Source organism: Halarchaeum rubridurum, from assembly GCF_014647115.1.
Taxonomy (GTDB): Archaea; Halobacteriota; Halobacteria; order Halobacteriales; family Halobacteriaceae; genus Halarchaeum; species Halarchaeum rubridurum.
In genome coordinates this window covers 1-55,974 of the sequence record NZ_BMOO01000007.1, presented here as the reverse complement: position 1 = coordinate 55,974, position 55,974 = coordinate 1, and the positions used below count along the sequence as shown (strand labels likewise).

The 55,974-nt window shown below is 70.7% G+C and carries 52 protein-coding genes, 1 tRNA gene and 1 pseudogene (1 of these 54 only partly in view); 19 read left to right on the top strand and 35 right to left on the bottom strand.

Translation table 11 applies throughout. From position 1 onward, the window contains the following. The 3 genes from IEX84_RS13160 to IEX84_RS13150 all read left to right on the top strand — a co-directional run. Positions 1–699: the 3' portion of an aminopeptidase gene (locus IEX84_RS13160; protein ID WP_188873029.1), read on the top strand. It extends 405 nt beyond the left edge of the window; only the last 699 of its 1,104 coding nucleotides appear in the window; its start codon lies beyond the left edge, outside the window; its stop codon occupies positions 697–699. Between the two features lie 293 nt (positions 700–992). Further along, entirely contained in the window at positions 993–1,718 is a 726-nt protein-coding gene (locus tag IEX84_RS13155) for a hypothetical protein (protein ID WP_188873028.1), read from the top strand. A 1-nt stretch (position 1,719) separates the two neighbouring features. Next, on the top strand, positions 1,720–2,010 hold the full coding sequence (locus tag IEX84_RS13150; protein ID WP_188873044.1) for a hypothetical protein: 291 nt from the start codon (positions 1,720–1,722) through the stop codon (positions 2,008–2,010). Positions 2,011–2,021: 11 nt separating this feature from the next. Here IEX84_RS13150 and IEX84_RS13145 read toward each other — a convergent pair whose 3' ends face one another. Beyond that, the gene (locus IEX84_RS13145) at positions 2,022–3,041 is read right to left on the bottom strand and encodes a disk-shape morphogenesis protein volactin (RefSeq protein ID WP_188873027.1); all 1,020 of its coding nucleotides are present in this window, start codon (positions 3,039–3,041) and stop codon (positions 2,022–2,024) included. A 66-nt stretch (positions 3,042–3,107) separates the two neighbouring features. Then, positions 3,108–4,058, bottom strand: a complete 951-nt coding sequence (locus tag IEX84_RS13140) for a sulfite exporter TauE/SafE family protein (protein WP_188873026.1) — start codon at positions 4,056–4,058, stop codon at positions 3,108–3,110. Between the two features lie 99 nt (positions 4,059–4,157). On the opposite strand from IEX84_RS13140, the gene IEX84_RS13135 reads away from it, so the two are divergent. From IEX84_RS13135 to IEX84_RS13110, 6 genes are all read left to right on the top strand, one after another. Continuing rightward, positions 4,158–4,307: a hypothetical protein gene (locus tag IEX84_RS13135; RefSeq protein WP_188873025.1), complete on the top strand. Its 150-nt coding sequence runs from the start codon at positions 4,158–4,160 to the stop codon at positions 4,305–4,307. Between the two features lie 46 nt (positions 4,308–4,353). Further along, positions 4,354–4,428 (top strand) — tRNA-Arg (locus IEX84_RS13130). Positions 4,429–4,760: 332 nt separating this feature from the next. Then, positions 4,761–4,958, top strand: coding sequence for a XapX domain-containing protein (locus IEX84_RS13125; protein ID WP_188873024.1), 198 nt, complete (start codon positions 4,761–4,763; stop codon positions 4,956–4,958). 45 nt (positions 4,959–5,003) lie between these two features. After that, a complete protein-coding gene (locus tag IEX84_RS13120) occupies positions 5,004–5,372 on the top strand; it encodes a YccF domain-containing protein (protein WP_188873023.1) in 369 nt (122 codons plus the stop codon). A gap of 91 nt (positions 5,373–5,463) precedes the next feature. Continuing rightward, positions 5,464–6,015 carry an AAA family ATPase gene (locus IEX84_RS13115; RefSeq protein WP_188873022.1) on the top strand — a complete coding sequence of 184 codons (552 nt, stop codon included), beginning with the start codon at positions 5,464–5,466 and terminating at the stop codon, positions 6,013–6,015. 53 nt (positions 6,016–6,068) lie between these two features. Beyond that, positions 6,069–6,479 (top strand): coaE operon protein, encoded by a 411-nt coding sequence (locus IEX84_RS13110; protein ID WP_188873043.1) that lies wholly within the window; start codon positions 6,069–6,071, stop codon positions 6,477–6,479. Here IEX84_RS13110 and IEX84_RS13105 read toward each other — a convergent pair whose 3' ends face one another. From IEX84_RS13105 to ligA, 5 genes are read right to left on the bottom strand one after another with little or no spacing between them, the layout of a single operon-like run. Next, entirely contained in the window at positions 6,480–7,040 is a 561-nt protein-coding gene (locus tag IEX84_RS13105; RefSeq protein WP_188873021.1) for a magnesium transporter, read from the bottom strand. It lies immediately after the preceding gene. Beyond that, the gene (locus IEX84_RS13100) at positions 7,041–7,610 is read right to left on the bottom strand and encodes a magnesium transporter (RefSeq protein WP_188873020.1); all 570 of its coding nucleotides are present in this window, start codon (positions 7,608–7,610) and stop codon (positions 7,041–7,043) included. 57 nt (positions 7,611–7,667) lie between these two features. Continuing rightward, positions 7,668–8,849 (bottom strand): MFS transporter, encoded by a 1,182-nt coding sequence (locus tag IEX84_RS13095; RefSeq protein ID WP_188873019.1) that lies wholly within the window; start codon positions 8,847–8,849, stop codon positions 7,668–7,670. Positions 8,850–8,889: 40 nt separating this feature from the next. After that, a complete protein-coding gene (locus tag IEX84_RS13090; protein ID WP_188873018.1) occupies positions 8,890–10,290 on the bottom strand; it encodes a signal recognition particle protein Srp54 in 1,401 nt (466 codons plus the stop codon). 36 nt (positions 10,291–10,326) lie between these two features. After that, positions 10,327–12,657: an NAD-dependent DNA ligase LigA gene (ligA, locus tag IEX84_RS13085; protein WP_188873017.1), complete on the bottom strand. Its 2,331-nt coding sequence runs from the start codon at positions 12,655–12,657 to the stop codon at positions 10,327–10,329. A 109-nt stretch (positions 12,658–12,766) separates the two neighbouring features. On the opposite strand from ligA, the gene IEX84_RS13080 reads away from it, so the two are divergent. Beyond that, positions 12,767–14,059, top strand: a complete 1,293-nt coding sequence (locus tag IEX84_RS13080; protein WP_188873016.1) for an O-acetylhomoserine aminocarboxypropyltransferase/cysteine synthase family protein — start codon at positions 12,767–12,769, stop codon at positions 14,057–14,059. Beyond that, positions 14,056–15,243: a homoserine O-acetyltransferase MetX gene (gene metX / locus IEX84_RS13075; protein ID WP_188873015.1), complete on the top strand. Its 1,188-nt coding sequence runs from the start codon at positions 14,056–14,058 to the stop codon at positions 15,241–15,243. The genes IEX84_RS13080 and metX overlap by 4 nt, the downstream gene beginning before the upstream one ends. Before the next feature lie 419 nt (positions 15,244–15,662). Here metX and serB read toward each other — a convergent pair whose 3' ends face one another. Then, positions 15,663–16,298, bottom strand: coding sequence for a phosphoserine phosphatase SerB (gene serB, locus IEX84_RS13070; RefSeq protein ID WP_188873014.1), 636 nt, complete (start codon positions 16,296–16,298; stop codon positions 15,663–15,665). A 217-nt stretch (positions 16,299–16,515) separates the two neighbouring features. Between serB and serA the strand changes: the two genes are divergently transcribed. Then, a complete protein-coding gene (gene serA, locus IEX84_RS13065; RefSeq protein ID WP_188873013.1) occupies positions 16,516–18,099 on the top strand; it encodes a phosphoglycerate dehydrogenase in 1,584 nt (527 codons plus the stop codon). Between the two features lie 84 nt (positions 18,100–18,183). Here the strand turns inward: serA and thrC are convergent, their stop codons facing one another. Next, positions 18,184–19,431, bottom strand: coding sequence for a threonine synthase (gene thrC, locus IEX84_RS13060; RefSeq protein ID WP_188873012.1), 1,248 nt, complete (start codon positions 19,429–19,431; stop codon positions 18,184–18,186). An 85-nt stretch (positions 19,432–19,516) separates the two neighbouring features. On the opposite strand from thrC, the gene IEX84_RS13055 reads away from it, so the two are divergent. Continuing rightward, a complete protein-coding gene (locus IEX84_RS13055) occupies positions 19,517–19,711 on the top strand; it encodes a hypothetical protein (protein ID WP_188873011.1) in 195 nt (64 codons plus the stop codon). A 68-nt stretch (positions 19,712–19,779) separates the two neighbouring features. Here the strand turns inward: IEX84_RS13055 and IEX84_RS13050 are convergent, their stop codons facing one another. The 9 genes and pseudogenes from IEX84_RS13050 to IEX84_RS13010 form a co-directional block, all read right to left on the bottom strand. Further along, positions 19,780–22,005, bottom strand: coding sequence for a bacterio-opsin activator domain-containing protein (locus IEX84_RS13050; protein WP_188873010.1), 2,226 nt, complete (start codon positions 22,003–22,005; stop codon positions 19,780–19,782). 44 nt (positions 22,006–22,049) lie between these two features. Continuing rightward, positions 22,050–22,937 (bottom strand): ornithine carbamoyltransferase, encoded by an 888-nt coding sequence (gene argF / locus IEX84_RS13045; RefSeq protein ID WP_188873009.1) that lies wholly within the window; start codon positions 22,935–22,937, stop codon positions 22,050–22,052. Then, entirely contained in the window at positions 22,934–23,992 is a 1,059-nt protein-coding gene (locus IEX84_RS13040) for a [LysW]-lysine hydrolase (RefSeq protein WP_188873008.1), read from the bottom strand. Before IEX84_RS13040 ends, argF begins: the two co-directional genes overlap by 4 nt. Beyond that, positions 23,989–25,125 (bottom strand): aspartate aminotransferase family protein, encoded by a 1,137-nt coding sequence (locus IEX84_RS13035; RefSeq protein WP_188873007.1) that lies wholly within the window; start codon positions 25,123–25,125, stop codon positions 23,989–23,991. The genes IEX84_RS13040 and IEX84_RS13035 overlap by 4 nt, the downstream gene beginning before the upstream one ends. Next, entirely contained in the window at positions 25,126–26,160 is a 1,035-nt protein-coding gene (argC, locus tag IEX84_RS13030) for an N-acetyl-gamma-glutamyl-phosphate reductase (RefSeq protein ID WP_188873006.1), read from the bottom strand. It lies immediately after the preceding gene. Next, positions 26,157–27,032, bottom strand: coding sequence for a lysine biosynthesis protein LysX (lysX, locus tag IEX84_RS13025; protein WP_188873005.1), 876 nt, complete (start codon positions 27,030–27,032; stop codon positions 26,157–26,159). Before lysX ends, argC begins: the two co-directional genes overlap by 4 nt. A gap of 33 nt (positions 27,033–27,065) precedes the next feature. After that, the gene (gene lysW, locus IEX84_RS13020; RefSeq protein ID WP_188873004.1) at positions 27,066–27,230 is read right to left on the bottom strand and encodes a lysine biosynthesis protein LysW; all 165 of its coding nucleotides are present in this window, start codon (positions 27,228–27,230) and stop codon (positions 27,066–27,068) included. A gap of 236 nt (positions 27,231–27,466) precedes the next feature. After that, positions 27,467–28,930, bottom strand: a complete 1,464-nt coding sequence (argH, locus tag IEX84_RS13015; RefSeq protein WP_188873003.1) for an argininosuccinate lyase — start codon at positions 28,928–28,930, stop codon at positions 27,467–27,469. A gap of 2 nt (positions 28,931–28,932) precedes the next feature. Further along, positions 28,933–30,159 (bottom strand): annotated as a pseudogene (locus tag IEX84_RS13010) (argininosuccinate synthase); the annotation flags it as partial. A gap of 332 nt (positions 30,160–30,491) precedes the next feature. Between IEX84_RS13010 and IEX84_RS13005 the strand changes: the two are divergent. Together IEX84_RS13005 and IEX84_RS13000 are read left to right on the top strand one after the other, a co-directional pair. Beyond that, entirely contained in the window at positions 30,492–31,004 is a 513-nt protein-coding gene (locus tag IEX84_RS13005) for a 2'-5' RNA ligase family protein (protein ID WP_188873001.1), read from the top strand. A gap of 38 nt (positions 31,005–31,042) precedes the next feature. Next, complete coding sequence (locus IEX84_RS13000; RefSeq protein ID WP_188873000.1) at positions 31,043–31,939, top strand: NAD(P)-dependent oxidoreductase; 897 nt, start codon at positions 31,043–31,045, stop codon at positions 31,937–31,939. A gap of 12 nt (positions 31,940–31,951) precedes the next feature. Here IEX84_RS13000 and IEX84_RS12995 read toward each other — a convergent pair whose 3' ends face one another. The 6 genes from IEX84_RS12995 to IEX84_RS12970 form a co-directional block, all read right to left on the bottom strand. Beyond that, positions 31,952–32,347, bottom strand: a complete 396-nt coding sequence (locus IEX84_RS12995) for a type II toxin-antitoxin system VapC family toxin (RefSeq protein ID WP_188872999.1) — start codon at positions 32,345–32,347, stop codon at positions 31,952–31,954. Then, complete coding sequence (locus IEX84_RS12990) at positions 32,344–32,586, bottom strand: type II toxin-antitoxin system HicB family antitoxin (protein WP_188872998.1); 243 nt, start codon at positions 32,584–32,586, stop codon at positions 32,344–32,346. The genes IEX84_RS12995 and IEX84_RS12990 overlap by 4 nt, the downstream gene beginning before the upstream one ends. 44 nt (positions 32,587–32,630) lie before the next feature. Beyond that, complete coding sequence (locus tag IEX84_RS12985; protein ID WP_188872997.1) at positions 32,631–34,847, bottom strand: ATP-dependent DNA helicase; 2,217 nt, start codon at positions 34,845–34,847, stop codon at positions 32,631–32,633. Positions 34,848–35,101: 254 nt separating this feature from the next. After that, complete coding sequence (locus tag IEX84_RS12980) at positions 35,102–35,662, bottom strand: dolichol kinase (RefSeq protein WP_188872996.1); 561 nt, start codon at positions 35,660–35,662, stop codon at positions 35,102–35,104. Continuing rightward, positions 35,663–37,402 carry a glycine--tRNA ligase gene (gene glyS, locus IEX84_RS12975; protein WP_188872995.1) on the bottom strand — a complete coding sequence of 580 codons (1,740 nt, stop codon included), beginning with the start codon at positions 37,400–37,402 and terminating at the stop codon, positions 35,663–35,665. It abuts the gene before it with no gap. Further along, positions 37,399–38,247, bottom strand: a complete 849-nt coding sequence (locus tag IEX84_RS12970; RefSeq protein WP_188872994.1) for a CBS domain-containing protein — start codon at positions 38,245–38,247, stop codon at positions 37,399–37,401. The genes glyS and IEX84_RS12970 overlap by 4 nt, the downstream gene beginning before the upstream one ends. Positions 38,248–38,775: 528 nt before the next feature. Here IEX84_RS12970 and IEX84_RS12965 point away from each other — a divergent pair. The 3 genes from IEX84_RS12965 (at position 38,776) to polC (ending at position 44,655) form a co-directional block, all read left to right on the top strand. Then, positions 38,776–38,949, top strand: a complete 174-nt coding sequence (locus IEX84_RS12965; protein WP_188872993.1) for a DUF7556 family protein — start codon at positions 38,776–38,778, stop codon at positions 38,947–38,949. Between the two features lie 40 nt (positions 38,950–38,989). After that, the gene (locus tag IEX84_RS12960; protein WP_188872992.1) at positions 38,990–39,409 is read left to right on the top strand and encodes a PPC domain-containing DNA-binding protein; all 420 of its coding nucleotides are present in this window, start codon (positions 38,990–38,992) and stop codon (positions 39,407–39,409) included. A 203-nt stretch (positions 39,410–39,612) separates the two neighbouring features. Continuing rightward, the gene (gene polC, locus IEX84_RS12955) at positions 39,613–44,655 is read left to right on the top strand and encodes a DNA polymerase II large subunit (RefSeq protein ID WP_188872991.1); all 5,043 of its coding nucleotides are present in this window, start codon (positions 39,613–39,615) and stop codon (positions 44,653–44,655) included. Between the two features lie 235 nt (positions 44,656–44,890). Here the strand turns inward: polC and IEX84_RS12950 are convergent, their stop codons facing one another. The 3 genes from IEX84_RS12950 to IEX84_RS12940 are packed head-to-tail and all read right to left on the bottom strand — an operon-like array spanning position 44,891 to position 48,303. Further along, positions 44,891–45,415, bottom strand: coding sequence for a zinc ribbon domain-containing protein (locus tag IEX84_RS12950; RefSeq protein ID WP_188872990.1), 525 nt, complete (start codon positions 45,413–45,415; stop codon positions 44,891–44,893). A gap of 48 nt (positions 45,416–45,463) precedes the next feature. After that, positions 45,464–46,948, bottom strand: a complete 1,485-nt coding sequence (locus IEX84_RS12945; RefSeq protein WP_188872989.1) for a pyridoxal phosphate-dependent decarboxylase family protein — start codon at positions 46,946–46,948, stop codon at positions 45,464–45,466. Then, positions 46,945–48,303 carry a diaminobutyrate--2-oxoglutarate transaminase gene (locus tag IEX84_RS12940; protein WP_188872988.1) on the bottom strand — a complete coding sequence of 453 codons (1,359 nt, stop codon included), beginning with the start codon at positions 48,301–48,303 and terminating at the stop codon, positions 46,945–46,947. The genes IEX84_RS12945 and IEX84_RS12940 overlap by 4 nt, the downstream gene beginning before the upstream one ends. Before the next feature lie 179 nt (positions 48,304–48,482). Between IEX84_RS12940 and IEX84_RS12935 the strand changes: the two genes are divergently transcribed. Further along, positions 48,483–48,770, top strand: a complete 288-nt coding sequence (locus IEX84_RS12935; RefSeq protein WP_188872987.1) for a DUF7130 family rubredoxin-like protein — start codon at positions 48,483–48,485, stop codon at positions 48,768–48,770. An 81-nt stretch (positions 48,771–48,851) separates the two neighbouring features. Here the strand turns inward: IEX84_RS12935 and IEX84_RS12930 are convergent, their stop codons facing one another. From IEX84_RS12930 to hemL, 8 genes are all read right to left on the bottom strand, one after another. Then, on the bottom strand, positions 48,852–49,208 hold the full coding sequence (locus IEX84_RS12930; RefSeq protein WP_188872986.1) for a NifU family protein: 357 nt from the start codon (positions 49,206–49,208) through the stop codon (positions 48,852–48,854). 25 nt (positions 49,209–49,233) lie between these two features. Continuing rightward, positions 49,234–49,584, bottom strand: coding sequence for a DUF5783 family protein (locus IEX84_RS12925; protein WP_188872985.1), 351 nt, complete (start codon positions 49,582–49,584; stop codon positions 49,234–49,236). Between the two features lie 67 nt (positions 49,585–49,651). Then, entirely contained in the window at positions 49,652–50,167 is a 516-nt protein-coding gene (locus tag IEX84_RS12920) for a GNAT family N-acetyltransferase (RefSeq protein ID WP_188872984.1), read from the bottom strand. 134 nt (positions 50,168–50,301) lie between these two features. Then, complete coding sequence (locus IEX84_RS12915) at positions 50,302–51,732, bottom strand: DHHA1 domain-containing protein (RefSeq protein WP_188872983.1); 1,431 nt, start codon at positions 51,730–51,732, stop codon at positions 50,302–50,304. A gap of 84 nt (positions 51,733–51,816) precedes the next feature. Then, positions 51,817–52,563 carry a uroporphyrinogen-III synthase gene (locus tag IEX84_RS12910; RefSeq protein ID WP_188872982.1) on the bottom strand — a complete coding sequence of 249 codons (747 nt, stop codon included), beginning with the start codon at positions 52,561–52,563 and terminating at the stop codon, positions 51,817–51,819. Then, positions 52,560–53,318 (bottom strand): uroporphyrinogen-III C-methyltransferase, encoded by a 759-nt coding sequence (gene cobA / locus IEX84_RS12905; protein WP_188872981.1) that lies wholly within the window; start codon positions 53,316–53,318, stop codon positions 52,560–52,562. The genes IEX84_RS12910 and cobA overlap by 4 nt, the downstream gene beginning before the upstream one ends. Beyond that, complete coding sequence (hemC, locus tag IEX84_RS12900) at positions 53,315–54,427, bottom strand: hydroxymethylbilane synthase (protein WP_188872980.1); 1,113 nt, start codon at positions 54,425–54,427, stop codon at positions 53,315–53,317. The genes cobA and hemC overlap by 4 nt, the downstream gene beginning before the upstream one ends. Before the next feature lie 46 nt (positions 54,428–54,473). After that, the gene (gene hemL / locus IEX84_RS12895; protein WP_188872979.1) at positions 54,474–55,748 is read right to left on the bottom strand and encodes a glutamate-1-semialdehyde 2,1-aminomutase; all 1,275 of its coding nucleotides are present in this window, start codon (positions 55,746–55,748) and stop codon (positions 54,474–54,476) included. Positions 55,749–55,974 lie beyond the last annotated feature (226 nt).

Here is a 55,974-nt window from a genome sequence, read left to right as displayed (position 1 = left end):
CAGTATCCGACGCCCGCGAACGCGCAGCTCGCCGACATGAGCACCGAGGCCTACCAGGACTTCGTGTGGAACGCCGTCGACAAGGACTGGGAGGCCCAACGCGAACACCAACAGCAGATGGTGGAGGTCCTCGACCCCGCGGAGGAGGTGCGTATCGTCTCCGGCGACGAGACGGACCTCACGATGAGCGTCGCGGGGATGAAGACGCTCAACGACCACGGCGAGCACAACCTCCCCGGCGGCGAGGTGTTCACCGCGCCCGTCCCCGACAGCGTCGAGGGCGAGGTGCGCTTCGACCTCCCGCTCTACCACCAGAGCCACGAAATCGAGAACGCCTCCCTGACGTTCGAGGGGGGACGCGTGGTCGACTACGACGCCGACCGGAACGCCGACGTCCTCGGCGACGTCCTCGACACCGACGAGGGCGCGCGCTACCTCGGCGAGCTCGGCATCGGGATGAACCGCGACATCGACCGGTTCACCTACAACATGCTCTTCGACGAGAAGATGGGCGATACGGTCCACCTCGCGGTCGGGATGGCCTACGACGAGTGCGTCCCCGACGACCGGGAGCCGAACGAGTCCGCCGTCCACGTCGACATGATCGTCGACATGAGTGAGGACTCGCGCATCGAGGTCGACGGCGAGGTCGTCCAGCGGAACGGGACGTTTCGGTTCGAGGACGGCTTCGAGGAATAACGCGGGGCCGAGCGATAGCGAGGGCCCGCGGAGTAGTCGAACGGGGAGCGTCGCGCGGCGCGAAGCGCTGCGGAGGGCGAACGGCGGAGCCGTGAGCGTGAGCGACCCGTGAGGAATAACGCGGTTCCACAGGAACCGCGACGTGCCGAGCGCGAGCGGCGCGGCCGCTCGCCACGTGACGCCTCGCAGAATGCCCTTCGTGGCTACTACTTGTGACGGGAAGTACTTAAACGCGGGTCCGGGGGAGCCCGGTGACGCCTAGTTATTTGGAGCCGCGTCGCCCCCGTGCGGGTATGCCGGAACTCGACATCGGGGCGTCGCAGGCCGAGTACATCGAGGAGCTACGCGAGGCGCTCGCCGACGAGTACCTCGACGGCTACGGGGCGATGCGGCCGCGCGACGCGCTCCAGTACCTCATCGACCGCCACGAGGCGACGCGACCGGCGGACGACCTCGTGCCGGCCGCGGCGTCGAGCGACGACGCGGTCGCGGGGACGGGGGACGAGGCCGGTTCGACGGCTGCGGACGCGACGACCCCGGCGTCGCCCTCGGTTGACGACGCGGCGGCGGCGATGCTGGACGCGGGCGAACCCGACGCGAGCGAGGACTCGGTCGTCGGGGAGTCGGAGGCACTCGACGCCGCGGCCGGGAGTGCGAGCGTCGAGACGGTGCGCGACGACGCCGCCGACGCGAACGCGACGACCGAGGCCGAGACCGAGCCGGCGAGTACGACGGTATCGACGACGAGCGACGGCGATGGCGACGGCGACCCCGAAACGGCCGGCGACGACGCGACGACGGATACCGACTCCGCGACGTCGCCGTCGCCGTCGCCGTCACCGTCGGGCTCCGGGAGTCCCCTGCGGCAGATGATGGAACTCCTCGAAGAGCACGACGACGCGTGGGAGGAGGTCGATTCGAGCGACGGGAAGTACCGCGTGACGCTGCCCGACGGGTCGACGGAGCACGCGCGGACCCGCGACGACGTGCGCGCGCTCCTGTTCAAGCACTACCGCTGAGATGACCGACGCCCGCGACGAGGCGGCGACGTGTCCGCGGTGTGGCGGCGAGCTGGAGACGTTCGTCTTCGGGTCGGCGCGCGCCGTCGGCTGTGCGGAGTGCGGCTACGCGGACGTCCCGGCGGACCACTCGCCGGCCGAGCGGGTCGAGGAGGAGTCGTGGGCGTCGATTCTGCGGCGCTATCGACGCGGTGGCGGCGGTGAGACGGTCGACGACGGAGACGGCTCTGCCGACGGCGGAGACGACGAAAACACCGCGAGCGAGGACGATACCGGCGACGAGCCGGGATAGTCGCGTTTGCGTTACTCTTCGGTGGCCGCCTCGGCCTCCTCGGTCTCGCGCTCGCCCTCCTCGGAGCGGGCGGCGACGAGCGCGCCGCGGGCGACGCTGTAGAGGGGTTCGCGGGCGCGTCGGACGCCGCTGACGGAGAAGGGGATGTCGGCCTCGCGGAGGCGCTCGCGGAAGAGCCCCTCGAAGCCGTCGGGGCTCGCGGTGCCGCCCGTGACGACGACGGGCACGTCGAGGCCCTCCTCGACGTCCTCCTCGTCGACTTCCTCGACGACGTTCTCGACGACGTAGTCGAGGAGGTTCTCGTAGTAGATGCCGAGCGCGCCCTCGATGCCGCCGACGTCGCTCGTGAAGTCGAGGCGGAAGTCGTCCTCCTTCGTGGTCGTGACCTTGTCGACGGGCGTGCCGGTGGCGCGCGCGGCCTGCTCGTCGATCCAGTCGCCACCGCGGGCGATGGAGAAGCGCATGACGGGGACGGCGTAGTAGGAGAGACAGACGTTCGTCATCCCCGCGCCGAAGCTGATGCCGAGGCCGGTGAAGTCGTTGTCGGCGAGTTCGCTGTAAATGACGGCCATTCCCTCGTTGATCGGTTCGGGGTCGTACCCCATGTCGGAGAGGATGGATTCGAGGGTCTTCTGGTGGTAGAGCGTGGAGAGGTCGGAGTCGATGGGGTCGGCGGGCGTCGAGAAGAAGAGGCGCTCGCCGGGGTGCTGGGGTTCGTCGACGACCTGCTGGAGGATGAGCTTGATCATCGGGATGGCGGACTTCTCGTCGGAGGAGAGGATGCCCGCCTTCATCGGCCGTCGCGTCTCGCGGTTGAAGATGTTCGCGAAGTTCAGGGCGTCGTCGCCGACCACGTAGACCTTATCGCCCTTTTTGATGTGGAGGACGTCGCTGCGAGAGAGCATCTGGTCGGCCATGTCGCTGTAGTCGAGTTCGACGAACGAGTTGCGCTGCTGGACGAACACCGTCTCCGCGCCCTCCTGTCGCGCGGAGATGAGGTTCATCGTGCCGACGTCGAGGCCTTTCGCCATGGTTGATGGTCGAAATCGCCCGTCTTAAAGGTATGGCTCGCTCGCCTCCGGTCCCGTCCGGTCGTCTCAGCGCCCGAAGAGGGACTTGACGCGGTCGACGACGCCGTCGTCGTCCGCGGTCGCAACCTCCTCCGCCTGCTGTTTCTTCCGGAGCTCCTGGAGGGCGGCCACCTGGTCGTCCGCGCCCTCGCCCGTCTCCTCCGCTGGCTCCTCGTTCCCCCGGAGCTTCTGGAGGGCGGCGACCTGGTCGTCCGCGCCCGTGCTCCGCGAGACGTTCGCGTTGTCCGGGGTGAGGTTCGAGCGCTCGACCTCCTCGTCGTCCGTGCCGGCGCTGAGGTTCAGCCGCGTCGTCTTCGTCTTCTCGACGCCGCCCCACGAGAGCTCCGAGGAGGACATCGCGTCCTCGATGTCGCGCTCGACCTGCTCGTCGCTCACCGTCTCCGCGCCCGCGCTTCCGCTCCCGCCGGTCGCGCCCGTGGCGTCGTTTCCGTCCTCGCCCCCGCCACCGTTCGCCGCGGCGCTCGCCGACTGGCGGGCGCGCTCGATTCGGTCGGTGACGAGTCCCGCGCCGCCCGCGCCGACGAGCACGACGAGGCCGGCCGAGTAGACGAAGACGCCGAGCGTGCTGTAGTCAGCGGTCCCCTGGACGTTCCAGTGTTGGGGGTAGCTCGCGACGAAGACGCCGACGCCGCCGAGGCAGACGACCGCGCCGAGGCCCGCGGCGTACATCGCCCGGCGGTCCACCGGGAGCAACACGGGGATGCTGAGGAGGAACGCCGGGAGGCCGACGAGCGCGAGCGTCCCCGCGACCTCGCGGAGTTGCCAGTGGAAGTGGACGCTCGCCGGAATCGTCGAGGACCACCCGAACACGACCGCGCCGAGGACGCCGAGCGTCACGCCCGCAAAGAACAGCCCGAACCCGACGTAGACGTCCGCCAGCCGCTCCGGTTCGCCGAGATACCGGCGGTACACACGGACGAGTTCGTCCGTCACCCGCTCGGTCGTCTCACTCTCCATGCACACACGTCTAGCAGCCGGCGTTAAGACTGTTCGCCAGCGCCCCCCGCGAGCGAGACGGGCGAACGATTTAAGACCTTGTGTGTTATTGTGTACCATATGTCGCCCCTCGCGTGCCCGGACTGTGAGCGCGGTATCGAGCGAGACGAGATTCGAGCCCGAACCGTCCCCCGCCCCGACGGCATCCGCACCACCTACCGCTGTCCGTTCTGCCGCGGGAACTTCGATACCGTCGCCGAGCTCCTGTGAGCCGCGTCCCGAACGCCTTTTGCCCTCACCGCGATAGTGGACGGTGGGGCACGTAGCTCAGTTCGGACAGAGCGTCTGGCTTCTAACCAGAAGCGCGGGGGTTCGAATCCCTCCGTGCCCGTTTCTGTCACGAGCGCCGCGAGTGACGAAACGGCACGTGGGATTCGGAGCAGTGAGGTCGCGCGCAACGGAGTGAGAACGTCCGACCGTGGTTCGAATCCCTTCGTGCCCGTCCGTCTTTTTACTGCGGGGGGTTCGCGGGGCGAACCCCCGCTTGCAAAAACACGGGAGAAAAACTCCCGGTCGCCGGAGGCGACCGGTGAAACTCGCGCTGCGCGCGAGTACGCGTATCCGCACTCCGCTACGCCCACCTCCGACTCTCGCTTCCGAGGCGATTTCTTCGCAGTCCCGCGCTTCGGCGTCCTTTTCACCGCGCTGGCCGTGCCGTCGCGTATGAACACGACACTCGTCGTCGCCGCCCTCCTCGTCGGCGTCGCGACCGGCCTCGTCTTCGCGGGCCTCCGCGTGCCCCTCCCCGCCCCACCGTCGCTTCCGGGCATCGTCGGCATCGTCGGCATCTACGTCGGCTACCGCATCGTCGAGGCCACCGGAGTCGGCTTCGACCTCCTCGGCTGGCTCGGACTCGGCTGACGTTTCGCCGGCGACGCTTTTGACGCTGTAGCGCCTCGGTGGCGTATGGCCGAGCAACGCTCCCTCCTCACCCGCGCGCTCTGGTTCGTCTTCGTCGGCTGGTGGGCGACGCCCGCCCTCGTGAACGTCGCGTGGCTCTGCAACGCCACCGTCGTCGGCATCCCCGTCGGTATCGCGCTCATCAACCTCGTCCCGACGGCGCTGACGCTGCAGGAACCCCGCGACCTCGACGCCGACGGCGGTAGCCAGCGCGGCCTCGCCGTCCGCGCCGTCTACTTCGTCTTCGTGGGCTGGTGGGCGAGCCTCCTCTGGGCGAACGTCGCCGCGTTCCTCGCGGTCACGGTCGTCGGCCTCCCGGCGGCCGTCTGGATGTTCCACCGCCTCCCCTACGTCACCTCGCTCTACCGGCTCTGACGGCGCGTCACCGCCCCCCGTCCCGGGGACGCCGGCGCCATCCTTCCGCCGGATGCTTGGCTTTAAACCGCCGTCGCGGCTATCCCTCCCCATGACTGTCATCGGTATCGTCGGCCTCCCGGGGAGCGGGAAGAGCGAGGCGGCGGCGGTCGCGGAGGAACTCGACGTCCCCGTGGTGACGATGGGCGACGTCATCCGCGCGGCCTGCGAGGACCGCGGGCTCGACCCGGCGACCCACCACGGCGAGGTGGCGCGCGCGCTCCGCGAGGAGGGCGGCGTCGACGCCATCGCGGCGCGCTCGCTCCCGATCATCGAGGACGCCCTCGACGGGAACGACGTCGTGCTCGTCGACGGCATCCGCTCGGACGCGGAGGTCGAGCGCTTCGAGGCGGCGTTCGGCGACGACTTCCTGCTCGTCGAGGTTCACGCGCCCTTCGAGCTGCGCCGCGAGCGCCTCGGCGTGCGCGGACGTGACGCGACGAAGGCGGAGGGCGGCGAGAGCCTCGAAGAGCGCGACGAGCGCGAGCGCGGCTTCGGCATGGACGCCGCGATGGAGGAAGCGGACGTCACGGTCGAGAACACGGGCACGCTGGCGGCGTTCCACGACCGCGTGCGCGAGATTATCGCGGAGGCGCGCTCGTGAGCGTCGTCTACAGCGTCGACGTCGAAATCCGCGCGCCCGTCCAGCCGACGGAGATGCCGGACCGCGTCGCGCGCGCCGTCGAGACGCTCTTTCCGACCGCGGCGGTCGAGGTCGGCCCCGACGAGGTCGTGGCGACGACGCACGACGTGGAGGCGTTCCGCGAGGCGCTCTTCGAGCAGCGCATCCTCGACACGGCGCGCTCGGCGTTCCTCGACGGTCGGACGGACGCGGGCGGCGCGACGGGAGGCGACGGTGCGAGCGACGACGAGAACGGTGAGACGTTCGCCTTCGACCTGAAGAAGCAGGCGGCCTTCCGCGGCGTCGTCAACTTCTCGGTGGGGAGCGCGGCGGAACTCGGCGACGTCCACGTCGAGGTGACGGTGCGCGAGCCCTCGGTCGACGAGTTCATCGCGTACCTCGCGCCGGAGACGGCGGAGGGCGAACCCGTCGAGGACGTCGAGTAGTCAGACGAGGACCTGCACGACGGCGAAGAGGACGACGACGCCGAGGACGTCGCAGAGGTTCGTGACGACGGGGATGACGACGTCGTCGGGGTCGAGGCGGAGCCGATAGGCGGCGTAGGTGGCGGCGACCGTGACGCCGACGGCGAGGAGCGCGAGCGCCGCCCCAGAGGCGAACGAGACGGCGACGACGGTCCACACGGCGAGGTCGGGGTGCGCGCCGGTGAGGCTGGTCGCGGCCCACGCGCCAGCGCCGACGACGGGGAAGAGGCTGAGCGCGAGCGTCACGGTGGCGAGCGCGTTGCCGGCGAGGTCGTCGTCGGTTGGCGCGAAGGAGAGCGTCCCGAGGTGCATCGCGGTGGAGAGCCGCGAGGCGAGGATACTCCCCAGATTCCCCGCGGTCCCGATTGTGACGGGGACGAGCACGAGGAGACTCGGGTGTCGGTAGAGCGTCGCCTCGAACGTCCCGAGGACGAGACCGCTGCCGATTTCGACGGCCGTCAGCCCGAGGAGGACGGGGAGCGTCGCGCGCGTGATCGCGGAGACGGTCCACTCCTCGGGCACTCAGGCCACCCCCAGGACGACCTCGACGCCGACGACGAGGAAGGCGAGGCCGAAGACGTCGCCGATGGTGGTGACGAGCGGGCCGACGAGCGCGTCCGGGTTGTACCCGCGGCGGAAGCCGACGAAGACGACGGCGACGACGGCCCCGGTGAGGACGACCCCGGAGAGGAGGCCGGCGACGAGCGCGACGGCGACGAGCGTCCCGAGCGGCGCCACGGTGCGCCCGAGCGCGAGGAGGACGCAGAAGGCGAGGCCGGCGGCGAACGCGGAGGCGAGCAGGCCGTTCGCCATCGCGGCCGCGCCGGCGGCGACGAGGCGGTCGTCGGCCTCGAACTCCGCGCGGATGAGGCCCTGGTGGAGGCCGGTGGCGAGGCGCGCGCCGAGCGACCCGTAGACGTTCCCGCGGGTGGCGAGGAGCGCGGGGACGCAGACGAGGAGGCCGGGGACGAGGCGCAACTCGGCGCGCATCCCGCCGAGGACGACGCCCGCGAAGAGTCCGCCGAGGGTGCTCGCGACGAGCGCCGGCGCGGCCTCCCGGTAGGCGTCGGCGGCGACGTCGCGGATGCTCATATCGGTATCAGACGCCGGGGCCCGTAAAATACCCCGGCCGTCGTGGTCACGGCTCCGTCAGCGCTCGGCGACGAGCAGGACCCCGGCGGTGACGGCGGCGACGGCGAGCGCGACCCAGAGGACGCCGAAGGCGACCCGAAAGCCCGCGTAGGTGGAGACGACGCCGACGACGCCCGGCGCGATTGCGCCCGCGCCCATCAGGACGGTGCGGACGACGCCGAGGCCGCCGCCGGAGACGTCCTCGGGGAGGAGCGCCATCAGGTACGCGCCCCGGACGGGCCGGAAGCCGTGGCTCCCGAGGCCGAAGACGACGACCACCCCGACGAGCGTGACGATTCCCGCCCCGCCACCGACGGCGATGAGCGCGAGGAGGCCGACGGTGGCGACGGCGAGCGTGGCGACGATCACGCGGAGCGGGCCGACGCGGTCCGCGAGGTCGCCCGTGACGGTCTGCACGAGGCTGACGACGAAGAGGCTGCCGTAGACGGCGCTCGCGGTCGCGGGCGTGAGCCCCGCGGTTTCGAGGTAGCGTGGGAGGAACGCGACGACGCCGTTGTACGCGAAGGAGAAGCCGACGGTGACGAGGACGAACCCCGCGAACGCCGGGCGACGAAAGAGCGCGGCGTAGCGCCGGAGGGGCACGCGCTCGTCGTCCCCGTCGTCGCGCTCGGGTTCCCGCGCGCCCAACCAGCGGTAGGCGAGGACGGCGAGTGAGAGCCCGAGCAACCCGCCCGCGAGGAAGACGGCGTGCCACGTGACGCGCGAACTCGTGAGGCAGAACGCGACGGCGGCGGGGGCGGCGACGCCCGCGAGCGCCCCCGCGGTGTCGAGGACGCCGAGCGCCCGGCCCGTCCGCTCCGTGTAGACGGTCGAGAGCAGGCCGATAGCGACGGTCTTGTGGACGCCGGTGCCGATACCGACGAGGACCATCGCGCCGACGAGGACGGCGAACGGCGCGTCGACGGCGAGCGCGAGCGCGGCGACGCCCGCGACGGCCGCCCCGGCGGTGATGACGCGCGTCGCGCCGACCCGGTCGGCGATCGCGCCCGCGGGGAACTGCAACAGCGCGTAGACGAGCAACATCGCGGTGAACGCGAGGCCGAGCGTCGCGTCCGTGACGCCGTAGCGACTGCTCAGCGCCGGGAAGAGCGGTGGGAACGCGTAGCGGAGGAACTTCGCGAGAAACCAGATGGCCGCCGTCGCCGCGAGGGCGTCCAGCGTGCGGAGGCGTCGGCGCACACCGACACTCGGGCGGGGGTCTCGAAAAACCCCGTCGCTTCTAGTCGCCGAACGGCCCCATGCCGCCCATACCGCCGCCGCCACCGCCACCGCCGCCGCCCTGCATCTTCTGCATCATCCGCTGCATGTCGCCGTCGCCCATCCCCTGGAACTGCTTCATCGTCCGGGCCATCATCTTGTGCTGCTCTAAGAGTTCGCGGACGGTCTCCTCGCCCTGCCCGGAGCCCTTGGCGATACGGCGGATTTGCGAGGCCCCGACCGAGCGGGGGTTCTCCAGTTCCTCGTCGGTCATCGAGTCCATGACGACCTCGAAGTTCCGCATCCGGTCCTGGGTGACGTCCATCGCGTCGTCGGGGAGCTGGTCCATCAGGCCGCCGCCCATCCCCGGAATCATGTCCATCACCTGGTCGAGCGGCCCCATGTTGCTCATCGCGCTCATCTGACGCTGCATGTCTTTGAGGGTGAACTCCCCTTCGAGCATGTCCTCGGGGTCCCAGTCCTCGTCCTCCTCGGCCTGGGTCTCCTCCATCGCGCGCTCGACGCGCTCGGTGAGCTGTTTGAGGTCGCCCATCCCGAGGAGCCGACTGATGAAGCCGTCGGGCTCGAAGCGCTCTATGTCCTGGACGGTCTCACCGGAGCCGAGGAAGGCGATGGTGGAGTCCGTCTCGTTGACGGCGGTGAGCGCGCCGCCACCCTTCGCCGTCCCGTCGAGCTTCGTGATGACGACGCCGGAGATGCCCACGGAGTCCTCGAACTGCTGGGCCTGGTCCTTCGCGCCCTGCCCGATGGCGGCGTCGAGGACGAGCAGCGAGCGGTCGGGCTCCACCACCGACTCGATCTCCTCGATCTCGTCGATGAGGTCGGCCTCCAAGGCGTGTCGCCCCGCGGTGTCGACGATGCGGACGTCCGCGTCCTCGGTCGCGGCGAGGCCCTCGCGCGCGATTTTGACCGGGTCGTCCTCGTCGGGGTCACCGTAGAAGTCGACCTCGGCGCGCTCGCACATCTGCTTGGCCTGCTCGTAGGCGCCGGGGCGGAAGGTGTCGGTCTGGATGACCGCGGGCCGGAGGCCCTTCTTCGAGAACCACCACGCCATCTTCGCCGCGGTGGTCGTCTTCCCCGACCCCTGGAGGCCGGCGAGCATGATGGTCTGTTCTTCGAGGGGGAGCTCGGTGCTCTCCCCGACGAGGCCGACGAGCTCCTCGTAGACGATGCGGAGGACGTGGTCGCGCGCGGTCGTGCCGCCCGGCGGCTCCTCCTCCAGGGCGCGCTCCTTGATGGAGTCGGAGAGCTCCATCACGAGCGAGACGTCGACGTCGGCCTGCAGCAAGGAGCGCTGAATCTCCTTGACGACCTCCTCGACGTCTTCCTCGTCTATGCGGGACTTCCCCCGGAGCGAGTCGAGCGTGCCCCTGAGCGAACTCCCGAGGTCGTCGAGTACCATTTGCCCCACGTAGGGGCCCCACACGCATTAAAGCACTTATCGCGCCGACTCGCTCGCGTCCGCGTCGCCCGTCCGGTCGACGTCCACCCCGCGTTCCGCGAGACGCGCGAGGAAGTCGTCGGCGTCGAGTTCGTCGACGTCGTGTTCCTCGGCGTCCGCGCGCTTGCTCGCCCCGGGGTTCTCGCCGACGACGAGGTAGTCCGTGTTCGAGGAGACTGAGGACGTCGCGTTCGCGCCGTGGCGCTCCACGAGGGCCTGCAACTCGTCGCGCGTCCACCCCGGGACGCTCCCCGTGAAGACGTAGGTCTCCCCGGCGAGCTCGTCGCCGCCCGCCTCGCTCGCGGGCGCTTCGGGTTCGCCGAGGCGCGACTCGTCGCGCAGGCGCTCGATGACGCGGCGGTTGCGTTCGTTGTCGCGGAACTCCGCGATGTGCTCGGCGACGGTCGGGCCGATGCCCTCTACGGCCTCGTACTCGTCGTGCTCGGCGTCGAGGAAGGCGTCGAGGTCACCGAAGTGCGTGGCCAGATCGGCGGCGACGGTCGGGCCGACCTCGGGGATGCCGACGGCGGCGAGGAAGTCGCCGAGCGACGGGTGACGCGCGGCGTCGAGTTCCGCGCGGAGGTTCTCGGCGCTCGTCTCGCCCCACCCCTCCAGCGCGGCGAGTTCGCCGACGTCGACGTCGTAGAGGTCGGCGACGTCGTCGGTGACGAGTCCCTCGTCGACGAGCTGTTCGGCCGCGGCCTCGCCGACGCCCTCGATGTCGAGGACGTCCGTGAAGTAGTCGAGCGCGTGGACGAGCTGGGCGTCGCAGGCCAACCCCCCCGTGCAGTAGGCCATCGGGCCGTCGCGCTCGACGTCGCTCCCGCAGACCGGGCAGCTCTCGGGGAAGTCGAACGTCCCCTCGGCGTGCTTCTCGACGACCTCGTCGACGTAGGGGATGACGTCGCCGGCGCGCTCGATTCGCACCTCGTCGCCGACGTCCACGCCGAGGTCGGCGAGCTCCTCGGGGTTGTGGAGACTCGCGCGCGAGACCGTGACGCCGCCGACCGCCACGGGTTCGAGGAGCGCGACCGGCGTCAGCCGGCCCGTCCGGCCGACCTGCACGACGACGTCCGTTATCGTCGTCACCTCCGTCCGCGCGGGGAACTTGTAGGCGTACGCCCACCGGTAGTGGCGGGCCGTCGTCCCGAGGCGCTCGCACTGCGCGCGGTCGTCCACCTTCAACACCGTCCCGTCGATCTCGTAGTTCAGGTCCTCGCGCTCCGCTTCGAGCTCGTCGCGATAGGTGATCGCCGCCTCGACGTCGTCGACGCGCCGGTCCCGGTCGTTCGTCTTCAACCCCCAGTCGGGGAAGCGTTCGAGCTCGCCCCAGTGCGTGTCGAGGCCCGCGATTCCGGCGTCGATGCCGCCCGCGGAGGCCGACGTGCGCTCCCGGAGCGCGCCGAGCAGGGCCGCGACGTCCGCGTCGCCGTCGTTCCACGCCGCGTGGACGGGGTCGTCAGCTGCGTCGACGTCCCCGCCGCCCCCTGTCCTTCCTTTCCCGTCGCCCTCCCCGGACGCGTCGCCCCCACTCGCCGCCGCGTCCCACGCGGCGAGCACGTCGTAGAAGAAGCAGTCGAGCGGCCGCTCCGCGGTCACCGAGGGGTCGAGCTGTCTGAGGGTGCCGGCGGCGGCGTTCCGCGGGTTGGCGAAGGGGTCGTCGCCGCGCTCGACGCGCTCGCGGTTGTACGCCTGGAAGGCGTCCCTCGGGATGTAGACCTCCCCCCTGACGACGAGGACGTCCGGGTGGTCCCCGCGGAGGCGCTGGGGGACGGACTCGATTGTCCGCACGTTCTCGGTGACGTCCTCGCCGGTCTCGCCGTCGCCGCGCGTCGCCGCGCGCTCGTAGCGCCCGTCGACGTAGACCACCTCGACGGAGAGCCCGTCGAACTTCGGCTCGCAGACGTAGGCGACGTCCGCGCCGTCGAGGTCGCGCCGGACGCGTCGGTCGAACTCCCGAACGTCCGCGGCGTCGCCGCTGGAGTCGATGGAGCGCATCGGCGCGACGTGCTCTACGGTCCCGAGTTCCTCGACGGGCTCGCCGCCGACGCGCCGGGTGGGCGAATCCGCCGTCGCGAGGTCGTATGTCTCCTCCAGCTCGCGGAGGCGCTCGAAGAGCCGGTCGTACGCCCGGTCGTCGATGACGGGGTCGTTCAGGACGTAGTAGCGATAATCGTGGAAGCGCACGGCCTCGCGGAGGCGCTCGGCCTGCTCGCGTGCCTCATCGGCGGAGAGCGCCTCGGCGTCGCGGAAGTCGAGGTCGGGGTCGGTGACGTAGGGGTTGTCGTCGGTCACCTCGTCCGCGCCGTCGAGGTCGGTGCCTGCCATACCCGTCGGTGTCGCCGCGCGCCCCCGTAAAGCCACCCGAGCCGCGACTACCAGCAGATGTTGCCGTAACTCGCGTGCATATCCCGCTGGGGAAATATGCATATGGTACATGAGCGACGAGGACGACCGGCGGTTCGACACCCGGACCGTCCACGCCGGCCAGGAGTCCCCGGACCCCGCGACCGGCGCGCGCGCACCCCCGATCTACCAGACGACCTCCTACGTCTTCGACGACGCCGACCACGCGGCGGACCTCTACGCCCTCGAAGCCGACGGCGACGTCTACTCCCGCATCAGCAACCCGACCGTCGAGATTCTCGAAGAGCGCCTCGCCAGCCTCGCCGGCGGCGCGGGCGCGGTGGCGACCAACTCCGGGATGGCCGCCCTCGACGCCGCGACGTTCGTCCTCGCCGAGGCCGGCGACAACGTCGTCTCCGCCTCGGCCATCTACGGCGGCACCCGCACCTACCTCACCGGCACCGCGGGCCGCCGCGGCATCGAGGCCCGCTTCGTCGACACGCTCGACGTCGACGCCTACCGGGAGGCCATCGACGAGGACACCGCGTACGTCCACCTGGAGACCATCGGCAACCCCGCGCTCGTCGTCCCCGACATCGAGGCGGTCGCCGAGGTCGCCCACGAGCACGACGCGCCGCTGTTCGTCGACAACACCTTCGCCACGCCCGCGCTCTGTCGCCCGCTCGAACACGGCGCGGACCTCGTCTGGCACTCCACGACCAAGTGGCTCCACGGCTCCGGCACCACGCTCGGCGGCGTCGTGATAGATGGCGGAGATTTCGACTGGGACCCGGAGAAGTACCCCGAGATCGCCGGCGACAACCCCGCCTACCACGGGCTGAACCTCTCCGAGCGCTTCCCCGACGCCCCGATGGCCGCCGCGACGCGCCTCCGCGGCACTCGGACGCTCGGCAACGCCCAGAGCCCCTTCGACGCGTGGCAGACGATGCAGGGCCTCGAAACGCTTGGCCTCCGCGTCGAACGCCACTGCGAGAACGCCGCCATCGTCGCCGAATACCTCGACGAGCACGACGAGGTCGCGTGGGTCACCTACCCCGGCCTCGACTCCCACGAGACGCACGAGAACGCCTCGAAGTACCTCGACGGGGGGTACGGCGGAATGATCACCTTCGGCCTCGAAGGCGGCTTCGACGCCGGCAAGCGCTTCTGTGAGTCCACCGAACTCGCCTCCTTCCTCGCCAACATCGGCGACGCGAAGACGCTCGTCATCCACCCCGCGAGCACCACGCACGCCCAACTCAGCGAGGACGAACAGCGCGCTTCGGGCGTCACGCCCGACATGGTTCGGCTCTCCGTCGGCATCGAGGACCCCGCGGACGTCCTCGCCGACCTCGACCACGCCATCGCGGAGGCGACGCGATGAGCCACGGCCGCCGCGAGGACGTCGCGAACGTCGGGTCGTTCGCGTTCGAGCGCGGCGGCGAACTCGACCTCGACGTCGCCTACGCCGAGTACGGCGACCCCGCCGACCCCACCGTCCTCGTCTGCCACGCCCTCACCGGGAGCCAGTACGTCGCCGGTCCCGCCCCCGAGGGCGTCAGCGGCCAGGCCGCGGGCTGGTGGGACGCCCTCGTCGGCCCCGGCAAACCCATCGACACCCGCGCCTACCACGTCGTCTGCGCGAACGTCCCCGGCTCCTGCTACGGCACGACCGGCCCCGCGAGCGAGGGCCCCGACGGCGAGCCCTACGGCCCCGACTTCCCGTCCGTCACCGTCGGCGACTGGACGCGCTCGCAGGCCCGCCTCTGCGACGAACTCGGCGTCGACACGCTCTACGCCGTCGTCGGCGGCAGCGTTGGCGGCATGAACGTCATCGACTGGGCGAAGCGCTACCCCGAGCGCGTCGAACGCATCGCCGCCATCGCCACCAGCCCCCGCCTCGACGCGCAGTGTCTCGGGCTCAACACCGCCGCGCGCCGCGCCATCACGAGCGACCCGAACTACGGCGACGGGGACTACTACGGCGGCCCCGAACCCGACGAGGGGCTCGCCGTCGCGCGCCGCATCGGCCACGTCATGTATCTCTCGAAGGCCTCCATGACCGACCGCTTCGACCGCCGCGTCGCCGAGCGACGCCCCGACGACCTCGACGACCCGAGCGCGCGCGGCTTCCCCTACCGGGACGTCGCCTCCTACCTCGACTACAACGCCGAGCGCTTCACCGAGCGCTTCGACGCCAACAGCTACCTCTACCTCCTGCGCGCGCTCGACGAGTACGACCTCGCGGCGGACTACAACTCGGACGCCGCCGCGCTCGCCGACTACGAGGGCGACGCGCTCGTCCTCTCCTTCACCGGCGACTGGCACTTCCCCCCCGAGGGCGGCGACACCATCGCCGACGCCTTCGAGAGCGGGCCCGGTGCCGCCGTCCACCGCGTCATCGAGAGCGACTACGGCCACGACGCCTTCCTCGTCGAACCCGACCGCGTCGGCCCGCCGGTCCGCACCCTCCTCGAACGCGGCGCGAGCGCCGTCACCACCGAGGCCGACCGACAGACCACGCCCGACTACCCGCGCGTCTGTACGGGCCTGCTGCCCGACGCCTAACGACCTTTTGCTGCGCGCTGACGAAGTCAGCGCTGGCAAAAGGTCGGCCAAAATGTCCGTCAGACCCCCGGGGGTCTTCGGACCTCGCGGCTTCGCCGCGAGTGAACCGCACGATCCACGCGAGGGCCGCGGGCCCGAGTGTGGGTCAGTGAGAACGACGTTCTCACCCGACTACCGGGCTCTGACGAGCCGCTCGTCGCGCGGACGCTCTTTCGTAGTCTGTCCCGTTTTTTCGCCGTGGCCTAACGAACCACACGTATAGCGTTCGGCGACCGAGTGGCTCGAAGAGCCCGGAGGGTCGCCGATTCGCTCGCCGGAGGCGAGGCCGAGGAGGGTGCGAAGCACCCGACGACGGCTTTTGGCCGAGCGTTTGCTAGCGCCGGGCGCGCGAAGCGCGCCCGAGCGCAGCAAAAGGTCGTTTACAGCAGGCCGTCCTCCTCGAAGACGCGCGTGAGGCGGTCCATCGTGGCGACGACGACGTCGCAGTGCGGGCGCACTGCGGGCTTGGGGACGAAGCCGACGGCGGTGCCGGCGACCTTGAGCATGGGGAGGTCGTTCGCGCCGTCGCCGACCGCGACGGTGTCGTCCATGTCGGTGTTCGTCTCCATGCAGAGCGCCTCCAGGGCCTCGTCCTTCGTCCCCTCGATGAGGGGGCCGTCGGCGTCGCCGGTGAGGTGGCCGTCTTCGACGGGGAGTTCGTTGGCGACGACGTGGTCGACCTCGGCGCCGTCGCGTTCGAGGGCGGCCTCGACGCCGGGCGTGAAGCCGCCGGTGAGGATGGCGGTGGTGTGACCGGCGTCGTTCAGCGCGGCGATGAGGTCGGCCGCGCCCGGCCGGAGGTAGATCTGCTCGTAGGCCGCCCGCGCTTCGGCCTCGGGGAGTCCCTCTAAGAGCGCGGCGCGCTCGTAGAGCGATTCCGCGTAGGAGAGTTCGCCGCGCATCGCGCGCGTCGTTATCTCCTCGATCTCCTCGGCGACGCCGTACTGCTCGCCGAGCAACACCATCATCTCCGAGTCCGAGAGCGTCCCGTCGAAGTCGAACGCGACCAGCGTCATGGCTCCCCGTTCGCGCCCCGCCCGCCAAGTGGTTTTTCGTTCGCGCACCGAGTTCCACCCGAAACGAAGGGGTCATGAGTTGGGGGCGTGGCCGTGGGTATCACGAGCGGTATATAGAGCACACTACTCACGTCCGTGTACAGATTGGGCGCGTCCGTCGGCGTCACGCGCCGCCGATGAGAAAAGCGTTAATGTCCCGCGCGGGTTTCCCACGAACGTGAAGGTACTCGTCACGGACCCCATCGCGGACGCCGGCCTCGACACCCTCCGCGAGGCGGGTCACGAGGTCGAAACTGCCTACGACGTCGAGGGCGACGCCCTCCTCGACGCCGTCTCGGACGCGAACGCCCTCATCGTTCGCTCCGGAACCGACGTGAACGAGGCGGTCTTCGAGGCCGCGCCCGACCTCGTCATCGTCGGGCGCGCCGGCATCGGCGTCGACAACATCGACATCGACGCCGCGACCGAACACGGCGTCATCGTCGCCAACGCCCCCGAGGGCAACGTTCGCGCCGCCGCCGAGCACACCGTCGCCATGGCGTTCGCCGCCGCGCGCTCCATCCCGCAGGCCCACGTCCGCCTGAAGGACGGCGAGTGGGCGAAGAGCGACTACCTCGGCACCGAGGTCAACGGCAAGACCCTCGGCGTCGTCGGCCTCGGCCGCGTCGGCCAGGAGGTGGCGAAGAAGCTCGCCTCCCTCGGCATGGACCTCGTCGCCTACGACCCCTACATCAGCGAGGAGCGCGCCGACCAGCTCGGCGCGGACCTCGTCGACCTGGAGGAGTGTCTCGCCGCCGCGGACTTCCTCACCGTCCACGTCCCGCTCACGCCCGAGACGGAGGGCCTCATCGACGAGGACGCCCTCGCCAACCTCGAAGGCGGCTACCTCGTCAACTGCGCGCGCGGCGGCGTCGTCGACGAGGACGCCCTCGCCGACGCCGTCCAGGACGGCGTCATGAAGGGCGCCGCGGTCGACGTCTTCGCCGAGGAACCCCTCCCCGAGGACTCGAAGCTCCTCGACGTCGACGACATCGTCGTCACGCCCCACCTCGGCGCTTCCACGGAGGCCGCCCAGGAGCACGTCGCCGTCTCGACGGCCGAGCAGGTCGTCGCCGCGTTCAACGACGAACCCGTCCTCAACGCGCTGAACGCGCCCTCTGTCGACGAGTCCGTCTTCCCGCGTATCGAGCCGTACATCGCCCTCACCGAGACCGCGGGGAAGGTCGCCGCGCAGCTCTTCGGCGAGCGCATCGAGCGAATCGAGGTCTCCTACGCCGGCGACATCGCCGCCGAGGACGTCGACCTCATCACGGCGAGCGCGCAGAAGGGCGTCTTCGAGCCCCTGGAGTGGAACGTCAACGCCGTCAACGCCCCGCGCGTCGCCGAGGAGCGCGGCATCGACGTCACGGAGACGAAGACCCGCTCCTCCGCGGACTTCCAGAGCCTCGTCACGGTCACCGTCGGCGACGGCGACGAGGAGCTCTCCGTCTCCGGTACGCTGTTCGCCGGCGAGGACCCGCGCCTCGTCTCCATCGACGGCTACCGCGTCGACGCCATCCCGCACGGCCACATGCTCGTCGCGCGCAACCGCGACGAACCCGGCGTCATCGGCTTCATCGGGACCGTCCTCGGCGAGCACGACGTCAACATCGCCGGGATGTTCAACGCCCGCGAGAACGACGGCGGCGAAGCCCTCACCGTCTACAACCTCGACGAGGGCCTCCCCGAGGCCGCCCGCGAGGAACTCGAAGCCGACACCCGCATCACCGAAATCAAAGAGATCGAACTGAACGGCGCGTAGACCGCCGAAGACGCCCACCGAGAAAGAGAGAGGGACGACCGCAGACCTCGACGACCGCCGTCGAGGCTATCGCTGCTTTTTGCCTCAGAGCGCGTCGAGCACGCCGTCCGCGTCCGCGGGGACGTCCGTCGTGTCGCCGCCGGCCGCGGCCGCCGCGTCCGGGTCCTTCAGCAGGTGGCCGGTCGTGAGACAGACGACCCGTTCGTCGGAGCCGATTTCGCCCTCCGCGCTGAGCTTGCGGAGCCCGGCGACGGACGCCGCGGAGGCGGGCTCGACGCCGACGCCGTCGCGCGCGAGCGAGCGTTGGGCGTCCGTGATCTCCTCGTCCGAGACCGCGACCGCGGTGCCGCCCGTCGCCCGGATGCCCGGCAGGGCCTTCGGGGCGTTCACGGGGTTGCCGATGCGGATCGCCGTCGCGCGCGTCTCGACGTCCTCCCAGCGTCGCACCTCATCAGCGCCCTCGCGGACGGCCTCGACCATCGGCGCCGCGCCCTCGGCCTGCACGCCCGTGAGCGCCGGCATCTCCGACTCGTCCATCGCGCCGGCCGCCACGAGCTCGCGGAAGCACTTGTAAAGCGCCGCGGTGTTGCCCGCGTTCCCCACGGGGAGGACGATCCGGTCCGGCCACTCGCCCGTCGCCTCGCGCGACTGCTCGAGGATTTCGAGGCCGATGGTCTTCTGCCCCTCCAGGCGGAAGGGGTTGATCGAGTTGAGGAGGTAGGCCTCGCCGCGCTCGGCGAGCTCGGCGACGACGTCGAGGCAGGCGTCGAAGTTGCCGTCGACTTCGAGGATGCGCGCGTCGTGGAGCGCGGCCTGCGCGATCTTGCCCGCCGCGACCTTCCCCGCGGGGAGGAGGACGAGGACCTCGGTGTCCGCGCGCGCGCCGTAGCACGCGAGCGCCGCCGAGGTGTTCCCCGTCGACGCGCACGCGAGGCGGCCCACGCCGAGGCGCTCCGCGACCTTCACGCCCACCGTCATCCCGCGGTCCTTGAACGCGCCCGTCGGGTTCATCCCCTCGTGTTTCACGCGGACGTCCGCGACGTCCACGCCCGCCTCGATCCCCGGGACCGTGTACAGCGGGGTGTTCCCCTCCTGAATCGAGACGCCCTCCGAGAGCGGGAGCGCGTCCGCGTAGCGCCAGACGCCCGTCCCCTCGAAGTCCTCGAACGTCGGGTAGTCGGCGTAGCGGACCTCGAGGAGCCCGTCGCAGTCCGGACACCGATAGACGACGTCGTCGTAGGGCGCGACCGTCTCGCTACACTCCACGCACGCCAGCCAGACGCCGTCCGTCGCCGCCGCGGGCGTCTCGCCGCCGAGTTCCAGATCGACCATATCGGGTGTGGCAGCCGAACGACCATATAGGGGACGGAGACGCGCCGTCCGAACGCTTAGGTGCGCGCACCCGAACACGTCGACCGTGCAGACAGCCACGCGCGTCCGCCTCGCCGCCGCGCTCTGCGCCGCCCTCGGCGCGCTCGGCGCGGCGACGCTCCTCCTCCGCGACGGCCTCGCCCGCCCCGTCCTCCTCGCCGCCTGCGCGATGGTCCTCGTCGTCGCCGCCCTCCTCTACCGGCGCGCCGACGGTGCCGAATCGCGCAGACCCGGGTGGTGAGCGACGTCGGCGTTCGCCACTCGCGGCGTCCCGCTTTGCTCCCCCGCTCTCTCCCGCGCTCCTCTGCGCTACTCCACGTATCCGCCGAGGAGCTTCCGCTCGGCCTCGCGCAGGTGCTGGTGGAACGTCGGCGCGGTCACGCCCATGGCTCCCGCGAGCTCCTCCGCGGTGCTGTCGCGGGGCCACTCGAAGTAGCCGCCGTAGTAGGCGGCCTCGAACGCCGCGCGCTGGCGTTCCGTCAACCGCCCGAGGACGTCCGCCCGCGGCGCGTCGGTGTCGTCGCGCGACATCGAGCGCTGCGCGACGAGTTCGGCGTCCGGGAGGACCTCCCGAATCGACTCCGTCGCCGTCCGGAGGTCCACGCCCTGCGGGAACTCCGCGGTGAGTCGCACCCCGTCCGTCCCGAAGCGGACGGTGCGGAGCCGCCCGCCGTGGCCCGTCACCGCCGCCGTGATCGGCGCGTCCGCCGTGCGCGCCTCCACCAACACGCCGTCCTCGTCCTCGACGACGCGCGCGCCGTCGTACCCCGGCGCGTCCGCGAACGCCGCGAGCGCGTCCGCCCGCCCCAGCCCGTGGACGCGGACGTAGTGGACGTACTCGCCGTCGCCGGTCGTCACCGTCCGCTCGAAGCGAAAGCGCCCCGCGTCGCTTTGCACGCCGAGGTCGGCCGACTCGCGCGAACGGAACTCCACTTGCACGACCTGGTCGCTCACGAGCGCCGCGCGCCGGTCGAGCGCCGCGAACGCGTGCCCGACCGTCTGCCCGAGGCGTTCGAGCACCGTCCGCTCCGCCGTCCCGAAGGCGTCCGGGCGGTCCGCGAGCACCACGAGCACGCCGTACGTCCCGCCCTCGTAGCTGATCGGCACCGCCCCCGCGCTCGTCCCGTCGCCGCCGTCGCTCCGCGCGCTCGCCCGCCCCGTCCCGTCCGCGCCCGGCCCGGTCGTCGTGACGACCCGGCCCTCCTCCAGTGCCGTCCGGACGAGCGAGTCGTCGGCGTCGGGCGCGTCACCCGACCCCGCTGTCGCGACCCGCGTCACGTCCGTCCCGGTCGAGCGCCCGACCCACGCGCTCGCGTACGGTCCCCCGCAGAGCCCGTTCGCCACGCGCTCCTCGATGGCCGCCCGCGTCGTCTGCTCGACGGCGGCGTTCGAGACGTCGCTCGCCACGTCGTAGAGCTCGACCAGGCCGCGCAGGCGCTCGCGCTGCCGGCGGAGTTGTCGGCGGCGCTGCCGGCGCTCCGTGACGTCGCGGAGGACGCCGACGCGACCGCCGTCGACGAACGGCCCGAAGCGGACCTCGACCTGTCGCGTCTCGCCGTCGCCGCGCTCGATGGCGAACGAGATCGTCGCCTCCTCGCGCTCGCCCGCGCGCATCTCCTCGGTGAACCGCCGCGCCGCCCCGGCGACCCCGTCGCCGACGACCGCGGCCGCCGACTTCCCGAGCACCTCCTCGCGCTCGACGCCGAGGAGGTCGCAGTACGCCTCGTTGACGAGCGTGAACTCCTCGTTCTCGTCGACCGCGTAAACGCCGTCCCACACCGTCTCGACGATGGCCTCGTGGCACTCCAGTCGGCGTTCGCGCTCGATGCGCTCGCTCACGTCGCGGAAGTAGACCGAGAGGCCGGTCTCGGAGGGGTAGGCGCTCACCTCGAAGTGGGCGTCCAGCGGCTCGTAGTAGCTCGTGAACGACACGCGCTCCTGGGTCGCCATCGCGCGCTCGTACTCCCGACGAAAGGCGTCGGCGTCCGCGAACTCCGTCCAGACGTCCGCACCGTGGAGCTCGTCGACGTCGCGGCCCAACAGCGCCGCCGCGCGCTCGTTGACGTACGTGAAGCGCCACTCGTCGTCGAGCGCGAAGAAGGCGTCGGAGACGCGCTCGAAGGTCTCGTCGAGTTCGGCGGCGAGGCGCTCCTCGCGCTGCTTCAGTCGCGTCACGTCCTCGACGTACCCCGAGAGCGTCCCGTCGGCGAGTCCCTCGCCGCGGTCCCGGACCCACCGCGTCTCCTCCGCCGCGGTGACGATACGGTACGTCACGTCGTACGACTCGTTCGCCTCGACGGCCTCCTCGATGGCGGCCCACGCCGTCTCGCGGTCGGCGGGGTGGACGACGTCCGTCCCCCACGCGAGCTCGCCGTCCTCGAACGACGCCCGGTCGTAGCCGGACACCCGCGGCGCGCCGCTACTCGCGGCCGTCAGCGGTCGTTCGGGCTCCATCGGTCCGCGATACAGCAGTTCTGGTAGGCGTTCGACGGCCGGCACGAGCGCGTCCCGGACGCGTCCCCCTTCGGTGGGCATCCCGCGCGGGTACGCACTCGAACGCTATAAGTTACTCACCCGGCTTACAGGATCTCGACGAGGATGCCCTTCTGGCCGTGGAGGCGGTTCTCCGCCTGCGCCCAGATGAGTTCGCGATCCGACTCCATGACGTCGTCCGTGATCTCCTCGCCCCGATGGGCGGGCAGACAGTGCATCACGGCGGCGTCGTCCGTCTTCGAGAGGAGCGCCTCGTTCAACTGGAACCCCGCGAAGTCCGCGACCTTCTCCTCGCGACGCTCCTCCTCGCCCATGCTCACCCAGACGTCCGTGTAGACGATGTCCGCGTCCGCGACGGCCGCGTCCGGGTCGTGACCGACCGTGATCTCGCCGTCGTACTCGCTCGCGCGCTCGACGGCGTCCGGGTTGAACTCGTACCCCTCGGGCGTCGCCGCGCGGACGTCGAGGCCGACCATCGCCGCGCCGACGAGGAACGACGCGCCGACGTTGTTGCCGTCGCCGACCCACGCGACCGTCGTGTCCTCGAAGCCGCAGTGCTCGCGGATCGTGAGGAGGTCCGCCACCGTCTGTGCGGGGTGGGCCTCGCTCGACAGCCCGTTGATCACGGGGACGTCCGCGTACTCCGCGAGTTCGAGCATGTCCTCGTGGGTCTTCACGCGCGCCATCACGCCGTCGACGTAGCCCGAGAGCGCGCGCGCCGTGTCCTTGATCGGCTCGCCGCGCCCGAGCTGGATGTCGTCCTTCCCGAGGAAGACCGCGTGGCCGCCGAGCTCGGTCATCCCGACCTCGAAGGACACCCGGGTGCGGGTGCTCGGACGCTCGAAGAGCATCCCCAGACTCGCCCCGTCGAGGCTCGCCGGTGGCTCCTCCTCGCCCGCCTTCAGCGCCGCGGCGGTGTCGAGGACGCGATGCAACTGCGGGACGTCGAAGTCGTCGATGTCGATGAGGTTCATGCTGTCAGCCGCTCCGCGGCCGCCGTCAGGACGGCGACGCCGCGGTCGTACTCGTCGAGGTCGATGCGCTCGTCGGGCGCGTGGTCGAGCGACGAGTCGCCCGGCCCGTAGGTCGCCATCGGGCAGTCCCACGCCCCGTGGTAGATGTTCATGTCGCTCGTGCCGGTCTTGCGGAGGTGCGTCGTCTCGCCGCCCTCCGCGCGGACGCCCGCGCGCAGCGCCGCCGCCACCGCGTTCCGCGGCGACGCCATCACGGGCGGGATGGAGTCCGTCCACTCCACGCCCACCGACGCCTCCTCGCCGACGTACGTCGGGAGACACCCCTCCGCCGTCTCCGCGACCTCGTCGATGGTCCACGACGGCGGCACGCGGAACTGCGCGTCGACGGCCGACTCGAACGCGAGGCCGTCGTCGGTGACGCCCCCGTCCATCCCGACGGGCTTCGTCGTCACCTGCTCGAACACCGCCGACTCGCCCTCCGTCTCGAAGGCCGATTCAACGTCGTGCCACCAGTCCATCGCGTATTCGAGGGCGTTCGGCCCCGGCCGCGAGGTGTGCGCCGAGGGCGTCTCCGCCGCGAACGCGCCCTTCACGAACCCGCGATAGCCGAGCGTCACGGCGTCCCAGCCGGAGGGCTCGCCGTTGATGACGGCGTCGGGCGCCTCGCGGGTCTCCACGAGGTGGCGCGCGCCGAGCGAGGTCGTCTCCTCGCCGACGACGCCGACGTAGCTCGCGCCCGTCGCCGCGGCCGCGACCGCCATCGAGGCGAGGGGTCCCTTCGCGTCGCAGGCCCCGCGACCCCAGAGTTCGCCGTCCGCCTCGCGCACCTCGATGTCGCCGGGGACGGTGTCCATGTGGCTCGTGAGGAGGACGCCGTCGTCGCCCGGCGCGCGGACGTTCCCGACGTCGTCGCGGTACGCCTCGCGGCCGTGCGATTCGAAGAACTCCACGAGGCGCTCGGCGACCGCGTCCTCGTCGCCCGAGACGGAGGGCGTCGCCACGAGGTCGGAGAGCAGGTCGCGCGCCTCGTCCTGCGGGCGTGCCGTCGCGCTCATAGGACGTCGCGCAGGCCCTCGACGACCCGTTCTGTGTGCTCCTCCGTCACCGTCAGCGGCGGGAGGAAGCGCACGACGGTCCGCCCCGCGGGAAGCGCGAGGACGCCGTGGCTCATCGCCAACTGGCCGATGACGGGGTTCGCGCCCGTCTTCACCTCGACGCCGACCATCAGGCCGCGGCCGCGGACGTCGCGGATCGCGCCCGTCTCCGCGGCGAGGTCGTCGAGCGCCGCGCGGAACGACGCGCCCACGTCGCGGGCGTTCCCCGGCACGTCCTCCGCGACGAGCGTTTCGAGGGTGGCGCTCGCCGCCGCGCAGGGCACCGGCCCGCCCGAGAACGTCGAGCCGTGGTTCCCGGCGTCCGCCGCGACCCACGGTTTGACCATCGTCGCGCCCATCGGCAGGCCGTTGGCGATGCCCTTCGCGGCCGTGACGATGTCGGGCGCGACGCCCGCGCCCTCGACCGCCCAGAGGTCGCCGGTGCGCCCGACGCCCGTCTGAATCTCGTCCGCTATCATCGCCGCGCCCGCGTCCGCGGTGACGTCCCGGACGTGCTGGAGGTAGCCCTCCGGTGCGGGGTTGACGCCGCCCTCGCCCTGTATCGGCTCGACGATGACGCCGGCCGTCTCGTCGTCGACGGCCTCGCTCATCGCCTCCTCGTCGCCGTAGGGGACGAACTCGACGTCGCCGGCGAGCGGGCCGAAGCCCTCCTTGTACTCGTCCTTCCACGTGCACGCGAGCGCGCCCATCGTCCGGCCGTGGAAGGCCTGCATCGTGGCGACGAGCTTCGAGCGACCCGTCGCGTGGCGCGCGAACTTCAGCGCGGCCTCGTTCGCCTCCGTCCCGGAGTTCGAGAGCCACACCTTCTCGCAGTCGCCGGGCGCGAGCGCCGCCAGCCGGTCGTAGAGCCCCGTCCGCACGTCCACGGGGTACGACCCCTGGACGTACGTCAGTTCGGCCGCCTGCTCGGCGACCGCGTCCGTGACGTCCGGGTGGCAGTGGCCGAGCGGCGCGCAGGCGTAGGAGGCCCCGAAGTCGAGGTACTCGTTGCCCTCGTCGTCCGTGAGCGTCACGCCGTCGCCCGACGCGATGTCGATGGGCTTCGAGCCGAAGACGAACTCCGCGCCCGACATCTACGGACTCCCCACTGGGTGGAGGCCCGAGAAGTCGAGCCCCGCCGTTTCCGTGAGGCCGAGCGCGACGTTCGCCGCGTGGACCGCCTGCCCGGCCGACCCCTTCATCATGTTGTCGATGGCGCTGAACGCGACGATACGGTCGTTGCGCGCGTCGCGCTCGAAGCCGACCTCCGCGTAGTTCGACCCCGCGACGGCCTTCGGTTCGGGGTAGCGATACACCCCCGAACCGCCAGCGACGAGGCGGACGAACGGCTCCTCGTCGTACGTCTCTCGATACGCCCCCCAGAGGTCCTTCGTCTCCGGCATCTCCTCCGGGTAGACGTGGCAGGTCGCTGCCGACCCGCGCACCATGTCGACCGCGTGGACGGTAAAGGAGACCTGCAGGCCGAGGTAGGCCTCGATCTCCGCCTCGTGGCGATGGCTCGTGGGCGCGTACGGGCGCACCACACCGGAGCGCTCCGGGTGGCTGGACGCCGCGCCGCCGCCCGCGCCGCCCTCCGAGGAGCCCACCTTGACGTCCACGACGACCTGGTCGTCGGGCGTGAGGATGCCGGCGTCCACGAGCGGCTTCAGGCCGAGAATCGTCGAGGTGGCGTTACAGCCGCCCGAGGCGATGAGGTCCGCACCGGCGAGGTTCTCGCGGTTCAGCTCGGGGAGCGCGTACTCCGCGTCCGCGAGGTGTTCCGGCGCGACGTGGCCGTCGTACCACGTGTCGTAGAGCTCCGCCTCGGGCAGGCGGAAGTCCGCCGAGAGGTCCACGACGGTGTCCGCGAGGTCGCGGTACTCCCCGATGTGCTCCATCGTCACGCCGTGGGGCGTGCAGACGAAGAGGACGTCGACGGGCTCCAGCCCGTCGGGCGCGACGAAACGCAGGTCGAGCCCCCGGAGGTTCGGGTGGACGGAGCCGACGGTCTTGTTCGCGTACTCGCGGCTCGTCGTCTGGGAAATCTCGAACTCCGGGTGGCCCGCGAGGAGCCGGAGGAGCTCACCGCCGGTGAACCCGCTGCCGCCGACGACGCTCGCGGTGGTCACGCCGACACCTCCGCGTCCGCGCTCTCGGTCTCAGCTTTCGTCTCCAACCAGTCGACGACCGTCGCGGGGACGTCCGTCTCGACGGCGTCGTTCAGCGCCTTGAACTCCACCGTGTGGTTGACCTCGGGAACGGTGTAGCCGTCCCCGGTCTCCATGACGTCGACGCCCAACAGGCCGCCGCCGACCGCGTCGCTCGCCTCGCGGGCGAGTTCCGCGACCGCCTCGGGGATGTCGTACTCGGTGACCTCGGCGCCCTTAGCGGCGTTCGTCAGCCAGTGTTCGGAGGAGCGCGCCATCGCCGCGACGGGTTCGCCGTCGAGCGTGAGGACGCGCAGGTCCCGCCCCGGCTTCTCCACGAACTCCTGGACGTAGAAGACGGAGTGCTCGTAGTGTCCGAGCGTCTTCTTGTGTTCGAGGACGGCCTCGGCGGCGCTCTCCGACTCGATCTTCGCCAGCAACCGCCCCCACGAGCCCACGACGGGCTTGATGACGCAGGGGTAGCCGAACTCCTCGATGGCGTCCATGGCGGAGTCGACGTCGAAGGCGACGGTCGTCGCGGGCGTCGGCACGCCCGCCGCGTCGAGTTTCACGCTCGTCTTCGCCTTGTCGGCGCAGACGTCCGCGGTCGAAGGGTCGTTCACCACGGGGACGCCGTAGGACTCGCAGAACGTCGTCGCGTACTTGCTCCGCGAGGTCGCCAGACACCGATCGAGGACGACGTCACACGCGGCGAGCGCCTCCGGCGGGGTCCCCACGCGGAACTGTTGTTTGCGGACGTCGACCTTCTCGACGTCGTGGCCCCGCTCGCGGAGCTCGCCGAGGAGGAGCTTCTCGTCCTTCCGGATGCGCGAGTAGAGGAGGCCGACCTTCACGCGAACCACCCCGTGTGCGTCGTCGTCATTCCCTTATTCCCCCCAGTCCTCGGCGAGCTCGGGCGCCTCCTCGAGCGTCACCGGGTCGTCGTCCGTCACTTCGAGCTCCGCGCCACACGTGCCACAATCGACGATCTCGCCGACTTCCAGGTCGTCGTGCAGGTCGAGGTCCGCACCGCACTGGATGCATTCGGTCATACGACTCCGATTTCTGCCTGCACTACCTTATAGCTGGCGAACTTACCAGAAAAGTTACAGTAACGCGGACCCGACTCTATCGGCGCGAGAAGCGCCGTCGAGTCGAAACGGGACCGGGACGTCCCAGTTGGCGTATGGTTCGTCGTCGCCCCCGTCGGGGCGGTGTGATCGGGACCGACGCCCGCCGTCGCGTCGGCCCCTCCCGTCGTTCTCGTCGCACGCGTCGCTCGCGTCGCTCACGCATACGTCGTGACCTCCGCCGCGAGCGCGTCCCGCGCGGCCTCCAGGTCGGCCGCGAGCCCGCCCACGCGGTCCGTGTCCGTCGCACAGCCGTCGAGCGCCGCCGCGAGCGTCTCCGCGACCGCCTTGGGGGCCGGACCGCCCGCCGAGTCGCGCGACGCCACGCTCGCCGTCGGGTCGAGCGTCGCCTCCACGGTCTCCCGGTCGGCGTACGTATCGATTCCCTCGCCGAGGACGTCCTCGCAGGCCGCGTTCAGCGCGTCGTAGTCCGCGCCGCGCTCGGCGGCCTCGGCCACGACCTCGTGCGCCGTCCGGAACGGCAGTCCGCACATCGCCAGCAGGTCCGCGACGCCCGTCGCCGTCGAGAACCCCTCGCCGGCCGCCGCTTCGAGCTCGTCGGCCGGCCACGTCGCGGTCGCCACCGCGCCCGCCGCGACGTCCGTCGCCTCCACCACGTCGTCCGCGACGCGCCACGCGTGCGGCGAGGCGTTCTGCAGGTCGCGGTTGTAGGCTCTTGGTAGCCCCTTCAGCGTCGTTAGTAGACCTTGGAGGCCCCCGTAGGCGTCGCCCGCCGTCGAGCGGACGAGTTCGAGCGTGTCCGGGTTCTTCTTCTGGGGCATGATGCTCGACGTCGAGGCGTAGTCGTCGTCGAGCTCGACGAGACCCTTGTTCGCGTAGACGACGAGGTCCTCCGCGAGTCCCGAGAGCGTCGTCGCCAGCCCCGCGAACGCCGCGGTGCCCTCGACGAGGAAGTCCCGCGTCGAGACGGCGTCCATCGAGTTGTCGAGCACCGACTCGAAGCCGAGCAGCTCCGCGACGCGCTCCCGGTCGACCTCGAAGGGCGTCCCCGCGAACGCCGCCGCGCCGAGCGGCGAGCGGTTCGTCCGCGCGTACGCCGCCAGCAGGCGCTCGGTGTCGCGCGCGAGCGCCGCCTCGTAGGAGAGCGCCCAGTGCGCGACCGTCGTCGGCTGGGCCGGCTGGAGGTGCGTGTACCCCGGCATCACCGTCTCGCGCTCGGCCTCCGCGACCTCGCAGAGCGCCTCGCGGGCCGCGACCGTCGTTTCGAGCGCGTCGAGGAGCGTCTCGCGGTACTCGTAGCGCAGGCAGGTCGCCACCTCGTCGTTGCGCGAACGCGCCGTGTGCATCCGACCGCCCTCGGGGCCGACGCGGTCGATGACCGCGGTCTCGATGGCCTCGTGGACGTCCTCGCCGTCCGGGAGCGCTTCGAAGCCCGCGTCCGCGACGTCGTCCAGCGCTTCGAGGATCGCGCCCGCGTCGTCGTCGTCGACGATTTCCCGCTCGGCGAGCATCACGACGTGCGCGCGGTCGACGGCGAGGTCGGCGGCGAACAACCGGTCGTCGAACGCCATCGAGGAGAGGAACTCCCGGGCGGGCCCGCCCGCGAAGCGCTCGCGGCGCACCGCCGTTTCGCCCCCGCTCTCGTCCTCGCCGTCGGTCATCGTTACTCGTCCTCCAGGTCGGGCTTCGCCTTCTTCTCGGCGTCGCGCGCGAGACGCGCCTGGAAGCCGTGGTACTTCGCCACGCCCGTCGCGTCCGCCTGCTCGATGCCCATCACGGTCTCCGTGTTGAACGAGGCCGCGTCCTCCGAGTAGACCGCGTACTCGCTCTCGCGGGCGACCGGGCGGGCCTGCCCGCCCTCGAACTTGATGGTGACCGTGCCGGTGACCTTCTCGTTCGACTGCATCAAGAACGCGTCGAGCGAGTCCATCAGCGGCGCGTCGAGGAGCCCCTCGTAGGCCTGCTGGGACCACTCCGCGTCGACCGTCTCCTTGAAGTCGCGCTCGTCTTTCGTCAGGACGAGCCCTTCGAGGGCCTCGTGGGCCGCGAGCAGCGTCGTCGCCGCCGGGTGCTCGTAGTTCTCACGGACTTTGAGCCCGAGGATGCGGTCCTCCATCAGGTCGGAGCGACCGACGCCGTAGGAGCCCGCGAACTCGTTCAGGTGCTCGATGAGCGCGACGGGCTCCATCGCCTCGCCGTCCACGGCGACCGGCACGCCGCTCTCGAACTCGATTTCGACGAGCTCGGTTTCGTCGCTCGGCTGGCTCGTCCACTCGTAGATGTCCTCCGGCGGGACGTAGCCGGGGTCCTCCAGCTCGCCGCCCTCGATGGAGCGACTCCAGAGGTTCGTGTCGATGCTCCAGGTGCCGCCATCGCCCGCCTCCACGGGCAGGTCCTTCTCGTCGGCGTACTCGATCTCCCACTCGCGGGTGAGCCCCATCTCGCGGACGGGCGCGATGACCTCCATGTCGGTACCGCGCCAGACGGCCTCGAAGCGGAGCTGGTCGTTCCCCTTCCCCGTACAGCCGTGCGCGAGGCCCGTACAGCCGTGCTCCTCGGCGACGTCGAGGATGGCGTTGGCGATGACGGGGCGCGCGAGCGCGGTGCCCAGCGGGTACCCCTCGTAGTCGGCGTTCGCGCCGACCGCGTCCATGCAGACCTCGGCGAACTCATCACGCGCGTCGACGACGTAGTGTTCGAGGCCGAGCGCCTCGGCGGTCTCGTAGGCCTCCTCGAACTCCTCCTCGGGCTGACCGACGTCGACGGTGACGCCGATGACGTCGTCGTAGCCGTACTCCTCTTTCAGCAGCGGGACGCAGACGGTCGTGTCGAGCCCGCCCGAGAAGGCGAGCGCGACGGTTTCGGTGTCGGACATGTGTAGTGTGGTGTGGTTGGTGAGTAGTTGTGGACGATACGCGGGGGTTCGCGGGTCGAACCTCGAACGCCGTGGGAGTGGGTATGGTGGGGTCTAAAGGGACCCCGGTCGTCGTCGCCGTCGGCCGGCCGCGCCGCTCCCGGAGAAGACGTGCGTGGGAGCGGTGAGCCGCGACATCGTTGTGCGCCACTTGTCCGGTGGCGATATTAAGCGCTTTCGACTCTGCAACACTTGTTTAGTATGCCATCACACGGCACGACGGGCCCGCGCCGCGTCCCGTCCCGTTCCGCCTCGGGCGTCGCGCGCCGACGGAAAGGCCGATACGCGCGCGTCGCCAACGGCGGGGCGTGTACAGCGTCGGCGTCCCCCTTCCGCCCCCCGTTCGCGAGCTGTTCCGCGAGTTCCGCCCGCTCCTCACCGGCTTCGAGCGCGTTCGCGAATCCCGCGACGCGACGCTCGTCGCCAAGCGCCTCGACGCCGCCGACCGCCGCGAGTACCTCCGCGCCGCCCGCGAGGCGAAGGCCGCCCTCCGCGGCGCACCCGCCTTCGAGGCCCGCGTCGCCGACGTCGGCGTCTTCGAGCGCCCCGCACGCGGCCCCGGTCCGCTCGTCTACCTCGCCGTCGAGAGCCCCGGCCTCGAACGCGTCCACCGCCGACTCGTCGCCGACCTCGGGGGGGTCGACGGCATCGAGGGCGACGACTACGTCCCCCACGTCACGCTCGCCCGTGACGGCGACACGGCGGCCGTCGAACGCGTGCGCGACCACGACTTCGACCCCGTCACGTGGACCGTCTCCGAACTCGAGTTCTACGACGCCCGCCACGGCGAGCGGATCGAGGCCGTGAGCCTGCCGGCCTGAACCGAGGTTTTTCGGCCCCGCTCGCCGTTCGTGTCCCCATGGCACCAACGCTCGGCTTCGTCGGTCTCGGCATCATGGGCCTCCCGATGGCGACCAACCTCCTCGACGCCGGCTACGACGTCGTCGGCCACAACCGCTCGGACGACCCCGAAGAGGAACTCGCCGCACACGGCGGCGCGGTCGCGGACACCCCCCGCGCCGTCGCCGAGCGCGCCGAGGTCGTCTTCACCTGCCTCCCCGACACGCCCGCCGTCGAGTCGGTCGTATACGGCGAGGACGGGCTCCTCGCGGGCTTCGACGACGGCGACGTCTACGTCGATCACTCCACGATCAACCCCGTCGCCACCGAGGAACTCGCCGCGGACCTCGCCGACGCCGGCGTCGACGTGCTCGACGCGCCGATAAGCGGCGGCGAGGAGGGCGCCATCGACGCCACGCTCTCCATCATGGTCGGCGGTGACCCCGCCGTCTTCGAGGCCTGCATGGAGTTCTTCGAGGCGACGGGCGAGACGATCACGCACTGCGGCCCGAGCGGGGCCGGCCAGACGACGAAGGCCTGCAACCAGATCGTCGTCGCCGCCCAGATGGTCGGCGTCAGCGAAGCGCTCGTCTTCGCACAGAAGGCCGGCGCGAACCTCGACGCCGTCGTCGACGCAATTTCGGGGGGCGCCGCGGGCTGCTGGACGCTCGACAACCGCGCACCGGACATGATACGCGGCGACTTCGACCCCGGCTTCTTCGCCGACTACCAGTACAAGGACCTCCGCATCGCCACCGACGCCGGCGAGTCCTTCGACGCGCCGATGCCGCTCACCGAACTCGCCCACGAACTCTACAAGAGCATGTGCGCGAACGGGATGGGCCGCGACGACAACTCCGGCGTCATGCAGGTGATCGAGATGCTCGCCGGCGAAGAAGCGCGCGTCGCCGAGTAGGCTGCCACCACGTCAGTCCTCCACTACACTCTGCGGCGTGACGGCACCGTTCTCGACGAGTTCGGCGTCGAACGACGCCAGCGTCGCGTCGCACCCGTCCGCGCACGCGAGGATAACGCAGCCCATCGGGTAGAGGTACGTCTCGCGCTGGAGCGCGTTCGCGTCCCGGAGGTCGGATGCGTCGGGGACGACGACCTCGACGCCGCTTCGCACCTCGTCCTCTATCCCGTCGGCGCGCTCGGTTTCGAGACGTCGCTTCTTCGTGAGCACCGTCCGCATCTCCATCAGGTTGAGCAGCGACGTCACGAACTCGTGGTCCTCGTCCAGCAGTTCGACCGCTACCGGACCGTGCTCGGCTTCGCTCGTGACCGCGGCGACGAAGACGTTCGTGTCGAGGAAGACTCTCACGTGTGCTCCCGGACGTCACGCACCGCATCGACGGCGTCCACGTCGAGGTCACCCGCCATCCCGGAGAGTCGGCTGCCGAGCCCGTCCGCTGGCTCCGTCGTTCGCTCGACGAGTTCGTCCAGCGCGTCGAGTGCGTCCGTCCGCGAACCGCCACGAGCCGTGATTCCTCGTTCCTCGTCGGTCGCGGCCCACCGGCCGTCACCCTCCTCTATCAACCGTATCTCCCGGTGGATGCTCATACGCGCGTGTTGGTCGGACGCCCGCAAAAACGTTCGGCCGGTGTTCACGGCGCGGGCGGCCCCTCGGGGCCCCACGCCTCCATGTCGCCGTAGAAGTTCAGCACGGCGAACTTCAGCTTCTCCGGGTCGATGTCGACCATCTCCGCGCGCTCCTCGGCGGGGAAGGCGTCGTTGACGCTGTACTTGCGCATCCGCGTGCGCGACGCCGCCGTGTAGCGCCGGTCGACGAGCATCCGGACGCCGTAGTCGTCGGGCGAGCGGATGACGCGCCCGAGGGCCTGTCTCGTCTTCCGAATCGTCGGTATCTCGACGCCGTAGCGCCACCCGGCGTCCGGTTTCGCGAACGCCTCGTCGTAGGCGTCCTGCACGGCTTCCGCGCGGGCGTCGAGGCGCGGGTAGGGGACGCCGACGACCGCGACCGTCCGCGCGTCGTCGCCGTCGAAGCTCACGCCCTCCGCGAGCGTCCCCCAGAGCGAGGTAAAGAGCACGCCCGAGTCGTCCGCGACGAAGCGCTCCCGGAGCTCCTCCGCGGACTCGCCCGCCCTATCGAGATAGCACGTTCCCTCGACCTCGCGCTCGACGAGGCCGTGGTAGCGCTCTGCCTCCCCGTAGCTCGGGAAGAAGAAGAGGCTGCTCCCGGCGGTGAACGCGGCGGCGTCCGCGAGCACGCCCGCGACCTCGTCCTGCACCTCGGGGTCGTCGCGGTTCGAGGAGAACAGCGGTTCGGTGTCGAGCGCGAACGTCCGGCGGCGCTCCTCGGGGAACTCCAGACCGTAGGCCATCGTCACCGGGTCCTCCAAACCGAGAATCTCCCCCGTGACGTCGAACGGCCGGAGCGTCGCGGACATCAGCACGCTCGCGTGGACGGCGTCGAAGAGGTCCGCCGTGACGTCCCGCGGGATGCACGTGTAGAGCTCGGCGCGGCCGTACACCTCGTTCGTCCCCGCGTCCCGTCGCACCGCCGCCGTCGGGTACTGTCCGAGCGCGTCGCCGTCGGTCAGGTAGGCGTCCACGAACGTCGCGGCCTGGAGCGTCTGACACTCCTCGCGCGTCGTCGCCTCGCCGTTCCGATAGGCGTCCTCGTAGGCCTCGTCCAGGTCCTCGCCGAGCGAGATCGCGGCGTCGAGGTCCTTCCCGATGCCCCGACCCTCGTAGGCCCCGAGGAAGGCGAGCGTCAGGTCGTCGCGCTTCTCGTCGTTCGCCACCGGGACGTCCGCCCAGTTCTCGCCGACCGCGTCGAACGAGCGCGGGCCGTCGCCGTGCGGGCCGATCCCGCCCTCGTAGGTCTCCACGAGCGCGTCGCGGAACGCCCCGAGGACGTTCTCCGCGTACTCGGCGCGCGCGTCCGTCTCCGTCTCGCCCGCGAGTTCGTTCAGCGCTTCTTCGAGCGTCTGCTCCGTGAGCGCCCGCGAGGCGTGGTCGCGCGCCGCGTCCTCGACGTTGTGCGCCTCGTCGAAGACGACGACGACGTCCTCCGGGTCCCGGTCCAGCCACCGGAAGAACTGCGCGCGGATGCCCGGGTCGAGCAGGTGGTGGTAGTTGCAGACGGCGAGGTCGACGCCCTCCATCGCGTCCTTCAGCAGCTCGTAGCCACAGAGGCCGTTCTCCTCGGCGTAGTCGTAGACGTCGTCGGGCGTCCGCACGTCGTCGTAGAGCCACGAGACGAACTCGTCGTTTTCCGTCGTGAGGTTCTCGTAGTAGCGCTCGCAGACGTTCTGCTCGCGGAGGTCGTCGAGCTCCTCGTCGAGGGCTTCGAGCTCGTCCACGATGGCGCTCCGGGCCTCGGCGGCGTCGTCGTCGCCCTCCCGCGCCGCGTCGAGGAGCTCTTCCTGCTGGCGTTCGAGCTGGCGCTTGTCGCGCTCCGTCTCCGCGAGCTCGTAGGTGTTGTCCCGCAACACCTGACACTCCTGGTAGTCGACGTCGATGTGACACATCGACCCCTTGCCGCGGAAGACGACGGCGCGAATCGGCTCGCCGGCGTGGATTTCGCGGGCGTCGCGGACGAACTGGCGCATCTGCTGGTGGACGTTCGTCGTGATGACGACCGTCTTGTCCTCCTCCCGGGCGTGATCGAGCGCGGGCGCGAGCGACGCGAGCGTCTTGCCCGTCCCGCAGGCCCCCTCGAAGAGCACGTCGCGCTCGTTGTCGAGGGCGTCCCGGATGCGGTCCATCGCCTCCCGCTGGTTCTCGTACGGCGACGGCTTCGGGAAGAACCGGAGGTACTCGGCGTCCGTATCCGCGTCCCGGTCGCTGGCTGCCACGGGGGTACGTCGGGCGTCACGCTATAAAGTCCCGCGGTCGGGTGTACGCGACCGACCGCGCCGTCGGCGTCCCGACACCGCGCCGCCGCGTCAGTCCACGACCTCGGTCACGAGCTCCAGGAGGAGTTCGTTGTCCACGAGATAGAGCACTGCCGCGACGATCACGAGCGCGACGACGAGCACGAGCGCCCACTCTATCGGTGTCATGGCGTTCCGGAACCGTCGCACGCCCCCGGCAAACAGCTTGTGGCCGCTCACGCGACCTGCGCGCCGACCCACATCGCGCTCGCGGCGACGACCGGGATGGTGAGGTTGTCGTCGACCACGTGGCCCCGGACCGTCGGCGACAGGCCGTCCGCGAGCGTCGCGCCGAGCGCGCCGAGGGCGGCCGGTAGGAGCGCCACGCCGGACGTCACGGCGAGGACGACGCAGAGCGCGAACGTCGCGGCCATCACGGCGAGCGGCTTGCGGCCGACGCCGCCCGTGTGGAGCAGGCCGCTCAGGGGGTCGGCGAGCGCGAGGAGCAACATCGCGGGCGCGGCGACCGCCGGCGGGAAGAGGAGCCCCGTGACGGCCATCCCGACGACGTAGAGGAAGTAGCCCGCGAGGTTCTCCTGCTCGTACTCGCGGGTGAGCCGGTCGTATATCGCCCACTCCGCGCGCCCGGAGAGCCGGCAGTATTCGAGGACGGCGCCGAGCGCGAGCCCGCCGACGAGGCCCCACTCGACCCAGCGCCACGGCGCGAGGCCGAAGAGCCACGCGAGCGGGACGACGGCCCCCGAAGCGTGGACGACGCGCCGCCCGAACTCGGGCATCTACAGGTCGTCGAAGGTCGTCTCGCCCGCGCGGAGGTCCGCGAGGACCGACGCGAGGTCGGCGCTCGGGACGCGGACCTGGTCGGTGCTGTCGCGCTCGCGCAGCGTCACGGTCTCGGGCTCCTCGTCGACGCTCTCGTAGTCGACGGTGACGCAGAACGGCGTCCCGACCTCGTCCTGACGCCGGTAGCGACGCCCGATGTTGCCCGAGTCGTCGTAGGTGACGTCGAGCCCCTCACCGCGGAGGGTGGTGGCTATCTCGTGGGCGCGTTCGCCCATCCCGTCCTTGTCCATGAGCGGGAAGACGGCGACGTCGGTCGGCGCGACGCTCGGGTCGAGGCGGAGGACGGTGCGTTCGCCCTCGTCGACCTCGTCCTCCTCGTGGGCGTGCGCGAGCACCGTGTAGACGGTACGGTCGATGCCGATGGAGGGCTCGACGACGTGCGGCGTGACGTGCCGGCCCGCCTCGGTCTCTTCTGCGAACTCGAAGCCCGTCTTCTCCGTCGGGACCGTGTAGCTCTCGCCGTCGACGTCGACGGTCACCTCGTCGCCCTCGAAGGCCGCGCGGTCGCGCTCGGCGAGCGCCGCGAGGGCGTCCGCGATCTCGGCGGCTGCCCCGCCGAACTCGGGGCCGAGATACGACATGTCGGGGTCGACGCTCGCGCGCTCGACCGTCTTCGGCTCGTCGTACTGCGTGAAGACGGTGAAGTTCTCCGTGCCGTGCTCGCCGTGCTTCGAGAGGTCGTAGTCGCCCCGGTAGGCGTAGCCCGCGATCTCGATCCACTCGGGCGCCTCGTCCGGCGCGGAGACGTCGGCCTCCGCGTCCCAGCAATCGGTGGCGTAGTGGGCGCGCTCGCCCGGCTGGTGTTGCCGGTAGCGGAAGCGCTCGAAGTCGACGCCGATGGTCTCGTACCACTCCGTGGCGACGCCGAGGTAGTAGGCGACCCACGGGTCGACGACGCCCTCCGCGACGGCCTCGCCGACGGTCGTCTCGACGTAGTCGCCCTCCGGTTGGTTCTCGGCGGGGTAGAGCGTCACCTCGACGTCCGCGACCGACGAGACGTCCGGCTCGTCCCCGTCGGGGTCGACGAAGAGTTCGAGTTCGGCCTGCGTGAACTCGCGGGTGCGGACGAGCGCGTTCCGCGGGCTGATCTCGTTCCGGTACGACTTCCCGACCTGCGTGACGCCGAAGGGGAGCTGGCCCCGGGCGTACTCCTTCAGGCGCGGGAACTCGACGAAGATGCCCTGTGCGGTCTCCGGGCGGAGGTAGCCGGTCTGGCTCGTCCCCGGCCCGATGTTCGTCTCGAACATGAGGTTGAACTCGTCGACGGGCTGGCCGGCGAGCGGCGCGCCGCAGCTCGGGCAGTCGATGTCGTGGGCGTCGAGGAGCGACGCGACCTCGTCCGTCGGGAGGCTCTCGGCCTCCTCGATGTCCGTCGCGCCCTCGATGAGGTGGTCGGCGCGGTGGCTCTCGCCGCACTCCGCGCACTCGACGAGCATGTCGTCGAAGCCGTCGAGGTGGCCCGACGCCTCGAAGACGGGTTCGGGCATGACGGTCGGTGCGTCGATCTGCATGTGGCCCTCCGCGAGGGCGAAGCGCTCGCGCCACGTCTCCTCGACGCGCTCCTTCAGCGACGCGCCCTGCGGGCCGTAGGTGTAGAAGCCGGAGACGCCGCCGTAGGCCTCGCTCGACTGGAAGAAGAACCCGCGGCGCTTGGCGAGTTCGACGAGGTCCGTCATAGCGAGGCGACGAGGTCGACGTCCCGGACGATGCCGGCGAGCGCGTCGCCCTCCACGAGGGGGAGCTGTTCGATGTCGTGTTCGAGGAGCCGCTGGGCGGCCTCCTTGGCCGTCCGGCGCTTCGTCACCGTCACGGGGTCCGCGGTCATGAACTCGCTGACGGGTTCGCTCGGAATCTCGACGTTCCGCGTCGGGAAGTAGCGATTGCCGGTGGCCTTGATGGCCTCCCACTTCCACTCGTCGTCGTCGCCGGCAACGCTCGCGCCGACGTCGTCCTCGCCCTCGACGACGCGCGCGACGTCGATGACGTCGGGTTCGGTGAGGACGCCCGCCATCTCGCCCTCGTCGTCTAGCACGATGGCGTAGGGGACGTCGGCGTACGCGATTTCGCGCTCCGCGACGGGGAGCGGCGTGCCCGTGTAGGTCGTGTTCACGTCGCGGCGCGCGAGGTCGCCGCAGGTCGCGTCGCCCGCGACGTCGCCGTCCGCGATGGCGCGCACGACGTCGGTGACGGTGACGATGCCGGTGAGTCGGTCGCCGTCGACGACGGGGACGCGGCGTGCGCCCTCGGTGGCCATCAGGCGACCAACCTCGACGACGGACGTGTCGCCGGTCGTGGTCGGGACCTCGCGCAGCAGGAGCGCGAGCTGGTCCTCGTCGGGGTCCTCGATCAGGTCCGCGCGGGAGATGAGCCCCCGGTAGACCTCCTCGTCGCCCTCCCCCTTCACGACGGGGACGGCCGAGAAGTGGCGCTCTTGGAGGTACTCCAGCACGTCGTCGCGGGTCCCCGGGAGCGAGACGGTTACGACGTCCGCTCGCGGCGTCATCACGTCGGCGACTTTCATGACGCCGACTAGAACGGCGGTCCATTTGTAGGCTACGCACCGTCTCTCCCCACCTCACCCCCCTCGTGGGGGTGAGCGGGGAGAGACACGCGGTGGCGGTGCGGTAAGGAGCGATGGGAGTGAAGCGGTGCGGTATGGTCGTTCTCACCTCACCCCCTCGTGGGGGTGAGCGGGGAGAGACACGCGGTGGCGGTGCGGTAGGGAGCGATGGGAGTGAAGCGGTGCGAATGCGGCGGTGCGGATGCGGCGGTGGTCGCGGGACGACGGTAGGTTCCCCGGTGGGAGTCTCCGCGCCTCCCTCGCGTCGGCGAGTGTCACCTCACACGACGCCGGTATTCTAAATGGTCGTTCATTCGGTATGTGCGCAGGTTCGATATACGTTCGTCCTCTTACGAACGAAATTCAGACAGATTTGTCCTTTCTTCGCCCAATCGCATCGGGTCTGTCCACGTTCCAGCCGAAACGTAGTACAGTCGTGGATAATCATCGACGGGCTTAAGTAGGTGCTGTCACCTCGTATCAGATGACATGGCATCCGATACGACCGTCGTGCCGAGCGCTGACGGCAGCGCCGGTGAGGTCATGGCCGCCGTCGACGAGGACGGCGGCGTGGAGCGGTACGTCATCGCCGACGTCGAACGCGACGAGGCCTGGCTCGCCACCCCCACCGCGGAGGCGGCGACGCTCCACGAGATGCGATAACCACGCCCCTTTTTCTCGCCCCGCCGCGACCCACGCACACATGGACGCACGGGAAGTCACGGGCGACCGGGAGTTCGCCGTTCGGCTCGACTACGGCGCGGAGTGGATCGACGAGATCGAGTCCTTCGCGGCGGCCGCGGACGTCGAGGCCGGGTGGTTCCACGCGACGGGCGCGGTCGAGGACGCCGAACTCGCCTACTACGACCAGGACGATTTCGCCCACGAGACGGTCACGTACGACGAACCGCTCGAAGTCGCGTCGTGCACGGGAACGATTGCGCTCGACGACGACGAGCCGACGGTCGCCGCGCACGTCGTCCTCTCGCGTCCGTCCGGGCAGTCCGTCGCGGGGGCGCTCGAACGCGCGACGGTGTTCGACGGCGAGCTCTACTGTCGGACCTTCGACGACTACCTGACACGTGACGTCGACCCGGCGGGTGGCCGGGCGCTGTGGGAGTAGCGCGGCGGCTTTGCCGCCGCGAACGACGAACGGCGGAGCCGTGAGTAGCGCGGAGCAGAGCGAAGCGAGGGTCCGAGAACGACGAGCGCTGAGCGAAGCGAGGCGCGAGTAGCGCGCGGTGACGTGTCGTGCGACCCGCGAGCGACCGCCGACGCGCCGAGCACAATCCTCAAGAGCGTCAGCGCTGTACGTGTCGTGAACTGATGCGCCCGGAAGACGACGCCTACTTCGAGGGACTCGAATCGCGGTTGGACGAGGCCTTCGAGGTCGCGGTGGCGGCGAAGACCCGCGGGGAGGACCCGGTCCCCGAGGTCGAAATCCCGGTCGCGCGCGACATGGCGGACCGCGTCGAGAACATCCTCGGAATCGACGGCGTCGCGGAGCGCGTGCGCGAACTGGAGGGCGAGATGGGGCGCGAGGAGGCGGCGCTCGCGCTCGTCGAGGACTTCGTCGAGGGCTCCGTCGGTGACTACGACACCCGCGCGGGGAAGATAGAGGGCGCGGTCCGCACCGCGGTCGCACTCCTCACGGAGGGCGTCGTCGCCGCGCCCATCGAGGGCATCGACCGCGTCGAGTTACTGACGAACGACGACGGCACGGAGTTCGTGAACGTCTACTACGCGGGACCGATTCGCTCTGCGGGCGGCACCGCACAGGCCCTCAGCGTGCTCGTCGCGGACTACGCGCGCTCCCTGCTCGGCATCGAGCAGTACGCCGCCCGCGCCGACGAGGTCGAGCGCTACGCGGAGGAGGTCTCGCTCTACGACGACGAGACGGGCCTCCAGTACTCGCCGAAGGATACAGAGACGAGGTTCATCGCCGAGCACATGCCCATCATGCTGGACGGGGAGGCCACGGGCGACGAGGAGGTCTCGGGCTTCCGCGACCTCGAACGCGTGAACACGAACTCCGCGCGCGGCGGGATGTGTCTCGTGCTCGCGGAGGGGATCGCGCTCAAGGCCCCGAAGATTCAGCGCTACACGCGCCAACTCGACGAGGTCGAGTGGCCGTGGCTCCAGGACCTCATCGACGGCACGTACTACGACGGGGGCGGCGAGGGCGACGAGGTCGGCGACGGTGACGCGGGCGCGGGCGACGACGGGGACGGCGACGGCGAGGGTGACGACGCAGACGTCGAGGGCCCGCCGCGCGTCGAGCCCGCCTCGAAGTACCTCCGCGACCTCATCGCGGGCCGGCCGGTGTTCGGCCACCCCTCCGAGGCGGGGGGATTTCGCCTGCGCTACGGCCGCGCGCGCAACCACGGCTTCGCCACGGCGGGCGTCCACCCCGCGACGATGCACGTCGTGGACGACTTCCTCGCCACGGGGACGCAAATAAAGACGGAGCGCCCGGGGAAGGCTGGCGGCGTCGTCCCCGTGGACTCCATCGAGGGCCCGACGGTCAAACTCGCCAACGGCGACGTCCGGCGGATCGACGACCCCGCGGAGGCCCGCGAGGTCCAGAACGGCGTCGTCGAAATCCTCGATTTGGGCGAGTACCTCGTGAACTACGGGGAGTTCGTGGAGAACAACCACCCGCTCGCGCCCGCCGGGTGGACGGTCGAGTGGTGGGAGCAGGCGTTCGCGGCGGACGGCGCCGACGTCCAGGCGCTGCGCGACTCGCCGTACGTCGACCTCGCCGACCCGGACGCCGAGCAGGCCCTCGCGTGGGCGGGCGACTACGACACGCCGCTCCACCCGAAGTACACCTACACCTGGCACGACCTCGATTTGGACGACCTCCGGGCGCTCGCCGACGCGGTCGACGGCGCGGCCGTGCAGGACGATGCCCTCCAACTTCCGAACACCGACGGCGCGCGCCGCGCGCTCGAACGCCTCCTCGTCGAGCACGAGCAGGGCGAGGCGACGCTCACCGTCGACGACTGGCGGCCGCTCGTCCGCACGCTCGGCTTCGACGACGACCTCGAACGCGACTGGACGGCGGCCGACCTCTCCGACGACGCCCGCGAGTGGCCGAACGCGATGCGGGCCGTCGAAGAAGTCGCGCCCTTCGCCGTCCAGGAGCGCGCCCCGACGCGCATCGGCAACCGGATGGGCCGCCCGGAGAAGTCGGAGTCGCGCGACCTCTCGCCCGCCGTCCACACGCTCTTCCCCATCGGCGAGGCCGGCGGGAGCCAGCGCTCCTTCCGCGAGGCCGCCGACTACGCCCCCGACATGCGCGCCGAGCAGGGCCTCGTCGACGTCCAACTCGGCGAGCGCGTCTGCCCGGACTGCGGCGAGCACACCTATAAACCCCGGTGTGAGTCCTGCGGGACGTGGACCGACCCCCACTACGAGTGCGAGGACTGCGGCGTCGTCGCGCATCCCGACGAGTCCGGCCGCGTCGAGTGCCCGCGCTGCGAGCGCGAACTCGACAACGTCGAGCGCCGAACGGTCGACGTCCGCTCCGCGTACCGCGAGGCCCTCCAGAACGTCGGCGAGCGCGAGAACGCCTACGACATCCTCAAGGGCGTCAAGGGGCTCACCTCGACGGAGAAAGTCCCCGAACCCATCGAGAAGGGCGTTCTCCGGGCGAAACACGGCGTCACGACGTTCAAGGACGGCACCGTCCGCTACGACATGACGGACCTCCCCGTCACGTCCGTCCGGCCCGCCGAACTCGGCGTCACCGTCGAGCAGTTCCGCGAACTCGGCTACGACACGGACGTCGAGGGCCGCCCGCTCGAACACGACGACCAGCTCGTCGAGTTGCGCGTGCAGGACATCGTCCTCCCCGACGGCGCGGCCGAACACATGCTCAAGACCGCGGACTTCGTCGACGACCTCCTGGACGAGTACTACGGGTTGGAGCCCTTCTACGAGGTCGAGGAGCGTGCCGACCTCGTCGGCGAACTCGTCTTCGGGATGGCACCCCACACCTCGGCCGCGGTCGTCGGCCGCGTCGTCGGCTTCACGAGCGCGGCCGTGGGGTACGCACATCCGTACTTCCACGCCGCCAAGCGCCGCAACTGCTTCCACCCCGACACCAAGGTCTGGTTCGAAGACGAGCACGGTGAGACGCACTACGAGGCCATCGAGACGCTCGTCGAGGACCGCCTCGACTCCGAGACCGCCGCCGAGGACGACTTCGGGACGCTCGTCCACCGTCTCGACGGCGACGTCCACGTCCCGTCCGTCGACGAGAACGGGACCGTCGTCCGCAAGCCCGTCACCGCGGTGTCGAAACACTGCGCGCCCGACCACATGGTTCACGTCGAGACGCGCGGCGGCCGGGAAATCACGGTCACGCCCGACCACGAAGTCCACGTCTCCGAGGGCGGTGAAATCGCGTCGAAGGAGGCCGCACAACTGTCCGAAGACGACCACGTCGTTAAGCCCGCACACCTCGACGCGCTCGACATTGGAAACGAACCGCGGACGTTCGACCTCCTCAACGAGTTCGCACAGAGTGACGCGGTCGAGAACGACCGACTCACCGTCAAAGGGATCGAACGCGACGCCCTCTACGACTTGTTCGAGGACGCGCTCGCCGCCGACTGGGACGGACGGTTCTACCCCTTGAAAAGTACGGCCGAGTATCTCGGTCTCACGAAGAAAGCACTGAGCAACTACGTCTACCGCGAGAGCGTCCCGTTCTCACTCCTCGTGGAAGTGTTCGGCTCCGCCGAGGCTACAATCGAGCACGTTCCGGACGACGTGACGCTCGGGATGAAGCGTGACACGACCGAAATCGACCGCCACGTCGAGTTGAACGAGCGTGTCGCCACGCTCCTCGGGTACTACGCCGCCGAAGGATTCGCACGCGAGCAGGAGACGCCGAAAGGGATCATCCACCAAACGACGATCTGCGGCATCGAGGACGACGCCCGCGACTTCTTCGTCGAGGTGCTCCGCGAGGAGTTCGGCGCGGACCCCTACCGTGAGAACCACGCGAAGGTTACGGCGTCCGGCCGATTGCTCAGAGCGTTCTTCGATACCGTCCTCGACTGCGGGGTCTACGCCGAGACGAAGCACGTTCCCCAGTGCGTCTTCGACGCTCCCGACGCTATCGTCGGTGCGTATCTCTCCGGATACTTCAGCGGTGACGGCGGCGTCGACAAGAACGGTCTGAACGTCTCCGCGACGACGGTCGGTCGAGAGCTGAAGGAGGACGTCCTCGCGTTGCTCACGCGTCTCGGAATCTCCGCCCGCGTTGAGACGACGGACCCGGTTCCGCTCGCCGAGAAATTCCCAGACCACTACGACGTCGCCGACGAGTCGATGTCCGCCCCGAGCTACGTCATCCGCGTGACGTCGGACGACGCCGTTCGGTTCCACGAACGGGCAGGCTTCCACTTACCACGAAAGGCCGAGCGACTCGCCGACCACGTTGCGACCATCGAGCCGACTGGCTCTCGCGTCTTCGACGGGGGCGACGGCGACTACCTCGCCGAGGAAGTCGCAGCCGTCGAGTACCGCCAGTCCGACACCGAACACACCTACTGTCTCACGGTCGAAGACACGCACTCGCTCGTCGCCAACGACCTGTCGGAAAATCAATGCGACGGCGACGAGGATTGCGTGATGCTCCTGATGGACGGCTTGCTGAACTTCTCGAAGTCCTACCTCCCCGACAAGCGCGGTGGTCAGATGGACGCGCCCCTCGTGATGTCCTCCCGCATCGATCCGAGCGAGATCGACGACGAGGCGCACAACATGGACGTCGTCGAGCAGTACCCCCTGGAGTTCTACGAGGCGACCCGGGAGATGGCGGACCCCGAGGACGTCGACATCACCATCGCGGAGGCGTCGCTCGGCACCGACGACGAGTACACGGGCTTCCGACACACCCACGACACCACGGACATCGCGCTCGGGCCCGACCTGTCGGCGTACAAGACGCTCGGCTCGATGATGGAGAAGATGGACGCCCAACTCGAACTCGCCCGAAAACTCCGCGCCGTCGACGAGACCGACGTCGCAGAGCGCGTCATCGAGGGCCACTTCCTCCCCGACCTCATCGGGAACCTCCGGGCGTTCTCGCGTCAGGAGACGCGCTGTCTCGACTGCGGCGAGAAATACAGGAGAATGCCCCTCTCGGGTGACTGCCGGGAGTGTGGCGGCCGGGTCAACCTCACCGTCCACGAGGGCTCCGTCAACAAGTACATGGACACCGCCATCCAGGTCGCGGAGGAGTACGACTGCCGCGAGTACACCAAACAGCGCCTGGAGGTCTTGGAGGCCTCCCTCGAATCCGTCTTCGAGGACGACCACAACAAACAGAGCGGCATCGCGGACTTCATGTAGGACTTTTTTGCCGCGAGGGGTCGCGCTCTGCGCGACCCCTCGCGGCAAAAACCTCCACTAAAAACTCCCGCGCGCCGCCGGCGCGCGGTGGGTACGGCGCGGTTCCGCACCGTGCCGCGTCGTACCGCTCCACGCCGCGTCGTATCGCTCCGCACCGCGCCGCATCGTATCGCACCGCACTGCTCTGTTTCGTTTTCTTTCCTCGTGTCGCCCCCGGTCTGCCTGCCTCGGGTCTTTAGACGCCGAGCGCGAGCAGCGGCGCGCCGCCGACCTGCGCGCCGAGGAGGACGAACGCGCCGATGAGTCCCGCGAGGATGACGAGGGCCCCGAAGAGGAGTTCGAGGATTACGACGGCTTTCGCGCCCGTCTCGCCGGCGAGCTCGACCGCAGCGATACCGATGACGTTCCCGAGGAGGACGGCCCACACCTCCCAGCGGCCCTGTTCGACGCCGGTCCCCTGTTTCGCCCGGTACGCGAAGTACGCGGGCACGAGGAGGCCGACCGGGAACGTCAACACGGCGACGAGCGCGCTCCCGAGCCACGTCAGCGTGGAGTACTGCTCGAAGAACTCGGCGTCGCTCGCGCTCTCGCCGCCCGTCCGCTGGCGGACGCCGCACTCGGGACAGATATCCGCGTCCTCGCGTATCTCCGCGCCGCATCCCCGACAGTACACCGTCGGGTGGGCCGTCCCGTCACCGCCGCTCCCGTCGGGCCGGTCGTTTCCACTCCCGCCGTCGCTTCCGTCGTGTTCGGAGGGCATCGGTGTCGGCACGTCGTCGCGGTGCGCCTTAAAGCCGGATGCCGACGCTTACGCGTCCCGGGCCGTCAGTGTCCCGGCGTCGATGTCCTCGGCGACGTCGCGGAGCGCGTCGAGCGTGTCCGCGACGTCGTCGAGCGTCGTCAGCGGGTTCATCAACGTGAGCTTCAGCGCCTCGACGCCGTCGACTTCGGTGCGCGCGAGGACGGCGCGCCCGTCGCGGAAGAGCGCCTCGCGGGCGGCCGTGTTCAGCGCGTCGAGGTCGTCGTCGCTCAGCTCCCGGGGTTCGTAGCGGAAGAGGACGGTGTTGAGCGACGGCTCGGCGAGCAGCGTGAAGTCCGGGGACGAATCGAGCAACGTCGCGGCGCGGTTCGCGGTCGTCAACACCGTCTCGACGACGGTCTCGAAGCCCTCGCGGCCGAGCGCGCGGAACGCGAGATAGGGTTTGAGCGCGTCGAAGCGCCGCGTCGTCTGCGTCGACTTCCAGACGAGGTTCGGGAGCGCGGAGTCCGCGGGGTTGAGGTAGTCGTCGTTGCGCGCGGCGTAGCCGAACTCCCCGCGCTCGGCGACGAGGAGCGCGCCGCAGCTGATCGGCTGGAAGAAGAGCTTGTGGAAGTCCACGGAGACGGAGTCGGCGCGCTCGACGCCCGCGAGCCGGTCGGCGTCGTCGGTGAGCGCGAGCGCGCCCCCGAAGGCGGCGTCGACGTGGAACCACGCGTCGTGGGCGGCCGCGCGCTCCGCGAGCGCGTCCAGCGGGTCGATAGCGCCGAAGTCCGTGGTGCCCGCGGTCCCGACGACCGCGAAGACCTCCTTTCCGTCCGCGTCGAGGCGCGCGAGCGTCTCGTCGAGGGCGTCCGCGTCCATCCGGTGGTCGTCGTCCGTCTCGACGGTGACGACGGCGTCGTGGCCGAGACCGAGGTGGTGGGCGGACTGCTCCCCGGTGAAGTGCGCCTCCGCCGAACAGACGAGCCGAAGGTCCTCGGCCTCGGACGGGAGGCCCGCGGCCTGGACGTCGTGGTCGAAGCGCTCCAGGCAGTAGCGGTCCCGCGCGAGCAGGAGCGCCTGGAAGTTCGACTGCGTGCCGCCGCTCGTGACGACGCCGTCCGCCCCCTCGTCGAGCCCGAAGAGGTCGCCGAGCGTCCCGACGAGGCGCTCCTCGACGACGGTCGCCGCGCCGCTCTGGTCGTAGGAGTCGAGCGACTGGTTCGTCGCCGCGACCATCGTCTCCGCGGCGAGCCCCGGCACCATCGGCGGGCAGTGGAGGTGCGCGGCCGTCCGCGGATGCGAGGCGTTCACGGTGTTTGAGAGGACGTCGTCCGCCACCTCGTCGATGGCGGCGTCGAGGCCGACGCCCGACTCGGGGAGGACGTCGTCGGGGAGCGCCGCGCGGACCGCGTCCGGTTCGACGCCCGAGAACGGCTCTTCGGTGTCGGTGGCGTCCACCGCGGCGTCGACGGCGCGCTCGGTCGCCGCGCGGTAGGCGCGCTCGCCGGCCTCGGTCCCGAGGAACCGCTCGTCGAGGTCGTCGGGCTTCACGCGTCGCCCTCCGCGCTCACGGCGGCCGTCACGGCCTCCGAGAAGATCGCCGCGATATCGTCGACGTCGTCGGCGTCGACGACGAGCGGCGGGAGGAAGCGCGCCGTCGCGCCGTGTCGCCCGCCGAGTTCGACGACGAGGCCGCGCTCGAAGCACTCGGTGCGCACGCGGTCCGCGAGGTCCTCGTCGGCGGGCCGCGCGCCCGTCTGGCTCGGCTCCGCGTCCGCGTCGACGAACTCGACGCCGAGCATCAGCCCGCGTCCCCGGACGTCACCCACCTCGTCGAAGCGCGCGTCGAGCGCGTCGAGTTCGCCGCGGAGGCGCGCGCCCATCTCGGCGGCGTGGTCGTCGAGGTCGTGTTCGAGCACGTAGTCGATGGTGGCCTCGCCGGCCGCCATCGCCAGCTGGTTCCCCCGGAACGTGCCGGCGTGCGCGCCGGGTTCCCAGACGTCCAGCGACTCGTCGTAGACGACGACGGCGAGGGGGAGCCCGCCGCCGACGGCTTTCGAGAGCGTGACGACGTCCGGCGTGATGCCCGCGTGCTCGAAGGCGTACGTCTCGCCCGTCCGCCCGAGGCCGGACTGAATCTCGTCGACGACCATCGGGATGTCGCGCTCGCGGGTGATGCGCCGTATCTCGCGGGTCCACTCGTCGGGAGCGGGAACCGCGCCGCCCTCGCCCTGCACGAGCTCGACGAAGAGCCCCGCGGGGTCGCGAAAGCCCCGCCCGGGGTCGTCGAGGAACCGCTCGACGTAGCGCGCGGCCGCCGTGCCGTCCTCGTCGCCCGCGTCGCCGAACGGGCTCCGGTACGTGTGGGGGTAGGGGAGGTGCTGGACGCCGGACATGAGACCCGAGAGCTCCTCCTTTGCGTGCGTGTCGCCCATCATCGAGAGCGCGCCGTTCGTCATGCCGTGGTACGCGCCGCGGAACGCGAGGACGTCGTCGTTCCCCGTCGCGGTCTTCACGAGCTTCAGCGCGGCCTCGATGGCGTCCGTCCCGGCCGGACTGCAGAACTGCACCTTCGCGCGCTCCGCGAAGTCGTCGGGGAGGCTCGCCATGAGCGAGTCGACGAAGCGCTCTTTCGCCGGCGTCGTGATGTCGAGCGTGTGAATCGGGCGGTCGTTGTCGAGCGCCGTCTCCATCGCCTCGGTGACGACGGGGTGGTTGTGCCCGAGCGCGAGCGTGCCCGCGCCCGCGAGGCAGTCGTAGTACGTGTTCCCGTCCATGTCCGTCAGCTCGACGCCCTTCGCCTCCCGGATGGCGAACGGGAGGTGACGCGGGTAGGTGCGGGCGCTCGATTCCCGGGCCGCCTGCTGGTCGAGCAGGCCGGCGTTCCCGGCGTCCTCGTACGTCATCGCCCGCCCTCGCGTTCGCGCTCGCTCGTCCGTCGCGGTGTCCCAGTCACGCCCCCGTCTACCGACTTTACGGGTAGTAAGGTATCGGCCGACGAACTCGTTGCCTACTGTGGTGTGGGGCCGTCCCGCATCCCGTCCGGCGGTTGCCTTTAAGTGCAGACCGGGCGACGTTCCGATGCATGAGCGACGATTCACCTGTGAAGGTCGGCACGGAAGTGTACGACGCGGACGGCAACGAGATCGGAACGGTTCGCGGCTTCAACGAGGACGGCTTCTTCGTCACGACCCGCGAGGGCGTCGCCGCCCTCTCCGTCGAGCACGAACACACGCCACACGACCTCGGTGAGGCCGAACTCCTCTGGCGCTGTTCGGACTGCGGCGAGGTCGGCGACGTCGAGGACATCCCGGACGAGTGTCCGGACTGTGGCGCGCCGCGCGAACACCTCTACTACTGGACGGAGGACTGAGCCGACCGGCGGCGACACCCCATTCTGCCGGCTCCCGGCGCTGTCGCTACGGACTCGTGAAAAACGGGAAGAACTACGCGTTCAGAAGGGGGCCTGCGGGCCTTCGTCGTCCTCGGCCTCGTCGTCGGACGTCTCGCCGGGGAACGACGGGGACATGCCGCCCGAGTGGCCGCCGCCGTCCATCCCGGTGTCGGCGTTGACCGTCTCGATCTCCGGAATCTCCTGGGTCATCCGGGCCTTGATCGCCTGAATCGTCATCGGGGAGATACCGCACCCCGAGCAGGCACCGCTCAGCTGGATGTCGACCTCGCCGCTCTCACGGTCGATGTTCGTGATCGAGGCGCTCCCACCGTGCATCTGAATCTGCGGGAAGTTCCGACGGAGGAAGCTCGTGACGCGCTCCTCAAGTTCGTCGCCGGACTGGCTCTCGGTGCTCATACACAGAAGTAGGTGGTTCGCGGCCTTAGGCTTTTGGTTGCCCGTCGTCCTCGCCCTCGTCCGCGAAGTCGAAGACGACCCGGAGCTGGTGTTCGATTCCCTCGACGTACCGGTCGAGCACCGTCTCCGCCTTCTCCCGCTCGACGACGCCGTCGAGCCGGTCGAGCGGGTCCGCGGGGAGTTCGACGCTGAACTCGCCGTCGCCCTCGTAGTGGGGTTCGCTCTCGTTGAGCACCTGCTGGTCGAGCGAGTGGACGAGCGTGCTGTCGTAGCGCTCGTTGAGGTCGTTGAACGCGCGCTTGTACGCGGTCTGGAGCTGCGGGAAGTACTCCGTGTACTTCCCCGTCTCGAACTCCTCGGGCGTGAAGTCGGCCATACGCGACGTTCCGCCGCGGAGCGCCAAAAGCCGGGCGGTCGACGACGATATATTCTATAACGCTATATCAAATCCCGCGGGCCATCGTCAACTCGACGCGGCCGCGGTGTTCGACCTCGAAGCCGAAGCGCCGGTAGAGCGCGCGCGCACAGCGATTCGACGACTCGACGGCGAGCCAGACGCGGCCGCCGCCGCGCGCCCGGTGCGCACCGAGGAGCCCGCGGAGGAGGCCCGTCCCGACGCCGACGCCGCGCGCGTCCGGGGCGACGAAGACGGCGAGCTCGTGCGCGTCGCCCGCCTCGAGTAGCGCCGCGTGTCCGACGACGTCGCCGTCGCGGCGCGCGACGACGCTGTGCGCGTCGAGGAGCGTGTCGAGCCACTCGCGGCGCTCGGCGTCGTCCGTCGGCGGGAGGCCCTGCGTCCGGTCGGTCGGGGGGAACGCGTCGTACATCGCGGCCAGCGCGTCGGCGTCGTGCGGGGTCGCCGCCTCGATTTCGACGCGCGTCCCGTCGGCCGCGCGAAAACTGAAGGGGAGGTCGCGGAGCGATTCGTCCGGCGTCGTCGTCCGTGTCGTGCTCGTCATCTGGGTGGTGTCGCGGGTCTCGGTGGGCGCTCCGTGCGGCGGTCGGTCGACTGCGTGTGGTGGCGTGCGCCTGCTACGTGTGCGGTCATACGCCGGCGTACGACACCGCACCACAAAACTATAACGGTCGTTCGTTATGAACTGAGCTGGTCGCCGACCGCCGCGTCGGCGGCTGCGACGAAGTCCGACTCCCGACCCGCGGGGACCGTCGCGCCCGCCGCCACCTCGTGGCCGCCGCCGTCGCCGCCGACCGCCGCCGCGGCCTCCGACGCCACCGCCGAGAGGTCGAGGCCGCGCTCGACGAGCCGCGGCGTGCCCCGCATCGACACCTTCACGCCCGGTTCGTCGTCCGCGTCCGCGTCCCCGTCGTCCTTCTCGGCGAACGCGATTATCGGGACGCCCGCGTCGACGCCGTCTTCCCCCATCGCCATCCCCGCGACGATTCCGACGACCGTCTCCGGCAGGCGGTCCCCCGCGTGGAACCACTGGACGTTCGCCTCGCGCTCGACGCCGACGTCCCGAACCACACCCACGCCGGTCGCCAGCGTCCGTCGGTGCTCCCGGAGGAGGTCGCGCGCCGCGTCGAGCGGGGCCCCGCGCTCGCCGCGACAGACCGCGAGCCCGACCGCCGCCCGGTCGTAGCGCGCCGTCGCGTTCAGGAGCGTCGAGAACTCGCTCGCGTCCCGGAGTTCGCTCCCCGGTTCCTCCCCGGTCAGCGTGTACGTCGTCCCGACCAGCGCCTCCACCTCCGCGGCGTCGACGCCGGTCCTGATCGCCCGCTGGACGAGCGCGCTCACGACCGTTCGGCGCCCGTCGACGTCGAGGTCGGCCCACGTCTTCCACTCGCCGTCCGCCCTGAGGTCGGCGTCGAGGCCGTCGAGGAACCGGAGCGCGCCGTTCCGGTCGCCCGTGATGCCCGGAATCGGCACGTCGCTCGCGTACGCGAGGAGCTTCGGGAGCGGGCGCGTCTGCGTCCCGAACACCGCGAGGTCCTTCGAGGCGTCGAGTACGCCCGCCGCGACGCCCTCCGCGACGATCTCCGCGTTCGCTCCGATCAGCTCTCCCTCCACGACCTGCATGTCGCCCACCGCGCCGACGACCGCCAGCGCCGCCAGGTCGCGGTTGTCGGCCTCCTCGCCTTCGAGCGCCCGGGCGACGCAGTAGCTCGCGCCCGCCCCCGAGAGCTCGCTCCCGCCGTCCAGCCCCTCCAGGAGGGGATTCAGGTGGCACGCCGTCTCGGCGTCCGCCGGCTGGTGGTGGTCCGCGACCACCGGCGTGAAGGCGTCGTACTCGGTGATGACGTCGAGTTGGCCGCTCCCGAAGTCCGTGAAGAAGACGGTGTCGTACTCCGCGTCGGCGTAGCGCTCGACGGCGTCGCGGTCGAGTTGTTTCTCGAAGACGACGTCGTGGGCGACGCCGGCGCGTTCGAGCGCCGTGCTGGCGATACCGGCGCTCGTCAGGCCGTCCGCGTCGATGTGCGAGGCGAGCAGGAGGTCGTCGCTCGCTCGGAGCCGCTCGGCGCACCGCGCGGCACGCGCGGCGAGTTCGGGAACGGGCGCGTCCATCGCGCGTGAGTACGCCGGCATCGCCGATAAACGCCCGTATCTCCGCGCGGTGGCGCGCGCCGGACGCGCCGGGCCGCCGTCCCCCTACTCGTGGCGGCTCGGCGCGGCCGCCTCGACGACCGCGGCCGCGAGCGCGTCGAAGGACGCCTCCCCGGGGATGACGTCCACGTCGACCCCGTGGCGTTCGGCCGTCCGCGCCGTCGGCTCGCCGATACAGCCGACGACGGCGTCGTTCAGCCCCGCGAGAGCGTCGTCGCGGACGCCCCGCGCCGCCGCCGCTTCGAGGAAGTGCTCGACGGTGAGCGAGGACGTGAACAGCGCGGCCTCCAGCTCGCCCGCGGCCGCCCGCTCCGCGGAGACGCCGGCCTCGGGCGGCCGGACGAGCCGGTAGAGCACCGTCTCGTGGACGTACGCGCCCGCGTCTTCGAGCCCGTCCGTGAGGACGGCCGAGCCGTGATCCGAGCGCGCCACCTCGACCCGCGCGCCGTCCACGACGTCTTCGAGCGCGTCCACGAGGCCCGAACTGGAGAACTCCGCGGGCACGAGGTCGACGTCGTAGCCCGCCTCTCGCAGGGCGTCGGCCGTGCGCTCGCCGATGGCGCAGACGGTCGCCGCCCCGGGCTCCCAGCCGGTCTCGGCGACGAGCTCGACGCCGGTCTTGCTCGTGAAGACCGCGTAGTCGCCGTCCTCGCGCGCGCTCGTTCGCGTCGGCTCGACGGCGAGCATCGCGTCCGGCACCGGGGTCGCGCCGAGCGATTCGAGCAACTCGACGGCGGCGTCGAGGCGGCCGTCGTCCGGCCGGAACACCGCCGCGCGCACCGCCTGGGTCATCGCAGGAACGCCTCCAGCTCCTCGCGGACGCCCGCGACGCCGCCGATGACGGTCACCGCGGGGGGTTCGATGTCGGCCTCGTCGCGCGCCGCGACGATGGTGTCGAGGGTCCCGGTCACGACCCGCTGATTCGGTCGCGTCCCGCGCTCGACGAGTGCGACCGGCGTCCCCGGGTCCATGCCGGCCTCCCGGAGCGCCGTCGTGTACTCGGGGAGGCGCGTGACGCCCATCAGGACGACGATGGTGCCGCCCGTCTCGGCGAGCGCGCCCCAGTCGACGCTCGACTCGGGTTTCGTCGGGTCCTCGTGGCCCGTGACGAACGTCACCGACGAGGCGTGGTCGCGGTGCGTCACCGGGATGCCGGCGACGCCCGGCGCGGCCACGGGCGACGTGACGCCCGGCACCACCTCGAAGGGGACCCCGTGTTCGGCGAGGTACTCCGCCTCCTCGCCGCCGCGCCCGAAGACGAACGGGTCGCCGCCCTTCAGGCGGACGACGCTCTTGCCCGCCTCCGCGTACGTGACGAGGCGCTCGTTTATCTCCGCCTGCGAGGTGCGCTTGTCGCTGTGCGCGCGCTTGCCGACGTCCTCCGCGTTCCCCGCCGGGATGAGGTCGAGGACCTCCGGGCCGGGGAGCCGGTCGTGGAGGACGACGTCCGCGCTCTCCAGGAGGTCGCGGGCCTTCACGGTCAGCAGGTCGGGGTCGCCCGGCCCGCTCCCGACGAGGTAGACGGTGCCGGCCTCGGCGGTCGTCATTCCTCGGTCGCCTCCGCGATGAGGGCCGCCCCGCCCGCGTCCGCGAGGTCGTCGGCGAGCTCGCGCGCCTCGCGGGCGTAGTCGTCGAGGTCGAGCTCCCGGGTCTCCGTGACGGCGTCCGTCCCGTCAGCCGAGTACACCTGCACGTCCGTCCGCACGACCTCCCCCCGGAGGAACGCGTGGACGCCGATGGGCGCGATACAGCCCCCGCCCAGTTCCTCGAGGACGACGCGCTCGACGGTCGTCTCGACGCGCGAACGCGGGTGGTCGAGCGCCGACTGGATCGTCTCCGCGACGTCCGTCCCCTCGCGCGCCGTCACCGCGAGCGCGCCCTGTCCCGGCGCGGGGACGAACTCGCCCGTTGGCAGGTCGACGAGGTTCACGCCGTGTGCCAGCCCCGAGCGTTCGAGGCCGGCGCGCGCGAGCACGATTGCGTCGTACGCGGTGTCGACCTCGCGTCCGAGCGCCTGCTTCTCCAACTCGGAGAGCGACTCGAACCACGACTCGACCGTCTCGTCGTACTCGCGCTCGACCTCGTCGGGGTCGTCCGCCGCCTTCTCCGCGCGCTCGCGTTCCTCCTGGTACGCCTCCTCGGCCTCCTGTCTGGCCTCGTGCTCCGCCTGGAGGTGCGACGCCAGCAGTTTCTCGACGCGCGTGTCGACGTTCCCGCGGAGGCCCGCGACCTCCAGGTCGGGGCGGTGTGCCCGAATTTGGGCGCCGCGGCGCATGCTCGACGTCCCGACGACCGCGCCCTCGGGGAGGTCGTCGAACGCGGTGCCGTCCGGCGTCACGAGTGCGTCGCCCGCGCTCGCGCGTCGCGGGACCGCCGCGACCACGAGGTCGTCGGGCATCTCCGTCGGGACGTCCTTCATCGAGTGGACCGCGGCGTCGACGTCGCCGTCGAGCACGCGCTCGTCGAGCGCGCGGACGAACGCGCCCGTCCGCCCGAGGTCCGCGATGCGTTCGTCCGTGACCCGGTCGCCCTCGGTCTCGACCTCCACGAGGTCGACCTCGTGGCGTCGCTCCTCTAAGGCGGCCTCGATCTCGCCCGCTTGGCGCAGCGCCAGCGACGACCCCCGCGTCGCCAGCCGAATGGACTCCTCTCGCATACTCTCTCCTCCGGTACGCGCCCTGAAACCCCCTTCGGACCGCCGGTCAGAGCGCGTCCCGATAGGCCTCGACCGTCTCCTCTACGTCCGCCGCCGTGTGCGCGTACGAGACGAACTGCGACTCGAACTGGTTCTGCGAGAGCATGATCCCGCGATCCAGCATCTGCGGGCGGAAGACGCGGTTCCACCGCTGGACGTTCGCGCGCCCGACGTCGCTCCCGTTCCGCGGGGCCTCGCCGTCGCGCGTGAACACGACCTTGAACAGCGAGTCCGTCCCGACCACGCTGTACTCCGGGGCGCGCTCCGAGACGACGTCGCGCAGGCCGTCGCGCAGGCGTTCCCCGAGGTCGTTCACGTGCTCGTAGACGTCGTTCTCCGCGGCGTAGGTCAGCGTCTCCAGCCCCGCCGCCATCGTCACCGGGTGCCCGGAGAAGGTGCCGGCCTGGAAGACGTCGCCCGCCGGCGTGAACTCCTCCATGACCTCCGTTCGGCCGCCGATAGCGCCGACCGGGAAGCCGCCGCCGATGACCTTCCCGAACGTCGTGAGGTCCGGCGTGATACCGTATTTCCCCTGCGCGCAGGAGAGCCCGCCGACGCGAAAGCCCGTGATGACCTCGTCGAAGACGAGCAGCGCGCCGTGGTCGTCGGTGAGGTCGCGCAGCGTCTCGTGGTAGCCCTCGCGGGGTTCGACGATACCCTTGTTGGCGAGTATCGGCTCGACGAGCACCGCCGCGATGTCGTCGCCGTGCGCCTCGAAGAGTTCCGTCACGGCCGCCTCGTCGTTGAACGGCACCGTCAGGGTATGCTCGGCGAACGACGGCGGGATGCCGGGCGAGGACGGACTCGTCCCCTCCGCGTCGCCCTCGACGAGCGTCGACTCCTGCGCGCCGTGGTAGCCGCCCTCCATCACGACGACCTTGTCGCGGCCCGTGTAGCCCCGCGCGAGGCGCACCGCGGAGACGGTGGCTTCGGTGCCCGAGTTGACGAAGCGCACCATCTCGACGCTCGGCACGTGGCGCGCGATGAACTCCGCGTGCTCGATTTCGACCTCCGTTGGCATCCCGTACATCGGCCCCTCGCTCGCCCGCCGCTGGACGGCCGACTGCACGGACTCCGGGACGTCGTGGCCGAGCAGCAGCGGCCCGAGCCCCATCACCCAGTCGACGTACTTGTTCCCGTCCGCGTCGACCACCCGCCCCGCGTCGCCCTTCCGTACGAACGTCGGATAGGGCTGTGGGGCCGCGCGCACCGAGGAGTTCACGCCGCCCGGCAGCACGCCGAGCGCCCGGTCGTAGAGGTCGCGCGAAGTGTCGCGGTTCATACGCGAGGGGAGCGCTGCCAGCGGGAAAGTCCTTACTGAGCGCGCGATTCCCGTCGAACAATCGACCGCGGCCGTCGCGCGCGACGGCCACTCACCAACGTGCCGGGACGGACCGCCGTTCCGTCAGACCCTGCCGAGACGCGTTCGCGTCCCGTCCGCCTGAGAAACGAACCGCCGTTTCTCAGACTGCGCCGGGACACCGCATCCCGTCCACCTGAGAAACGAA

Bases quoted from the DNA above. Each gene is read 5' to 3' on its own strand.
- IEX84_RS13155 (WP_188873028.1), top strand. From the start codon at position 993: ATGCCGGAACTCGACATCGGGGCGTCGCAGGCCGAGTACATCGAGGAG.
- IEX84_RS13150 (WP_188873044.1), top strand. From the start codon at position 1,720: ATGACCGACGCCCGCGACGAGGCGGCGACGTGTCCGCGGTGTGGCGGC.
- IEX84_RS13145 (WP_188873027.1), bottom strand. From the start codon at position 3,041: ATGGCGAAAGGCCTCGACGTCGGCACGATGAACCTCATCTCCGCGCGA.
- IEX84_RS13140 (WP_188873026.1), bottom strand. From the start codon at position 4,058: ATGGAGAGTGAGACGACCGAGCGGGTGACGGACGAACTCGTCCGTGTG.
- IEX84_RS13135 (WP_188873025.1), top strand. From the start codon at position 4,158: ATGTCGCCCCTCGCGTGCCCGGACTGTGAGCGCGGTATCGAGCGAGAC.
- IEX84_RS13125 (WP_188873024.1), top strand. From the start codon at position 4,761: ATGAACACGACACTCGTCGTCGCCGCCCTCCTCGTCGGCGTCGCGACC.
- IEX84_RS13120 (WP_188873023.1), top strand. From the start codon at position 5,004: ATGGCCGAGCAACGCTCCCTCCTCACCCGCGCGCTCTGGTTCGTCTTC.
- IEX84_RS13115 (WP_188873022.1), top strand. From the start codon at position 5,464: ATGACTGTCATCGGTATCGTCGGCCTCCCGGGGAGCGGGAAGAGCGAG.
- IEX84_RS13110 (WP_188873043.1), top strand. From the start codon at position 6,069: ATGCCGGACCGCGTCGCGCGCGCCGTCGAGACGCTCTTTCCGACCGCG.
- IEX84_RS13100 (WP_188873020.1), bottom strand. From the start codon at position 7,610: ATGAGCATCCGCGACGTCGCCGCCGACGCCTACCGGGAGGCCGCGCCG.
- IEX84_RS13090 (WP_188873018.1), bottom strand. From the start codon at position 10,290: ATGGTACTCGACGACCTCGGGAGTTCGCTCAGGGGCACGCTCGACTCG.
- ligA (WP_188873017.1), bottom strand. From the start codon at position 12,657: ATGGCAGGCACCGACCTCGACGGCGCGGACGAGGTGACCGACGACAAC.
- IEX84_RS13080 (WP_188873016.1), top strand. From the start codon at position 12,767: ATGAGCGACGAGGACGACCGGCGGTTCGACACCCGGACCGTCCACGCC.
- metX (WP_188873015.1), top strand. From the start codon at position 14,056: ATGAGCCACGGCCGCCGCGAGGACGTCGCGAACGTCGGGTCGTTCGCG.
- serB (WP_188873014.1), bottom strand. From the start codon at position 16,298: ATGACGCTGGTCGCGTTCGACTTCGACGGGACGCTCTCGGACTCGGAG.
- thrC (WP_188873012.1), bottom strand. From the start codon at position 19,431: ATGGTCGATCTGGAACTCGGCGGCGAGACGCCCGCGGCGGCGACGGAC.
- IEX84_RS13050 (WP_188873010.1), bottom strand. From the start codon at position 22,005: ATGCCCACCGAAGGGGGACGCGTCCGGGACGCGCTCGTGCCGGCCGTC.
- argF (WP_188873009.1), bottom strand. From the start codon at position 22,937: ATGAACCTCATCGACATCGACGACTTCGACGTCCCGCAGTTGCATCGC.
- IEX84_RS13040 (WP_188873008.1), bottom strand. From the start codon at position 23,992: ATGAGCGCGACGGCACGCCCGCAGGACGAGGCGCGCGACCTGCTCTCC.
- IEX84_RS13035 (WP_188873007.1), bottom strand. From the start codon at position 25,125: ATGTCGGGCGCGGAGTTCGTCTTCGGCTCGAAGCCCATCGACATCGCG.
- lysW (WP_188873004.1), bottom strand. From the start codon at position 27,230: ATGACCGAATGCATCCAGTGCGGTGCGGACCTCGACCTGCACGACGAC.
- argH (WP_188873003.1), bottom strand. From the start codon at position 28,930: ATGACCGACGGCGAGGACGAGAGCGGGGGCGAAACGGCGGTGCGCCGC.
- IEX84_RS13000 (WP_188873000.1), top strand. From the start codon at position 31,043: ATGGCACCAACGCTCGGCTTCGTCGGTCTCGGCATCATGGGCCTCCCG.
- IEX84_RS12990 (WP_188872998.1), bottom strand. From the start codon at position 32,586: ATGAGCATCCACCGGGAGATACGGTTGATAGAGGAGGGTGACGGCCGG.
- IEX84_RS12980 (WP_188872996.1), bottom strand. From the start codon at position 35,662: ATGCCCGAGTTCGGGCGGCGCGTCGTCCACGCTTCGGGGGCCGTCGTC.
- glyS (WP_188872995.1), bottom strand. From the start codon at position 37,402: ATGACGGACCTCGTCGAACTCGCCAAGCGCCGCGGGTTCTTCTTCCAG.
- IEX84_RS12970 (WP_188872994.1), bottom strand. From the start codon at position 38,247: ATGAAAGTCGCCGACGTGATGACGCCGCGAGCGGACGTCGTAACCGTC.
- IEX84_RS12965 (WP_188872993.1), top strand. From the start codon at position 38,776: ATGGCATCCGATACGACCGTCGTGCCGAGCGCTGACGGCAGCGCCGGT.
- IEX84_RS12960 (WP_188872992.1), top strand. From the start codon at position 38,990: ATGGACGCACGGGAAGTCACGGGCGACCGGGAGTTCGCCGTTCGGCTC.
- polC (WP_188872991.1), top strand. From the start codon at position 39,613: ATGCGCCCGGAAGACGACGCCTACTTCGAGGGACTCGAATCGCGGTTG.
- IEX84_RS12950 (WP_188872990.1), bottom strand. From the start codon at position 45,415: ATGCCCTCCGAACACGACGGAAGCGACGGCGGGAGTGGAAACGACCGG.
- IEX84_RS12940 (WP_188872988.1), bottom strand. From the start codon at position 48,303: ATGACGTACGAGGACGCCGGGAACGCCGGCCTGCTCGACCAGCAGGCG.
- IEX84_RS12935 (WP_188872987.1), top strand. From the start codon at position 48,483: ATGAGCGACGATTCACCTGTGAAGGTCGGCACGGAAGTGTACGACGCG.
- IEX84_RS12930 (WP_188872986.1), bottom strand. From the start codon at position 49,208: ATGAGCACCGAGAGCCAGTCCGGCGACGAACTTGAGGAGCGCGTCACG.
- IEX84_RS12925 (WP_188872985.1), bottom strand. From the start codon at position 49,584: ATGGCCGACTTCACGCCCGAGGAGTTCGAGACGGGGAAGTACACGGAG.
- IEX84_RS12920 (WP_188872984.1), bottom strand. From the start codon at position 50,167: ATGACGAGCACGACACGGACGACGACGCCGGACGAATCGCTCCGCGAC.
- IEX84_RS12915 (WP_188872983.1), bottom strand. From the start codon at position 51,732: ATGGACGCGCCCGTTCCCGAACTCGCCGCGCGTGCCGCGCGGTGCGCC.
- IEX84_RS12910 (WP_188872982.1), bottom strand. From the start codon at position 52,563: ATGACCCAGGCGGTGCGCGCGGCGGTGTTCCGGCCGGACGACGGCCGC.
- cobA (WP_188872981.1), bottom strand. From the start codon at position 53,318: ATGACGACCGCCGAGGCCGGCACCGTCTACCTCGTCGGGAGCGGGCCG.
- hemC (WP_188872980.1), bottom strand. From the start codon at position 54,427: ATGCGAGAGGAGTCCATTCGGCTGGCGACGCGGGGGTCGTCGCTGGCG.
- hemL (WP_188872979.1), bottom strand. From the start codon at position 55,748: ATGAACCGCGACACTTCGCGCGACCTCTACGACCGGGCGCTCGGCGTG.